Annotated in this window: 40 protein-coding genes (1 of these 40 running past the window's edge); 28 read left to right on the forward strand and 12 right to left on the reverse strand. The window is 72.2% G+C overall.

The window, feature by feature from the left end; translation table 11 throughout:
• Window positions 1–291: 291 nt before the first annotated feature.
• Window positions 292–1,254, reverse strand: a complete 963-nt coding sequence (locus ACT3SP_RS08945; protein ID WP_444586929.1) for a LacI family DNA-binding transcriptional regulator — start codon at window positions 1,252–1,254, stop codon at window positions 292–294.
• Window positions 1,255–1,621: 367 nt separating this feature from the next.
• Between ACT3SP_RS08945 and ACT3SP_RS08950 the strand changes: the two genes are divergently transcribed.
• From ACT3SP_RS08950 to ACT3SP_RS08980, 7 genes are all read left to right on the forward strand, one after another.
• Window positions 1,622–2,620: an ABC transporter permease gene (locus ACT3SP_RS08950; protein ID WP_444586930.1), complete on the forward strand. Its 999-nt coding sequence runs from the start codon at window positions 1,622–1,624 to the stop codon at window positions 2,618–2,620.
• Entirely contained in the window at window positions 2,617–3,564 is a 948-nt protein-coding gene (locus tag ACT3SP_RS08955) for a carbohydrate ABC transporter permease (RefSeq protein ID WP_444586931.1), read from the forward strand. The genes ACT3SP_RS08950 and ACT3SP_RS08955 overlap by 4 nt, the downstream gene beginning before the upstream one ends.
• 97 nt (window positions 3,565–3,661) lie before the next feature.
• Window positions 3,662–5,290 carry an extracellular solute-binding protein gene (locus tag ACT3SP_RS08960; protein ID WP_444586932.1) on the forward strand — a complete coding sequence of 543 codons (1,629 nt, stop codon included), beginning with the start codon at window positions 3,662–3,664 and terminating at the stop codon, window positions 5,288–5,290.
• Window positions 5,291–5,384: 94 nt separating this feature from the next.
• The gene (locus tag ACT3SP_RS08965; RefSeq protein WP_444586933.1) at window positions 5,385–6,377 is read left to right on the forward strand and encodes a serine hydrolase domain-containing protein; all 993 of its coding nucleotides are present in this window, start codon (window positions 5,385–5,387) and stop codon (window positions 6,375–6,377) included.
• A gap of 98 nt (window positions 6,378–6,475) precedes the next feature.
• Window positions 6,476–7,831: a hemolysin family protein gene (locus ACT3SP_RS08970; protein ID WP_444586934.1), complete on the forward strand. Its 1,356-nt coding sequence runs from the start codon at window positions 6,476–6,478 to the stop codon at window positions 7,829–7,831.
• 156 nt (window positions 7,832–7,987) lie between these two features.
• Window positions 7,988–8,653 carry a helix-turn-helix domain-containing protein gene (locus ACT3SP_RS08975; RefSeq protein WP_444586935.1) on the forward strand — a complete coding sequence of 222 codons (666 nt, stop codon included), beginning with the start codon at window positions 7,988–7,990 and terminating at the stop codon, window positions 8,651–8,653.
• Complete coding sequence (locus ACT3SP_RS08980; protein WP_444586936.1) at window positions 8,650–9,894, forward strand: HipA domain-containing protein; 1,245 nt, start codon at window positions 8,650–8,652, stop codon at window positions 9,892–9,894. The genes ACT3SP_RS08975 and ACT3SP_RS08980 overlap by 4 nt, the downstream gene beginning before the upstream one ends.
• Window positions 9,895–9,966: 72 nt before the next feature.
• Here ACT3SP_RS08980 and ACT3SP_RS08985 read toward each other — a convergent pair whose 3' ends face one another.
• A complete protein-coding gene (locus ACT3SP_RS08985) occupies window positions 9,967–13,848 on the reverse strand; it encodes an endo-alpha-N-acetylgalactosaminidase family protein (protein WP_444586937.1) in 3,882 nt (1,293 codons plus the stop codon).
• 286 nt (window positions 13,849–14,134) lie between these two features.
• Here ACT3SP_RS08985 and ACT3SP_RS08990 point away from each other — a divergent pair, with 286 nt between their 5' ends.
• The 3 genes from ACT3SP_RS08990 to manA all read left to right on the forward strand — a co-directional run bounded on the left by ACT3SP_RS08990 (window position 14,135) and on the right by manA (window position 18,308).
• Complete coding sequence (locus tag ACT3SP_RS08990) at window positions 14,135–15,886, forward strand: pyruvate dehydrogenase (RefSeq protein ID WP_444586938.1); 1,752 nt, start codon at window positions 14,135–14,137, stop codon at window positions 15,884–15,886.
• A gap of 89 nt (window positions 15,887–15,975) precedes the next feature.
• Window positions 15,976–17,031, forward strand: coding sequence for a hypothetical protein (locus ACT3SP_RS08995; protein ID WP_444586939.1), 1,056 nt, complete (start codon window positions 15,976–15,978; stop codon window positions 17,029–17,031).
• Between the two features lie 2 nt (window positions 17,032–17,033).
• The gene (gene manA / locus ACT3SP_RS09000; protein ID WP_444587142.1) at window positions 17,034–18,308 is read left to right on the forward strand and encodes a mannose-6-phosphate isomerase, class I; all 1,275 of its coding nucleotides are present in this window, start codon (window positions 17,034–17,036) and stop codon (window positions 18,306–18,308) included.
• A 129-nt stretch (window positions 18,309–18,437) separates the two neighbouring features.
• Here the strand turns inward: manA and ACT3SP_RS09005 are convergent, their stop codons facing one another.
• A complete protein-coding gene (locus tag ACT3SP_RS09005) occupies window positions 18,438–19,652 on the reverse strand; it encodes a TlpA family protein disulfide reductase (RefSeq protein ID WP_444586940.1) in 1,215 nt (404 codons plus the stop codon).
• A gap of 150 nt (window positions 19,653–19,802) precedes the next feature.
• Between ACT3SP_RS09005 and ACT3SP_RS09010 the strand changes: the two genes are divergently transcribed.
• The 5 genes from ACT3SP_RS09010 to ACT3SP_RS09030 all read left to right on the forward strand — a co-directional run bounded on the left by ACT3SP_RS09010 (window position 19,803) and on the right by ACT3SP_RS09030 (window position 27,539).
• Complete coding sequence (locus ACT3SP_RS09010) at window positions 19,803–21,365, forward strand: aldehyde dehydrogenase family protein (protein WP_444586941.1); 1,563 nt, start codon at window positions 19,803–19,805, stop codon at window positions 21,363–21,365.
• 255 nt (window positions 21,366–21,620) lie between these two features.
• Window positions 21,621–23,267 carry a M48 family metallopeptidase gene (locus tag ACT3SP_RS09015; protein WP_444586942.1) on the forward strand — a complete coding sequence of 549 codons (1,647 nt, stop codon included), beginning with the start codon at window positions 21,621–21,623 and terminating at the stop codon, window positions 23,265–23,267.
• Window positions 23,268–23,376: 109 nt separating this feature from the next.
• The gene (locus ACT3SP_RS09020) at window positions 23,377–24,807 is read left to right on the forward strand and encodes an MFS transporter (RefSeq protein WP_444586943.1); all 1,431 of its coding nucleotides are present in this window, start codon (window positions 23,377–23,379) and stop codon (window positions 24,805–24,807) included.
• A 173-nt stretch (window positions 24,808–24,980) separates the two neighbouring features.
• Window positions 24,981–26,141, forward strand: a complete 1,161-nt coding sequence (locus ACT3SP_RS09025; RefSeq protein ID WP_444586944.1) for a hypothetical protein — start codon at window positions 24,981–24,983, stop codon at window positions 26,139–26,141.
• Between the two features lie 315 nt (window positions 26,142–26,456).
• Window positions 26,457–27,539, forward strand: a complete 1,083-nt coding sequence (locus tag ACT3SP_RS09030; protein ID WP_444586945.1) for a hypothetical protein — start codon at window positions 26,457–26,459, stop codon at window positions 27,537–27,539.
• 68 nt (window positions 27,540–27,607) lie between these two features.
• Here the strand turns inward: ACT3SP_RS09030 and ACT3SP_RS09035 are convergent, their stop codons facing one another.
• The 4 genes from ACT3SP_RS09035 to ACT3SP_RS09050 all read right to left on the reverse strand — a co-directional run bounded on the left by ACT3SP_RS09035 (window position 27,608) and on the right by ACT3SP_RS09050 (window position 31,998).
• Window positions 27,608–29,149 carry an MDR family MFS transporter gene (locus ACT3SP_RS09035; RefSeq protein ID WP_444586946.1) on the reverse strand — a complete coding sequence of 514 codons (1,542 nt, stop codon included), beginning with the start codon at window positions 29,147–29,149 and terminating at the stop codon, window positions 27,608–27,610.
• A gap of 145 nt (window positions 29,150–29,294) precedes the next feature.
• Complete coding sequence (locus tag ACT3SP_RS09040) at window positions 29,295–30,194, reverse strand: HTTM domain-containing protein (protein WP_444586947.1); 900 nt, start codon at window positions 30,192–30,194, stop codon at window positions 29,295–29,297.
• Window positions 30,191–30,643 (reverse strand): hypothetical protein, encoded by a 453-nt coding sequence (locus tag ACT3SP_RS09045; protein WP_444586948.1) that lies wholly within the window; start codon window positions 30,641–30,643, stop codon window positions 30,191–30,193. Before ACT3SP_RS09045 ends, ACT3SP_RS09040 begins: the two co-directional genes overlap by 4 nt.
• A 29-nt stretch (window positions 30,644–30,672) precedes the next feature.
• On the reverse strand, window positions 30,673–31,998 hold the full coding sequence (locus ACT3SP_RS09050; protein ID WP_444586949.1) for an alpha/beta hydrolase-fold protein: 1,326 nt from the start codon (window positions 31,996–31,998) through the stop codon (window positions 30,673–30,675).
• A 383-nt stretch (window positions 31,999–32,381) separates the two neighbouring features.
• Here ACT3SP_RS09050 and ACT3SP_RS09055 point away from each other — a divergent pair, with 383 nt between their 5' ends.
• Entirely contained in the window at window positions 32,382–33,434 is a 1,053-nt protein-coding gene (locus tag ACT3SP_RS09055; RefSeq protein ID WP_444586950.1) for a transglycosylase family protein, read from the forward strand.
• Window positions 33,435–33,736: 302 nt separating this feature from the next.
• Entirely contained in the window at window positions 33,737–35,257 is a 1,521-nt protein-coding gene (locus ACT3SP_RS09060; protein WP_444586951.1) for a sugar transferase, read from the forward strand.
• 196 nt (window positions 35,258–35,453) lie between these two features.
• Here the strand turns inward: ACT3SP_RS09060 and ACT3SP_RS09065 are convergent, their stop codons facing one another.
• Window positions 35,454–35,900, reverse strand: coding sequence for an adenylyltransferase/cytidyltransferase family protein (locus ACT3SP_RS09065; RefSeq protein ID WP_444586952.1), 447 nt, complete (start codon window positions 35,898–35,900; stop codon window positions 35,454–35,456).
• A gap of 225 nt (window positions 35,901–36,125) precedes the next feature.
• Here ACT3SP_RS09065 and ACT3SP_RS09070 point away from each other — a divergent pair, with 225 nt between their 5' ends.
• The 8 genes from ACT3SP_RS09070 to ACT3SP_RS09105 all read left to right on the forward strand — a co-directional run bounded on the left by ACT3SP_RS09070 (window position 36,126) and on the right by ACT3SP_RS09105 (window position 47,867).
• Complete coding sequence (locus ACT3SP_RS09070; RefSeq protein ID WP_444586953.1) at window positions 36,126–37,064, forward strand: methylenetetrahydrofolate reductase; 939 nt, start codon at window positions 36,126–36,128, stop codon at window positions 37,062–37,064.
• Entirely contained in the window at window positions 37,061–39,448 is a 2,388-nt protein-coding gene (gene metE / locus ACT3SP_RS09075; protein ID WP_444586954.1) for a 5-methyltetrahydropteroyltriglutamate--homocysteine S-methyltransferase, read from the forward strand. The genes ACT3SP_RS09070 and metE overlap by 4 nt, the downstream gene beginning before the upstream one ends.
• 136 nt (window positions 39,449–39,584) lie before the next feature.
• Entirely contained in the window at window positions 39,585–40,508 is a 924-nt protein-coding gene (rfbA, locus tag ACT3SP_RS09080; protein WP_444586955.1) for a glucose-1-phosphate thymidylyltransferase RfbA, read from the forward strand.
• Window positions 40,505–41,509: a dTDP-glucose 4,6-dehydratase gene (gene rfbB / locus ACT3SP_RS09085; RefSeq protein ID WP_444586956.1), complete on the forward strand. Its 1,005-nt coding sequence runs from the start codon at window positions 40,505–40,507 to the stop codon at window positions 41,507–41,509. The genes rfbA and rfbB overlap by 4 nt, the downstream gene beginning before the upstream one ends.
• Before the next feature lie 46 nt (window positions 41,510–41,555).
• Window positions 41,556–42,971 (forward strand): sugar nucleotide-binding protein, encoded by a 1,416-nt coding sequence (locus ACT3SP_RS09090; protein WP_444586957.1) that lies wholly within the window; start codon window positions 41,556–41,558, stop codon window positions 42,969–42,971.
• Window positions 42,972–43,087: 116 nt separating this feature from the next.
• Window positions 43,088–43,756: a hypothetical protein gene (locus ACT3SP_RS09095; RefSeq protein ID WP_444586958.1), complete on the forward strand. Its 669-nt coding sequence runs from the start codon at window positions 43,088–43,090 to the stop codon at window positions 43,754–43,756.
• A gap of 37 nt (window positions 43,757–43,793) precedes the next feature.
• The gene (locus ACT3SP_RS09100; protein WP_444586959.1) at window positions 43,794–44,645 is read left to right on the forward strand and encodes a PHP domain-containing protein; all 852 of its coding nucleotides are present in this window, start codon (window positions 43,794–43,796) and stop codon (window positions 44,643–44,645) included.
• A 279-nt stretch (window positions 44,646–44,924) separates the two neighbouring features.
• A complete protein-coding gene (locus tag ACT3SP_RS09105) occupies window positions 44,925–47,867 on the forward strand; it encodes a hypothetical protein (RefSeq protein ID WP_444586960.1) in 2,943 nt (980 codons plus the stop codon).
• 70 nt (window positions 47,868–47,937) lie between these two features.
• Here the strand turns inward: ACT3SP_RS09105 and ACT3SP_RS09110 are convergent, their stop codons facing one another.
• Genes ACT3SP_RS09110 through ACT3SP_RS09120 form a run of 3 tightly spaced genes read right to left on the reverse strand, consistent with a single transcriptional unit; the run spans window position 47,938 to window position 50,848 of the window.
• On the reverse strand, window positions 47,938–48,729 hold the full coding sequence (locus tag ACT3SP_RS09110) for a heme ABC transporter ATP-binding protein (RefSeq protein WP_444586961.1): 792 nt from the start codon (window positions 48,727–48,729) through the stop codon (window positions 47,938–47,940).
• Window positions 48,726–49,781 (reverse strand): FecCD family ABC transporter permease, encoded by a 1,056-nt coding sequence (locus ACT3SP_RS09115; protein WP_444586962.1) that lies wholly within the window; start codon window positions 49,779–49,781, stop codon window positions 48,726–48,728. The genes ACT3SP_RS09110 and ACT3SP_RS09115 overlap by 4 nt, the downstream gene beginning before the upstream one ends.
• Window positions 49,778–50,848: an ABC transporter substrate-binding protein gene (locus ACT3SP_RS09120; RefSeq protein ID WP_444586963.1), complete on the reverse strand. Its 1,071-nt coding sequence runs from the start codon at window positions 50,846–50,848 to the stop codon at window positions 49,778–49,780. Before ACT3SP_RS09120 ends, ACT3SP_RS09115 begins: the two co-directional genes overlap by 4 nt.
• Before the next feature lie 281 nt (window positions 50,849–51,129).
• On the opposite strand from ACT3SP_RS09120, the gene tdh reads away from it, so the two are divergent.
• Window positions 51,130–52,197, forward strand: a complete 1,068-nt coding sequence (gene tdh, locus ACT3SP_RS09125) for an L-threonine 3-dehydrogenase (protein ID WP_444586964.1) — start codon at window positions 51,130–51,132, stop codon at window positions 52,195–52,197.
• 82 nt (window positions 52,198–52,279) lie between these two features.
• Window positions 52,280–53,494, forward strand: coding sequence for a glycine C-acetyltransferase (locus ACT3SP_RS09130; protein ID WP_444586965.1), 1,215 nt, complete (start codon window positions 52,280–52,282; stop codon window positions 53,492–53,494).
• A 102-nt stretch (window positions 53,495–53,596) separates the two neighbouring features.
• Here ACT3SP_RS09130 and ACT3SP_RS09135 read toward each other — a convergent pair whose 3' ends face one another.
• Window positions 53,597–54,958, reverse strand: coding sequence for an MATE family efflux transporter (locus ACT3SP_RS09135; protein ID WP_444586966.1), 1,362 nt, complete (start codon window positions 54,956–54,958; stop codon window positions 53,597–53,599).
• Between the two features lie 152 nt (window positions 54,959–55,110).
• Between ACT3SP_RS09135 and ACT3SP_RS09140 the strand changes: the two genes are divergently transcribed.
• On the forward strand, window positions 55,111–57,671 hold the 5' portion of the coding sequence (locus ACT3SP_RS09140; protein ID WP_444586967.1) for an efflux RND transporter permease subunit. It continues 895 nt past the right edge of the window; the window shows 2,561 of its 3,456 coding nt (coding positions 1–2,561); it begins with the start codon at window positions 55,111–55,113; the stop codon falls past the right edge of the window.

Genomic DNA, 57,671 nt, shown 5'->3' on the forward strand with positions numbered 1-57,671 from the left:
CGCCGCGGCGGCGCTGCTGGCGCTCACCGCGGCGGGAGTGGCCTGGATCAGCGCCCGCGAGCGCCTCGGACTGCTGCAGCCGGTGGCCCGCCCGGCCGGGGAGCCTGCCCCGGAGGCCGTGCCCCACTGATCCGTGCCGGAGTGCCGGAGTGCCGGAGTGCCGGAGCGCTGATGAGCCCGGACCGCCGCGCCGCCCGGCTCGGCACGCCGGTCCTCCGGTGTGCCCGTCCTCCGCTCTGCCCGTGCTCCGGGGCGCCGTCCCCTGATGTCCGGCGCTCTGCGGTCCGGCGCTCAGGTGGGCGCCGGTCCTGTCGACCCACGCCAGATGACGGTGGACAGCGACTCCTCCTCCGGCAGCGGCTCCGAGCGCAGCGCCGCGAGGAGGCGGCTCATGGCGTTGCGCCCGAGCTGGCGGCGGTCGTCCTTCACGGTCGTGAGGGTGGGCCGCATGTGCGCCCCCAGGGACTGGTTGTCCCACCCCGTCACGCTCAGATCCTCCGGAACGCTCCACCCCCGGTCCCGCGCCCCGTTGATCACCCCGGCGGCGATGGTGTCGCTCGCAGCGATCACGGCCGTCGGTCCGCCCTCCTCCGGCAGCGCGGTGACCGCTTCGTAGCCGGACTCGGGCGACCAGGTGCCCCGGTGGATCAGCGCGGGGCCGACGCCCAGCCGTTCGACGGTCTCCAGGAAGACCTGGCGGCGATTGCGGGCGGAGGCGAAGGACAGCGTGCCGGTGACGTGCAGGAAGCGGCGGTGCCCCAGGTCGTGGAGCCCTTCCATGAGCTCGGCGATGCAGGAGCCGTCGGCCATGGCGCCCATGGAGCGCGTGTGCTCGTCGTAGTCGGCGGAGGCCACGATCGCCGCACGCCCCGGGTAGCTGTTCTCCGTCTCGGGCGGCAGAGGAGCCAGTGCGAGGATGCCGTCCACCTGCCCGGAGTCGGCGATCTGTCGCACCTTCTCGAAGCTCGCGTGCGCGTCCCCGTCGACGCTGAACACCTCCAGGGCGTAGCCCTCCGCGGTGGCGATGTCGATGGCGCCGCTCAGCGCCGAGGCCTGGAACCCGCTCACCGCGGGCAGCAGCACGCCGATGCGCTGAGTGCGACGGGTGCGCATCGATCGGGCCGAGAGGTTGGGCTGGTAGCCGAGCTCCTCGACGGCGGCTCGCACCTTCTCCTTGGTCTGCGGTCTCATCCCGGGATCACCGCGCAGATAGCGGGAGACGGTCTGGTGGGAGACGCCCGCGACGGCCGCCACCTGCCAGATGGTGGCTCGTCCGCCCTGAGGTTCTGCAGATCGTGGCAACGTCTCGCCCCCTCGGTCCGTGGTCAGCTCTCCGGTGCGGCCCGCGCAACGGCGGACGCCCTGGTCCTCGACTGATCTTGGCACAGTCCGGCTCCCCGGGCGGGGACCGATCGCTGCGCGGGCCTTGCATAGTGATCGATCACCCTCTAACGTGAGAATTCCAAGTGATCGATCACTTCAGTCGGGCAGGGCACCGTCCGATCGGCGCGAAGTCGCGTCGGCCCCACGCGTGACCGCACCGCCCACGACCGTCCACCCCGCCGCTGACCCGGCGTGCGGTGTGCGCCCTTCCTCGCATCAGACCGAGAGGACCGCCGCCATGGCAGCCGTCGACACTCGACCACTCACGTCGCAGGGCGATCCGCCCGGACGGAGACCAGGGGATCCACCGCTGGAGAAGCGCCGACCGCCCTCGCTGTGGCGCCGGATCCTGCGGGACCGGATGGTCCTGCTGTTCGCCGTGCCGGGCATGCTGATCCTGATCGGCTTCCAGTACTACCCGCTGCTCGGGAACGTCATCGCGTTCCAGGACTTCCAGCCGTACCTGGGGGTCTCGGAGAGCCTCTGGGCGGGGTTCCAGAACTTCTCGGTGCTCGTCAGCAACGACCCGGTGTTCCTCAACGCCCTCAAGAACACCCTGATACTGACCCTGATCCAGGCGGTGCTCGTCTTCCCGCTGCCCATCGTGCTGGCGCTGATCCTCAACAGCCTGATGTCGAACGCGATGCGGCAGATCGTCCAGTCGATCCTGTACATGCCGCACTTCCTGTCCTGGGTGATCGTGGTCGCGGTCTTCCAGCAGATGCTCGGCGGATCCGGGATGGTCAACAACGCCCTGCGCTCGGCCGGGATGGGGACCCTCGACATCATCGGGAACGCCGAGATCTTCAAGGTCCTGCTCACCTCCCAGGTGGTCTGGAAGGACACCGGCTGGGCCACCATCCTCTTCCTCGCGGTGCTGGCAGGGATCGACAAGAGCCTCTACGAGGCCGCGGCGGTCGACGGGGCCTCACGGTTCCGCCAGATGTGGCACGTGACGCTGCCGGGGATGCGTCCGATCATCATCCTGCTCTTCATCCTCCAGCTCGGCAGCTCGCTGACCGTCGGGTTCGAGCAGATCATCCTCCAGCAGCAGGCCGTCGGGACGGAAGCCAGCGAAGTGCTGGACACCTACGTCTACAACGAGGGCATCTCCGGCGGTCAGTGGGGCACCGCCGCCGCCGTCGGACTCGTCAAGAGCGTCATCGGGCTGGTGCTGGTCCTGACCGCGAACAAGATCGCTCACGCCTTCGGTGAGCAGGGGGTGTACAAGGCATGACCGTCGACAGCGAGATCACCACCCATCCGCCGCGCCGTGACGCAAAGCGTGCGACGGCCCGCTCCAAGAGCCTGGGGGACACGGCGGGACCGATCGAGAAGGCCGTCAAGGCGGTCATCCTGACGATCGCCTGCGCGCTGGTCATCGTTCCCTTCGTCGGCATCGTCTCCACCAGCCTCGCGCCCGCGGACCAGGTCACCGACGCCGGCGGGTTCGTGCTGTTCCCGCGGGAGATCGACCTGACCGCGTACCGGTCGATCCTCTCCGGCGGCGTGGTCGCCCGCGCGCTCCTCATCAGCATCGTCGTGACGGCCGTCGGGACGGCGCTCAGCCTGACGCTGACCGCGATGCTCGCGTGGGCCCTGTCCCGCAAGGGCACCGTCGCCAACAAGCAGATGCTCATCCTGGTGCTGATCAGCCTGCTCTTCTCGCCCGGCCTGATCCCCACCTACCTGGTCGTGCGTCAGTTCGGCCTGATCGACAGCCTCTGGTCCCTGATCATCCCCGGGCTCGTGAGCGCCTTCAACGTCATCGTGGTCCGGGCGTTCTTCGTGAACCTCCCGGAGGAGCTCACCGACGCGGCACGGATCGACGGGGCCTCCGAGTGGCAGATCTTCCGTCGGATCGCCCTGCCGCTCTCCAAGGCGGTGCTGGCCGTCATCGGGCTCTTCTACGGCGTCGGCTACTGGAACGCGTTCTTCAACGCGCTCCTCTACCTCAACGACGCCTCGAAGTGGCCGCTGCAGATGGTGCTGCGCACCTACGTGGTCAACGGCTCCGAGATGGGGACCGCAGAGATGGGGCAGGTGGTGGAGGCGGCGCCTCCGCAGACCACGATCCAGATGGCGATCCTGGTCATCTCGATCATCCCGATCCTGCTCGTCTACCCGTTCCTGCAGCGTCACTTCGCCAAGGGCATGCTCACCGGCGCGGTGAAGGGATGAGCGCCAGGGCCGGCCATGTCCGCACCGATGCGATCCGGAGGCGCCTGCACGACGCGCGGCAGGCGGCACAGGGGAGAGACGACCAGGAGGAACGATCATGACAGCACTCTCGCGCCGACACCTGCTGGGAGCCTCGGCCATCGGCGGAGCGGCTCTGATGGCGGGATGCAGCAACGAGGGCCGAGGAGGCGTGCCCGCCGAGTACGCGAACGCGCCGGTGGAGCTGCCCGCCCACATCCCCTACGAAGGGGTCGAGCCAGATCTGCCCGGTGACCCCGAGACAGGGCTCATGGACGCCTACTTCGAGTATCCGGCCGACCCCCGTGCGGCGACCTCGGGGTCGCCGGGCGACGGCGAGAGGATCGGGTCCCTGGTGCGGACCGACTCGCCGGTGCCCCCGGACCGCTCGAGGAACGCCTTCTGGCAGGCCCTGAACGAACGGCTCGGATCCGACCTGACCATCAACATCGTCCCGGGCCCCGACTGGGGCCAGAAGTTCGCCACCACCGTCGCCGGCGACGCGCTGCCGGAGATCTTCCTGGTCGGCGACATGCCCCAGCTGCCGCAGTTCATCGACGCCTCGGCACTGGACCTCACCCCGCACCTGTCCGGCAGCGCGATAGAGGACTATCCCTTCCTGGCCAACATCCCCACCGACACCTGGGGGCCGACGGCGCTGAACGGGAAGATCATGGGAGTCCCCGTCCCCCGCGGGATCATGAGCACGAACATCCTCTACAAGCGCGAGGACCTGCTCGAGGAGAAGGGCATCTCCGAGGACCCGGCCTCCTTCGACGAGTTCCTGGAGCTGTGCGAGGAGCTCACGGCGCCGCAGGAGAACACCTGGGCCCTGGGATCGGCCCCTCTCGATCTGATCCGACAGATGCTGGGGATCCCCAACGGGTGGGTCGAGGAGGGCGGCTCGCTGCTGCGGAACTTCGAGCTGGACGAGCAGATGGAGGCGCTCGAGGCGACACGCCGGCTCGTGGAGGCGCAGGTCCTCACGCCGGACACGTTCTCCGCCGAGGGGCATGATCGGAAGGCCTGGTTCGGATCGGGCCGCAACTACTTCATGGTGGACACGTTCTCGGCCTGGCCGCAGTTCCACCGGGAGCAGACCTCCGGCGAGTCGTTCGCGATCAGGATGGTGCGCACCCCGGGGTTCGACGGAGAACCGGACCTCGCCTGCGCGTGGCTCGGCAACCCGACCTACGGGATCTCGGCGATCAGGAAGGACGCCGCCGATCGGGTCGAGACGCTCCTCCAGGTGCTGAACTACCTCGCCGCGCCGTTCGGGACGGAGGAGTACCTCTTCCGGACCTACGGCGAGCCCGGCATCCACTACGACCTCGACGGCACCGACCCGGTGCTGACGGGCCGGGGCATCAGCGAGACGCCCCTGGGGTTCCGGTATCTCACGGACGCGCCGTGGCCCATCTACGTCCCGGGCATCCCGGAGTCGACCACGAAGTGGTACGAGGGGCAGAAGATCGCGGTCGAGTACGGCAGCAGCGACCCCACCCTGGGGCTCTACTCCGAGACCGCGTCGAAGATCGGCGGGAGCATCAACGGTCGCATCGACGACCTCACCAACGACATCATCCAGGGACGGCGACCCGTCTCGGCATGGACCGACGGGGTCGCGACCTGGAAGTCCGCCGGGGGCGATCGGATCCGGGACGAGCTGGAGAAGGCTCTGGAGGACCGTCAGGACACCCTCGCGTGAGCGGGCCGCGCGACGGCGCGGCCCCGCCCGCCCCGTCCGGCCCCCGACCCCGGGTGGATGTCCGCCGGCGATCGGCGAGAGGTACCGTCGGCGCATGACTGCCGCCGACGCCGCCGTTCCCTCTGCCGCCGTTCCCTCCGCCGCCGCTCCCTCGGAGACGCGCCCCGCCGAGGCGCGCCCCACCGACCCCCTGCTCCTGCTCCCGCTGCGCCAGCGCATCCTCGAGAAGGACCTCGGGGTGCGCGCCCTGCACCTGCACCGCCGGGGGCACGAGGACATCGCGCACCGCGTCGTCGAGGACACCGTCGAGAACGTCTACTCCGTCTCCAAGACAGTCACCGCGCTCGCGATCGGCATCGCCGTGCACGAAGGGCTGCTGGACCCCGAGGACCGGCTGGTCGACCATCTGCCCGCCCCGGACGGCGGGTACGGCGACGGCGTCGACGCGGTGCGGATCCGCCACCTGCTGACCATGACCTCCGGCTCCCCGGTGCTGGGGTTCCTCGACGAGGAGCGCGAGCACCCCGATCTCACCGCCCTGATCCTGGGCACCGCCCTCACCGCCGCGCCGGGGGAGAGGTGGGAGTACTCCAACGGCTCGATCTTCCTGCTCTCCCGCCTCATCGCCGAGCGCAGCGGGCAGACGATGCGGGACTGGCTGATGCCGCGCCTGTTCGAGCCGCTGGGGATCCTCAATCCGCAGTGGCACACGACCCGCGACGGCCACACCTGGGGCGCGACCGGACTGCACCTCAGGAGCGGGCAGCTGGCACGGATCGGTCGTCTCCTGCTCGACGGCGGCGAGCACGAGGGGACGCCGCTGGTCCCCGCCGACTGGATCGCCACCATGCATGCCGAGCGCACCTGGGTCCCCACGGGCGACCCGGAGCCGGAGAGCGCACGCTACGGCTACGGCGTCTGGAACTGCACGCCGGAGGGCGAATGGCGGGCCGACGGCGCCTACGGACAGTTCCTGCTGGTGATGCCCGCACAGCAGGCCGTGCTCACCATCACCTCGCACCTCGAGGGCCGGGGCGGGGTCGAGATCCTCCGGGCGGTGCACGAGGAGCTGCTGCCGCTCCTGTGAGCGCCCGCCCGCACGGCGCCGCCTCGCTCGGAGCCCCGCGGTCGGGGCGGCGGCGCCCCGGTGTCAGGATCGCCGCGCTCGCGCAGTAGCGTTGCCCCATGGATTGGACAGCCCTCCTGAACCTCGCCCTGGTGCTCCTCTTCGTGCTCATCGGCGGCTTGTTCGCGGGCACCGAGATGGCGATCGTCAATCTGCGCGAGTCGCAGATCAAGCAGCTCGAGGAGAGCGGCGCCAGCGGGGAGCGCACCGCGACGATGGTGCGCGACCCGAACCTGTTCCTCTCCGCGGTGCAGATCGGCGTGACCGTCGCGGGCTTCTTCTCCTCGGCCTACGGCGCCTCCACCATCGCGCCCTCCCTGGTGCCGGTGCTCACCGATCTGGGCGTGCCCCAGAGGACCGCGGGCACCGCGGCGCTGATCGGGATGACCCTGGTCATCGCCTACCTCTCGCTCGTGTTCGGCGAGCTCGTGCCCAAGCGCCTGGCGATGCAGAACGCCCTGGCCATGACCAGGATCGTCGGCCCGCCGCTGAACCTCTTCGGTCGGCTCATGCGCCCGGTGATCTGGCTGCTGTCGGTCTCCACGAACATCGTGGTGCGCCTGCTGGGCGGGGACCCGCACGCCAACCGCGAGTCGGTCTCCGCCGAGGAGATCAAGTCGATGGTCCGCAGCTCCGAGGCGCTGGACCAGGCCGAGTCACGGGTGCTCGCCGACGTGTTCGACGCCTCCGAGCGCACCGTCGTCGAGGTCATGCAGCCCCGCCACCAGGTGCACTTCCTGGACGGCCGCCGCACCGTGGACGAGGCCCGGGCGGAGATCCGCGACTCCGGCTACTCCCGCTACCCCGTCACGGGCGAGGACGTCGACGACGTGCTCGGCTTCATCCACGTGCGCGACATGCTGCTGGACGAGGATCCTGCCGCGACCCGGTTGAGCGAGCTGGTGCGGCCCATCGAGCACATCCCCGGCACGGTCCAGGTGCTCGAGGCGCTGAACCGCATGCGCGCCCACGCGCACCAGATCGCGGTGGTGGTCGACGAGTACGGCGGCACCGACGGGATCGTCACCCTCGAGGACCTGCTCGAGGAGCTCGTCGGCGAGATCTACGACGAGTTCGACCGCGACAGCTGGCCGGTGCCCGGCGGGCTGGACCGGATCCTCGCGGCCGACGGCACCTTCGAGGGCGGGCTGATCCTGCAGGAGTTCGAGTCCGCGACGGACATCGCCCTGCCGGACACCGGCGGCTACGAGACGGTGGGCGGATTCCTCATGGCGCAGCTGGGCCGGATCCCGGAGGCAGGGGACGTGGTCGAGGTCGACGGCGGGCGGCTCGAGGTGGTCGAGGTCGACGAGCGGCGGGTGCAGACGGTCCGCTACACCCCGGCGCAGCCTGCCGACGGTGAGGAGACGGCCGACGACCAGGGGCAGGCCGACGGGCAGACCCCGACCGCCTGACGTCGGCGTTACGCAGGACCAGAGGTTCATCCGCGGGTGGACGAGCGTGCACTTCCGCGGGGAGTGGATGATCGTCCACCTCTTGAGCGGAAGGCCTGAGATGCAGAGATGTCTACGCTCGTGGACATCCCGCGTACGTGAACGTACGATCACTCCATGTCTCTCCGGCGCATCGCCACCCCTGCAGATCTCGGTGCTCTCGTGCGCGAGTCGCGGCGTGCTGCGCGCCTGACCCAGGCCGACCTCGCGGCGAAGGTGGGGGTGTCACGCGAGTGGCTGATCGGGCTCGAACGCGGATCGCGGCCCCGCGCCGAGCTCACCAAGGTGCTCGCGGTGCTCGACGCGCTGGACATGCCCCTCACGATCGGTCGCCGGCCGAGCGCGACGGACGAGCGCGCCGAGCCGGAACCGTCGGGAACTGCCGCGAGCATGTCGACGGCCGAGGTCACGCGGCGGGCGATAGCCGCGAGCCTCCCGACGGGCAACCGGCCGTCGCAGCGCGCCCTGATGGTGCCGAAGGTTGACGTCGCTTCCATGCTTCCGAGAACGGACGTCGACTCGATACTGCCGAAGACGGACATCACGTCGATGCTCCCAAAGATAAGTCCAGCCGCACTGCTATCAGCCGTGGATTCGTCGGTGTTGGCCGCGCTCGACCAGGGGGTGATGGCGACTGCCGGCTCGCTCGTCCGCGCGTCCCTGGAGACGTCCACTCCGGATGAGGAGATCGACTTCGAGGGCGACATCGATGAGAGCGCCGGCGTCGAGGACGAGCCGCTGCATGTCGACGGCGAATCCCGGGGCGAGGACGGCCCGACGTGAAGGTCCTCCACATGGTCCTCGACGGGTACCAGGTCGGGCGCCTCGAACAGGACGATCATGGGGCGACCCGCGTCAACGCCTTCCGTGACACCGGACTTCCCCGAATCTCCCTCGCCTTTCCGCCGAGCGAGATTCCGGTGACGCCACGCCTCACGAGGGCGTATCTCGCCGGAATCCTGCCGGATACGCCGGAAGCCCGCGAAGCAATGGCAGGACGTCTCGGAGTGTCACCGGGAAGCCAGTTCGCGATGCTCAAGGAGATGGGGGCGGACTGCCCCGGCGCGATCCAGTTCCTCAGCGATTCCCAGATGGAGGCGGGCGGAATTGACGCCGGAGAGCTCGTTCCGGTCGACGACGTCGAGATCGCTGCGCGTCTGCGTGACCTCCGAGCCGGCGGTGAGGACTGGGGGGCTCGGGGCGAGCACTGGTCGCTCGGCGGAGCGCAGAAGAAGTTCGCTCTCCGCCGTGAAAGAGGACAGTGGCATCGCGCAGAAGGCACACGGGCGACGTCACACATCGTCAAACCCGGCATCGACCGCTTCCAGTCACAGGCCCTCGTGGAGCACATCAGCCTCCGCACACTGGGCGTCCTCGGTCTGAGGGTGGCCGAGACCGAGTTCGTGCGGTTCGACGGCGAGCCGGCCCTCGTCGTGACCCGATTCGATCGGGTTCGAGAGAGTGCGGAAGGGGTGCTGCGTCGCGCTCATCACGAAGATCTGTGCCAGTCGACATCGACCCTGCCGGCGGACAAGTACGACGTGAGCGCCGCCAGCGTCGTCACGACGCTACGCATGCACGGCGCCGCCGAGGAGACCATCCAGGAATTCGTGAAGGCGCTCATCGCGAACTGGGTACTCGCCGCACCGGATGCTCACGCGAAGAACTTCTCGGTGTTCCTCGACCAGGACGGGATCGCCGATCTCGCCCCGCTGTACGACGTGTCCACCGGGCTCGGCTACCCGGATGCGGACCGACTCGCGATGGGATTCGGCGGCGAGAAGATCATTCGCAAGATCACGGGGCGTCACCTGCTGAACTTCGCGTCCCAGGTGGGAGTCGACGGCGAAGGGGTCCTCCTCTCGGCACAGGCCTTCGCGAAGGTGATGCCCTGGGCCTTCGCCACTGCGACTGCGGACGCCGGCGCGGGTGACCTGCACGATCGGCAGTGGCTGATCCGCACCGCGGATCGACTCGATGCGCACTGTGCGCACGTGCTCACGATGCTGGAACGCACCGACTGACCGGTGAGCGCCCCGGACCCACGCCTCTGCGGGGGCGTCGGTCCGGGGCCGGCCTGCAGCCTCGGGAGGGGATCAGCCCACCGGGCCCAGGTCCTCGACGCGCAGGTCGTCGAGGGTGAGGTTCGCCTGGCGGCCGCCGCCGAGCTTCTCGACGCCGATCCAGGTGACGTCCGCGTCCTCGGAGACGGTGAGCTCCAGCACCGCCTGCTCGGTCTCCCGCGCCTGCGGCAGCGCCTGGGTGTCCACGATCTCCGTGGTCACCTCGCCGTCGGCCCCGCCCACCACGTCCTCACCGATGACGAACCGGTAGGTGTCCGCGAAGGCGGTCTGATGGTCGACCGTGAGGCGGTACCGGTGCCCCGGCGTCAGGGGCATCGAGGCCTGCGTGGTGCGCAGGATCAGGCCGTCGTTCTCCTCGTTGGCCATCAGCGACCACTGGCCGCGCAGCACGTTGTCGGTGAGCTTGCCGCCCTCGACGGCCTCGCCGTCCTGGTCCACGCCGTACCAGCCGGCCTGCGAGTAGGGCTCGTGGCGCTCCTGCAGCTGGGTGCGGGCGTCGCCGCCGATGTTGTCCGCCCCGGTGACGAACGGCCAGTAGCCGGTGTCCACGGTCTCGAAGTCCGTGAACAGCACCGTCTCCTCCGTGGGAGCGGGATCGGCCGACGGGGTGAACGGCACCACGCGCACGTCGTCCACCCGCACCGGGGCCTCGCCCGCGCCGGCGGAGATGCTCAGCGCGACCGGTGCGCCGGTGCTCTCGAAGGTCACCCGCACCCGCTGGAAGTGGCGGCCGTGCTTGGTGTCCGACGCGGTGGCGTTGACCGCGGTGGAGGCGTCGATCGTGGTCGCAACCCCGCGGCCGGCCGCCGCCTGGTGCTCGACGGGGGTGACCCCGCCGCCGCTCGCGGAGACCGTCACCTCGCGGGTCTGGCCGGGCTCGATCTCGACCCAGGCCCAGGCGGACCAGGTGCCCGCCGGCAGGTGCCGCGAGGGCCGTGCCGGATCGTGCAGGTGCTGCGAGATCGAGGCGTCCGCCCCGCCCTCGAGCACTGCCTGGCGGTTGCGGAACTCGTCGGTCTCGACCGACGCCTCGCCCGTGACCCGCCACTGGTCCAGCGTGCCGGAGAAGAAGCCGGGATCGGCCACGGCGGTGCCGAGGCCCCACTGCGGGTCCACCGGCTCGGGCAGCTCGCCGACGGGGTGGAGCACATAGGCGCTGCCCGCCTCGGTCTCGAGGGTGACCTGACCGTCCTCGACCGGCACGCGCACCTCGTCCACCCGGCCGTCGTCGCTCAGGCGGTGCATGATCAGCTCCGACTGGTCGGACCAGCGATCGGTGAGGGTCCAGGTGGAGGTCCCGCCCTCGGGGTTCCAGTGGTAGAGCCGCTCGCCGCCGCCCACGGCCTCGGCCCCGTTCGTGCCCGCGCCGTCGCCGTCGGCCCCCTCCTCGTCCGCACCCCAGGGCAGCAGGTAGGCGCCGTCCTCGTAGACCGTCGCGCCGTCGGCGGTGATGGTGCGGTCGGTGGGGATCTCGGTGCCGGAGACGGCGGTGACGTCGGAGGTCACCTCGGTGCCGTCGGCCAGCAGGATCCGGCCCGGCTCCTCGTCGGTCGCAGCCGTCCAGGAGACGATCTCCGCGCGCTGGAGGAACTTGGTTGGCAGGTTCCGCTCCCACACGGTCTCGAAGAACTCGCCCGCGTCCTGGTGGCCGGTCCAGCCCTCGAACTCCTGCACGTTCGCGTTGGACAGCAGCGGATCCGGGTTCCACACGTCCTTGCGGGAGTTGTCCAGGAAGCGGATCACCTGGGAGTTCAGCCCCTTGTTGGTGGAGCCGCCGTAGTTCTCGTCCGTGGCCCAGTGCGACCAGGTGGAGCTGCGGGGCATCTTGTTCGCCCATTCGGTGGAGACGTCCCAGCCCTGGTCCTCGAGCTCCTGGGACAGGCGCTGACCCTCCCAGCCGCTGGGGTAGTACACGTCCATGTACAGGAAGGTCAGGTTCTCGGGGCTCTCGTCGCGGAAGTCCTGGAAGCGCTCCAGGATCGCCTCGGAGCCGAGGTCCTTCGGTCCGTCGATCATGTACGACTGGTTCATCCAGCCCCAGCCGGGCTCGATCGGGGCGCGCAGCAGGTCCTCGGAGAAGGCCCGCGCCTCCGAGTAGGACTCGGTGGCGTTGACGTGCACGCCGAAGGTCGCGTTCCACCGCTCACCCTCGGTGACCAGGGTGTCGAAGTCCTTCTTGCCGCCGGCGCGCTCGTTGTAGCGCCCGGCGTAGTCCGGGTGGGCGGAGTCGTGGCCCTCGGCCTGGTAGCCCTTGAGCATCACCGACTGTCCCAGCCCGTCGGTGGCCAGCGCGATCCGCTTGGTGTCGTCCAGGGTGCGCAGGAAGGGGTGCGTGGCCTGGGAGACGATGTTGAAGGGGATGCGCTTGACCACGTCGGTGCTCACGCGCTCGGTGCCGTTGATCGGATCGGCCACGTCCCGCGCCGCCATCGCGGCGTCCTGCCAGTCCAGCGTGCCGTCGCCGTTGGCGTCCGCCGCCAGGCGCACCTTCGCGAAAGGATCCTCGTCCGGGCCCAGCCCCTGGTCCGCGGTGGAGCCGCGCACCACGAAGGTGCCGGGGGAGACGGTGCCGTAGACGGCGCCGTCGCCCTGGGCGAGGGTCGCGATGTAGCGGGAGTTGTCGTTCTGCACGCGCGCGGCGGTCTCCCCGCCGGCGGTGTTGTCCTCGACCGCGTTGGTCTCGAACCCGGCGGCGAGCTCGGCCCCGGTCAGCAGCGCCACGTGCGCCGGATCGGACACGGCCGTGCCCGGCTGCTGGGAGGCGAGGTCGTAGAACTGGTCGCCGCTGACGGCGCGGTCCACGCTGAGATCTGCGGCGACCACCTGCGCTCCAGCCTCGGAGCCGTTGGCGGAGGCGAGGTCCAGGCGGGGCACCGCGATGCGGTGCACGTCCCCGTCGGGGTCGACGATGTTCGTCAGGCGCCAGGTGAACACGCCGTCCTCGACGGAGAGCACCGCATCCAGCGCGACCCCCGGCAGTGCCGGGACGGTGATCCGGTAGGTGGCCGAGTCGCCGTCGTCGGAGAGCTGCGGCGCGGAGACCTCGACGTCCTGGACCACGTCGTCGATCGTCACCGTGGTGTGGGCGGGGCCGTAGCGGCCGGCGAGGCTCGCCGAGCCCAGCGTGTAGTCCACGACCTGCGGGAAGTCCGGGTGCAGGCGCACGCGAAGGTCCCCGTCGGTGATCTCGACGGTGCCCTCGGGCGGGTCCACCACGATCGGGTCGGGGTCCGCGGGCTCGCCCACCACATCGACGTTCAGCTCGGCGAGCGAGGCGACCTCCTCCGGCGGGGAGGTCTCGGGGTCCGAGGCCCGACCGCCCCACGAGCTCAGCCACACCACCTTCAGGCAGCTCGCCTCCACGGGCGAGTCCAGGGTGATGGTGCGCTCCGTGGTGGCCTCGGCGAGGGCGCCGTCGAAGCCGCCGTCTGCGACCTTGCGGTACGCGTCGTCCGTGCAGTCGGGGTCGGAGGAGGCATGGATCTCGTAGTCGCCGATGCGGCCGGAGCCGCTGGAGTCCTGACGCGGCTGCAGACGCACCCGGGCCACCTCGACCGGCTCCTCCGCGACCTGCACCGAGAGATGGTGCGGCAGCGGGTCCTTCCCCTCGCTCCAGGCGGTGTGCCAGATCGTGGCCGCATTGCCGTCCAGCACGTTCGCGGGGACCTGTTCGCCCTCCACGGAGTCCGCCTCGACGATGCTCATCTCGTTCTGCGGCAGCGGGACGTAGCTCGTGGGCTCCGCCCCGGCGGGCGCGATGACCCCGAGTGGGGCGAGCAGCGCGCCGGCGCCGACGGCGGCCAGCAGGCGGCGGGTGCGATGCAGGAGCGGACGGCGCCCGCGGCCGGGCCGACGGGGGATCCCCGACCGGCTCCGTCGGGAAGAACGATTCACATCCGGGGTGGGGGAGGGTGTGGGCTGACGGGGAGGCATCGGTGCCTTTCGGCGGTGTGGGCGACGGATCGACCCCGCGACTCCGGCACGTCGTCGAGCGGAGCGGGCGATCGGAGGTGACCCACACCATAGCAAATCGATTTTCGGGGACCGGACCGTGGGAGCGAGCCACCCGGTCGGTCATCGCACGGGCGCGCGGCGCGACAGGGCGGCTCCGAGTAGGGTCGGGGGCACGTACCCCGCGCCGGGGTCGCCGATCCGGGCGCCCGTTCCTCGGGAGGGAAACATGGCCCGCACCAGCTTCGCCCATCTCCTCGTCACCCAGCTCCGCGACCTCGGCGTCGAGCGCATCTACGGAGTGGTCGGGGACTCCCTGAACCCCGTCGTGGACGCCGTGCGCACCACCGAGGGCATCGAGTGGGTGCACGTGCGCAACGAGGAGGCGGGCGCCTTCGCCGCCGGCGCCGAGGCACGGCTGACCGGAACCCTCGCGGTGTGCGCCGGCTCCTGCGGCCCCGGGAACACCCACATGATCCAGGGCCTGTACGACGCCCACCGCGACGGCGCCCCGGTGCTCGCGATCGCCTCCCACATCCCCTCGGACAAGATCGGCACCGGCTTCTTCCAGGAGACGCATCCGGAGAACCTGTTCCAGGAGTGCTCCCACTTCTGCGAGATGGTCACCTCCGGCTCGCATGGCGCGACCCTGCTGCACATCGCCGTGCAGACCGCGATCGCGAAGAGCGGCGTCTCCGTGCTCGTGCTGCCCGGTGACGTGGCCGACGAGGAGGTCGACGGTCCGCTGACCCGCGACCTCGCGACCGACCTGGGCCGGGTCCAGCCCGCCCCGGCCGTCATCGGCCGGCTCGCCGAGCTGATCGACGAGGCGGAGACCGTCACCCTCTTCACCGGCGCCGGGGTGCGCGACGCCCGCGAGGAGGTGCTCGAGCTCGCCGAGCGGATCAAGGCCCCGATCGGCCACGCCTTCGGCGGCAAGGAGTTCATGCAGTACGACAATCCCTTCGACGTGGGGATGAGCGGTCTGCTCGGCTACGGGGCCTGCTACGACGCGATGCACGAGGCGGATCTGGTGATCCTGCTGGGCACCGACTTCCCCTACAGCGAGTTCCTGCCCGACGTCGAGGGGAAGAACCCGCCGCGGATCGTGCAGATCGACGCCGAGGCCTCCCGCCTGGGCCGGCGGGTGCCCCTGGACCTCGCCCTGCACGGCGACGTGGCCCTCACCCTGCAGGCGGTGCTGCCGCTGCTGACCGCGGCCAAGGGCCACCGCTTCTTGCACCGCCAGCTGAAGGCTCACCACAAGGCGCTGACCGGGGTGGTCGCCGCGTACACCAAGAAGGTGGAGCGGATGACCCCCATCCACCCCGAGTTCGTGGCGGCCACGCTCGACGACCTCGCCGACGACGACGCCGTGTTCACCGTGGACACCGGCATGTGCAACGTGTGGGGCGCCCGCTACATCACCCCCAACGGGCGCCGCCGCCTGTTCGGCTCCTGGCATCACGGCACCATGGCCAACGCCCTGCCGCAGGCCATCGGCGCCTCGAAGGCCTTCCCCGACCGTCAGGTCATCTCGATGAGCGGCGACGGCGGTCTGGGCATGCTGATGGGCGAGCTGCTCACGGTGAAGCTGCACGATCTGAACACCAAGATCCTCGTGTTCAACAACTCCAGCCTGGGCATGGTCAAGCTCGAGATGCTGGTGGAGGGCCTCCCGGACCACGGCACCGACCACGAGGCCGTGGACTACGCGGCGATCGCCCAGGGGGTGGGCATCGGCGCCGTGCGCATCACCGACCCCAGGAAGCTCGAGAAGCAGCTGGCCGGCGCGCTCGCCACTCCCGGCCCGATGCTGATCGACGTGGTCACCGACCCCGATGCCCTGTCGATGCCGCCGAAGATCTCCGCCCAGCAGATCCGCGGCTTCGCCCAGGCGTCGACCAAGATCGTGCTCGGCGGCGGCGTGGGCAGGATGCTCGACATGGCCGCCTCGAACCTGCGCAACATGCCGCGCTGAGGCGCGGCCCGCGGAACGCCCGTGACCGGGGCTTCCGTGTGGAATGCTGGTCATCCGGGAGCGAACCACGTCGAAGGAGGGTGCCGCCCATGGCCCTGATCCATCCGCGCAGCCTCGAGCGCTGGCAGGAGTGGCGCAGCTCCCGGCGCCGCGTCCCCGGCATCCACCGCGCGCTGCCCGCCCGTGCCCGGAGAGGGTCCGGGGCCGAGGCCCCGACGGGGTTCGTGCTGCACACCCGGGAGGGGGAGGGCTCGGCCCGCCCCCTGCTCGGCATCGACACGGCCGACGGTGCCGTCCACGGGGGCCTGCCGGCGGTGCTGCCCTACATCCACGGCAGCGTCGTCCTGGTCACCCCCGCCGGGGTGCGGATCGACGCGCTCGAGGGCCCCGAGTGGAGCCACCGTCGCCTCGAGACGCCCACGGAGGGCCTCGACGATCTCGGCATCACCTCCGTGCTCACCCTCGGGTGGCACCTCGAGGTGGGTCGCGAGCTGCATGCCTGGGCGCAGGAGTCCGAGATCCCCGGCGCCGTGGTCCAGCACGAGCTGCTCACGCCGTTCGCCCCGCCGCTGCCCCCGCAGATCACGCTGCTGGCCTGGACCGGGGCGGACGGCGACTTCCACCGCGCCGGCCGGGACGACGTCGAGGTGCGGGTGGTCGGCTCCCAGCGGCTGTGGCAGGCCGCGCACGAATCCGCCGGCTCCCGTCCGGAGCTCGAGGAGCGCCCGGTGTTCCTCGGCCAGCTCTCCGCGATCGAGCTCCCGCGCCGGGTGACGCTCTCGGCCGCGCACTCGTTCTGCCGCGAGGCCGAGGCGCTCTACCGTCCGGGCGCGGGGGAGACGGATCGCACCTCCCGTGCCGCGCATGCGCTGCTGCGCCGGCGGGGGATCGAGATCCTGGACCCCGCGACGCCTCTCGCGGAGCTGGGCAGGCCCGTCGTCTCCGTCCTCTCCGCGGATGTCCTCGAGGCCGCGCTGCGAGGCCTGCCGGCCTGGGTGCACGCGCCCCGTGCCCCGTCCTGGGTGGGCGAGCAGTGGGAGCGCTACGGGATGCGGCCCGTCGGCGGCGACCCCACGCCGGCCCCCGCGGTGTCGGCCGACGAGCCGGCGCGCCTGATCGCGCAGATCCTCGAGGGCAGCGCGTGAGCATGGTCGACCTCGTCGGCCACCGCCAGCGGTACGGGTGGGGGTCGCGGTCGGAGATCCCCGCGTTCCTGGGGCAGGAGGCCGACGGCGACCCGTGGGCCGAGATCTGGTTCGGGGCCCACCCGCTGGGCCCGGCGAGGGCGCCCGACGGATCCACGCTCGAGGAGATCGTCGCCGCGGACCCCGCGGGGACGCTGGGCACGGACGTGGCGCGCGCCTTCGGCGGTCGCCTGCCGTACCTGCTGAAGGTGATCGCGGCGGAGCGGCCGCTGTCCCTGCAGGTCCACCCCACCCGCGAGCACGCCGCCGAGTCCTTCGCCGCGGAGAGCGCCGCGGGCATCCCGCTGGACTCCCCGCTGCGCACCTACCGCGACGCGAACCACAAGCCCGAGATGCTCATCGCGCTGACCAGCTTCACCGCGCTGTGCGGCTTCCGCACCCCGCGCCGGGCCGCCGCGATCCTCGAGGGCCTGGGCACCGACCTCACCGACCGCCTGCACCGCCTGCTGGTGGACAGCCCCACCGCGCACGGCATGCGCGCCGCCTTCCGCACCCTGGTCTCCTCGTCGATGCGGCCCTCGGCCGCCGCGGTGGACGAGGTGGTCGCCGCCTGCCGGGCCCGGGCCGAGGCCGGCGCCTCGCCCTCCCCGCGCATCGACCGCTTCGTGGTGCTGCTGGCCGAGCACCATCGAGGGGATCCCGGCGTCGTGGCCGCGCTGCTGCTGAACCCCGTCACCCTCCAGCCCGGTGAGGCGATGTACGTCCCCGCGGGAGCGCTGCACGCCTACATCCACGGGACCGGGATCGAGGTCATGGCCGCCAGCGACAACGTGCTGCGGGCCGGGCTCACCCCGAAGAAGATCGACGCCGACGAGGTGCTGCAGTGCGTCAGCGTCACCGCGGCGCCCCCGCTGCGGGTCGCGCCGGAGCGGCAGAACCCCACCTCCCTGGCCTACTACGCCCCGGTGGACGACTTCGAGCTCGCCGTCACCGAGCTCCCCGCCCCCGAGCTCTCCGCCCCCGTGGGAGCGGAGCCCACCGGCGCCGAGCGCGCCGGGGTACGGGTCGGGGAGACCGCGCCCGGGGGAGCGGAGCATCCGCGCCCCGTCCCGGGCTCGGGGCCGCGCATCGTGCTCGGCCTCGACGGGGAGATCACGCTGGTCACCGCCCACGGCACCCATGGGCTGCGGGCCGGGCAGGCGGTGTTCGTGCCAGCAGGGGCAGGGGCGCTGCGCGCCCACGGCGTCGGACGGTTCGCGCAGGCCAGCGTCCCCTGAGCCAGCGCATCGGAGCATGGCGCCCGCGTCACTGCCCCCCCGCGTCACCGCACCCATGTCTCGGCGCCCGTGTCACTGCACCCGGGCCGGGGCACGGGGGTCAGGGCGCCGGTGCCGCGGCACTACGGGTCAGGGCGCGGCGATCTCGCCCTCGCGCTGCGCGATCGCGAGCTGCTCCTGGATCTCCTCCACGAACTCGATGACGGCGCTGCCGCCGTCCACGGGCCCGCCGGCGAGCTTGCCGTCCGCGCCCATCAGCACCGCCCCGGGCGCGGTCCGCCCGCCGAGCGCGGTGCGGGCACAGAACTGCAGGTCGTGCAGGGCGCGATCGCCGACCCTGCGGACGGTCCGCTCGCGCAGGTCCTCCAGTCGTCGGGAGAAGACGAAGCGGACGTCCATGAACGGCGAGAGCTCCTCGATCCAGGCCTCGGCGTGGTCCAGCACGCGTTCGCAGGGGCCGCACCCCTCGGTGACGAAGACCAGCAGCACCGCCCGCTGCGCCGCGAGCGCGCGCAGGGTCACCAGCCGGGTGTCCGCCTGCTGCAGCACCGCGGCGGGGATCGGGGCGCGCTCGTAGTCCAACAGCTCGTCCTCGTCGACCTCGCCGTCGGTCGCTCCGTCGGCCTTCCCAGGGGCCTCCCCGTCGGCCATTCCGTCGGACGAGCCGCCGGGACCGCGGACGCGGGACGTCTCCGCGGGCGCGCCATCGCCCGGAGCCGGACCGCCCGGAGCCGGACCGCGCGGACCCGCATCGCCCGTCGCCGCGCCGCGTGCGCCCGCACTGCCCGCACCCCACGCGTCCTCCTCAGGGGCTCCTGCGGCCGCAGGGGTGGTGGTGCCGATCGCGAGCGCCGCGAGCACGATCGCGGTCACCAGACCGGCGCCGGTGCTGATCAGCGAGAGCGGAGCCAGCACGAGCGCATGATCCAGCAGCCCGGAGCCGGCGGAGACCACGGTGAGCAGGCTCAGCGCCACCAGCAGAGCGTTCCTGCCCAGGGTGGTGCGCGAGACCGTGGGCGAGGCGAGGGTCCCGAAGCACGAGCACTCCACCACCTCGTCCCAGCTCAGCGCCCGCGCGATGATCATCAGATAGGTGATCATCAGCAGCGCGATCACCACCGCCGTCAGCACCTGCAGGGGGACGAAGGGCACCCAGAGCACCAGCGCCAGCACGATCTCCACCACCGGCAGCACGGTCGCGACGGAGCGATGGAAGGAGCGCAGCGGGAGGCGCAGCGAGGTCATCGCGTCCTCCGTGCCCCGCCGCGCCCCGAGCTTCGCGAGCCCGGAGATCAGCAGCGTCAGCGACAGCAGGATCGGGGCGGCGATCATCATCCCGGTCATCGGTGTCCTCCCTCGTCCTCCCTCGTCGACCCTCGGCGCTCCGTGCCGCGGGTCGTCGTCACCTCCCATTGTCAGGGATGTCGGCGGGCTGCGGGGCCATCGTGCGGACGGCGCTCAGCGTGCCTGTTCCGGGCGTCCTACGCTGGGATCATGCCGACCGACGCGCACGCCGCGACCTCTCAGCCCGACGAGACCCCCGCCGAGACCCCCGACGAACCGTCTGCCGAGACGCCCGCCGAGACCGCTGCCGAGTCCCCTGATGAGACCGGCACCGCGACCCGCACCGGCACCGCGACCGGCGCAGCGGGCCCGGCCGACGACGACGCCCTGCGCCACCGGATCCTGGAGGACGTCGGCGCGCTGCGCGACTCCTTCGAGGCCGGCACCACACGCAGTCTCGACAGCCGGCTCGCGCAGCTGAAGGCCCTGCAGAAGGGGCTGCGCGCCGAGCGCGGACGCCTCACCAGGTCCCTCGCCCAGGACCTCGGCAAGTCCCGCCTGGAGAGCGCGATCACCGAGATCGGCGTGGTGGTCGAGGAGATCTCGCACGTGATGAAGAAGCTCAAGGGCTGGCTGCGCCCCGAGCGGTTCCCGATGGGGGCGATGCTCGCTCCCGCCTCGGGCGAGCTGCGCCGTGAACCGCTGGGCACGGTGCTGATCATCGCGCCGTGGAACTACCCGGTGAACCTCACCCTCTCCCCGCTGGTCGCGGCGATCGCCGCCGGGAACACGGTGCTGCTCAAGCCCAGCGAGGTGGCCCCGGCGAGCTCCTCGGCGATCGCCTACCTGGTGGCCCGCCACCTCGATCCCGACTGGGTGCGGGTGGTCGAGGGCGCCGTCGAGGAGACCACGATCCTGCTCGAGCAGCGCTTCGACCTGATCTTCTACACCGGCAACGGCACCGTCGGCCGGATCGTGGCCCGTGCCGCGGCCGAGCACCTCACCCCCACCGTGCTCGAGCTGGGCGGGAAGTCGCCGGTGTTCGTGGACGAGGGCGTGGACCTCGCCGTCGCCGCCCGCCGCATCGTGTGGGGCAAGTTCACCAACGCGGGGCAGACGTGCATCGCCCCGGACTACCTCATGGCCGCCCCGGACACGATCGAGCAGCTGGTTCCGCACCTGCGGCGGGCCGTGCGGGAGATGTACGGCCGACGGCCCGAGCGCGCGCACGACTACGGGCGGATGGTGGACCAGCGACACTTCGAGCGCGTGCGCTCCCTGATCGACGACGGCCTCGCCGTCACCGGCGGCACCGCCACGGCGGACCGGCGCAACCGCTACCTGCCGCCCACGATCATGGTCGGCGTGGGCTGGGACGATCCGGTGATGGCCGAGGAGATCTTCGGACCGGTGCTGCCGGTCCTGGCCGTCTCCGGGGTGGACGAGGCGATCGCCCGCATCCGCGAGCGGGACAAGCCGCTGACCGCGTACGTGTTCACCTCCCGGGGGAAGGTCGAGGAGCGCTTCGCGACCGAGACCTCCTCGGGCTCGCTCGCGATCGGCATGACCCTCGCCCACATCGGCACCCCGCACCTGCCCTTCGGCGGAGTGGGGGAGTCCGGGATGGGCGCCTACCACGGCCGGGCCGGGATCGAGGCGTTCAGCCACGCCAAGCCCGTCGCCCGCAAGCCGCTCACCCCGGACACCCTCAAGCTGGTCTACCCGCCCTACAAGGGGGCGCGGAAGGCGCTGCTGCGCCGACTCTTCCGCTGAGCGGACCGGAGGGCGGTGCACCCCTCCCGCGGAGTGCGGGCGCTGCTCGCGCCGACGCGGGCGTCCCGGCCGTCGCGCGGAGGCGCGCGACCTGTCGGCCGAAGGGATGAGCGCACTGCACCCTTCGGCCACACCTGGTCCGCCGCAGGTCGACGATCGGCCCCGATCACCGTCAGGGACCCCACGCCGCCCGTCGGCGGGGATATCGTCGGCCCAGACCCCGAGGGGGCCGACGGACCGAAGGAGAACACGATCATGACCCAGCCGCCCACCGGCCCACCGCCGTTCCCCGGGGACCAGCCGCCCGGGAGCGCCCCCTCCGGCGCACCGGGCCCGTACGGGTCCGAGCCCTCCTACGGCCAGCCCTCGTACGGCCAGCCCTCCTCCGGCCAGCCCGCCGGGCCCGCACCGGTGCAGCCGGGATCGCCCTACGGAGCTCCTGCCGGGTCGGGACCTGCCCAGCAGGGCTCGCCCTACGGCGGTTCCCCGTACCCGGGCCCTGCCGCCGGCGGCGGCATCCCCTCCGGTCCCGGCTCCCCGGCGGGTCCCGGCGGACCCGGCAGCCCCGGCGCACCCCGCGGTCCCGGCGGTCCCGGCGCCTACGGTGGACCGCCTCCCGGCGGACCGTCCGGCCCCTCGGGTCCCTCGGGCCCCTCCGATGCCGCAGGACGGCCCCAGAACCCGAACCTCGTCAACGGCGCCACCCGCCACGGGATCATGGGCCGCAAGGGCATCCGTCACCCGTGGGAGCTGCCGCTGCTGTGGGTGGGCGTGGGCCTGACGGTCATCGCCTACATCGCCTGGTGGGTCCTCATCATCTCGACCGTGGTCCTGCGGATCACCGAGGGGGAGGAGACGGTCGCGAGCCTCTGGCAGTACGTCACCTTCCTGCCGATCGCGGTGCAGCTGGTCGTGATCCTGCCGCTGTTCCCGATCATCGTCTGGTGGCTCCGAGCGATCATGTACGCCCAGGTCCGCGCCTCCGCGGTGCGGATGAGCCCCACCCAGTTCCCCGAGGGGTACCGGATGGTCGTGGAGGCCGCGCACGAGTTCGGCCTGCGCCGGGTCCCGGACGCCTATGTGCTGATGGGCGGCGGCGTGATCAACGCCTTCGCCTCCGGTCACGGGTTCCGACGCTTCGTGGTGGTCCACTCGGACCTGTTCGAGGTGGGCGGCGCGAGCCGTGACCCCGAGGCGCTGCGCTTCGTGATCGGCCACGAGGTGGGCCACCTCGCCGCCGGCCACGTCTCCTACTTCCGTCTGGTGTTCACCAACGTGATCAGCATGATCCCGATCCTGGGCCCGGCCTTCTCCCGCTCCCAGGAGTACACCGCGGACAACTTCGGCTACTCCTTCACCCCCACCGGGGCCGCGGGCGTGATGGGCCTGCTGACCGGCGGCAAGTACCTCAACGCCGAGGTGAACGTCAACGAGCTCGCCGACCGTGCCGCGACCGACCCCAGCTTCTTCGTGCACTGGTACAACTGGGGATCCTCGCACCCGGTCGCGACCTGGCGCGCCCACGCCCTGCGCGACCGCTCCAAGCCCGGCTCCCTCTGGATCCGGCCCAGCGGGTCGCTGTTCACCTCGCCGCTGCCCCCGGGGCACGTGTGGTCCTCGAAGTTCCCGACCCCCGAAGATGCGATGGCCATGCTCGACGCGGCGGACAGCCGCCGCCCGGCCGGAGCCGCCGGCCAGTTCGGACGCTTCCCGGGCGCGGACTACTCCGCCCGCCCCTCGATGCGCGCGATCCAGACCGCGGCCCCGCTGCTCGCCGACGCCACGCCCTACGTGATCCCGCCCGGCCCGTACCGGGACGACGCCCGGGGCACCCTGCACGGGGCCGAGGTGAGCCCCTTCGGGCCGCCGCCCTCCCAGCAGCCGCCGCAGATGCCCCACTGATCCGGAGGGTCCTGCGCCGGCTGTCCCGCTGCGGACCGTCCCGCTGCGGACTGTCCCACTGCTCACCTCACCCTCCTCAGAACCTGCAGTCAGTGCATATGGTGAACGGGTGATCCCCGACCCCAGCGCGCTGTCCCCTCCGGTGCGCCGCAAGCCGCTCCTCGCCGTCCTCCTCGCCCCGCTGTTCATGGCCCTGATCGCCGTGAGCGTCATCAACGTGGGCCTGACCGCGATCGGCGAGGGCCTCGAGGCGGACACCGGCTCCCTGCAGTGGGTGATCTCCGGATACGCCCTCGCCTTCGGCGTGCTGCTGGTGCCCGCCGGCCGCGCGGGGGACGCCACCGGACGGCGCCGCATGTTCGTCATCGGCGTCGGGATCTTCACCCTCGGCTCGCTGCTGTCCGGCTTCGCCCCGACGGTGGAGACGCTCAACCTCGCCCGCATCCTGCAGGGCATCGGCTCGGGCCTGCTGAACCCCCAGACGGTCGCGCTCATCCAGCAGCATTTCCGCGGCCAGGACCGGGCGCGGGCCTTCGCCCTGCTGGCCACCACGGTGGCCGTGGCCACCGCCGTCGGCCCCGTCATCGGCGGTGCGCTGATCCAGATCCTCGGCACCGACTGGGGCTGGCGATGGATGTTCCTGATGAACGCCCCGATCGGGGTGATCGCGATCATCGGCGCCCTCCGGTTCATCCCCGACGACCGGGTGCGGGGCCGGGGCCGGCCGGATCTCGATCCCGTCGGCACGGTGCTGCTGTGCGCGGCGATCCTGGGGATCATGCTGCCCTTCCTCGAGCGGGGCATGAGCTCGCTGATCTGGCTGACCTTCCCCGCCGGCCTGGTGGTGCTGGGCCTGTGGTGGAGGTGGGAGCAGCGCTACAAGCGCCGCGAGCGCACCCCGATGGTGGACACCGCGATCTTCTCCAACCGGGCGTTCCGCAACGGCATCCTCATCGTCTCGGTGTACTTCCTGGGCGCCACCAGCGTGTGGATCATCGTGCCGCTCTACCTGCAGATGCACCTCGACCACACCGCCTTCGAGGCCTCGCTGATGGGGGTGCCCTCCTCGATCGCCGCGGCGGTCAGCTCCCAGATCTCCGGGCGCTACGTGCTCACCTTCGGCAGGCGCATGGTGATCGTCGGGTTCGCCGTCGCCTTCGCGGGCCTGGCCGGGACGGCGCTGCTGACCGTCTTCGTGGACTCGGGGGCGATCGCCTTCTGGTGGCTGGCGGCCCCGCTGATGCTGATGGGGCTGAGCCAGGGCATGACCATCTCCCCGAACCAGACCCTCACCCTGAACTCGGTGGACCCGCGCTTCGGCGGGGTCGCCGGAGGGATCCTGCAGCTGGGTCAGCGCACCGGCGCCGCGATCGGCACCGCGATGATCCCGGGCATCATCTTCTCCCTCACCGAGGGCGGCCACGCGTGGCTCGAGGCGTTCATCATCGCGCTGACCCTCATCATGGTGCTCACCCTGGCCGCGATGGGCGTCAGCTTCGCCGACCGCGCCCGGGAGAAGGCGGGCAAGGGCGCGCTGTGAGCCCCGCACAGCGAGGCGCACTGTGAGCCCGGCACAGCGATGAGCCCTGCGCCGCGATGAGCCCTGCGCAGCGGCGAGCCCGGAGCGGCCCCCGCGCGCTCATGAGCTCCCGGTCCCCGCAGCGCCCAGGTAGCCTGCTGCGACGACACGCGGACACGGACCAGGGGGGCACGGTGCCACGCAGGACGGACTCCGAGGGAGCCGGGCGCACCATCGCGCTGGGCTGGTCGGAGAGCCCGGACACGGATCCTCCGCCCACCGCGTCCGCGCCCTCGGCCGGCAGAGCGCTTTCGGCCGGCGGAGCGCCCTCGGGCGAGGGCGGCCCCCGCGCAGAGCGCCGACGGTCCCTGGTGCTCGGCGGTGCGATCGTGCTGGTCCTCGCCCTGGTGCTGGTGCTCCCTCCGGTGCTGCTCGGCGGCGCCGGCGCGGAGCGGGCGGTGGAGCAGTACCTCGACGCCGTCGTCGCCGGGGATGCGGAGACCGTGCGCGAGCACGCGGTACCGGTCGACGAGGCCCTCGACATCGCGCTCACGGACGGCGTGCTGCAGGGGGCCCGCGACCGCGTCAGCGGCTACACGATCGACGAGATGCGCGTCGACGGCGACAGCGCCGTCGCCGACGTCACCCTCACCGGCGGTGACAGGGAGCTCGAGAGCACGCTGTCCCTCGAGCGCCGTCGCGACGGGCTCCTGCGCCGCCCCGTCTGGGAGCTGCAGCCCGTGAACCTGCCCGTCGTGCGCCTCAACGTCCCCGCCGGCAGTGCACAGCTCGAGGTCAACGGCCAGATGCTCGAGATCCCCGCGAGGAGCAGGCCGCAGGAGCAGTTCGCGTTCGGCGAGATCACTCTGCAGGTGCTGCCGGGCACCTATGAGGTCCGGGCCCCGCAGTCCGGCGACCTGTTCGCGCCGCGGACGGCCGAGGTCTCCGCACCCCCGGTCCTCGGTCTCTGGAACAGCGCGCTCGTGCCGGTGAGCTCGGCTCTCACCGACGCCGGGGTGCAGGAGGCCATCGCGCAGCTGCGCAGCTCCCTGCGGGACTGCGCCCGCAGCAGGTCGCCGGCACCGTCCGACTGTCCGATCATCGCGCCGCCGGAGGTCACGGAGCGCGGCGTCTGGACGATCACGAGCACTCCGGAGTTCGAGCTGGTGGAGGACATGGAGGGCTACTCCATCTTCCGTGCCCGCGTCAGCGCGGAGTTCGCCGTCCCGGGCGCCGAGGGCGACGAGGAGGAGGTCCATGAGGTCGAGGCCGACGTGCCCGCGGTCGCCGTCGCCGACCGCGACGGGGTCCTCCACGCGCACTGGTACAGCCCGGCCACGGTCGAGGAGGAGTGACCGCACCCCGCTGCTGACCTGCGTCGACGGCGTGCACCGGTGCGCTCCTGCGCGGTCGGGGGTACCCTTCTGGCACGCGAGAGAGCGGACCGGGAGCGCCCTGTGATCCCTGAGCGGAGGCAGACCACCGGCCGGACGATCAGCACGGGATGGTCCGAGCCCGGCGGGGACGACGCGGCGATCTCCACCGGTCCGCAGAGGCCTCCGCTCCACGAATTCCCGCAGGCCACCGCCCTGCTACCGGCGGGTCACGGCCGGTCGGCCCGCCCCCGGATGCGTCGCCGTCGGCCGCGCCGTGGGGTGCGTCCGCTGGTCGTGGTCACCGTCATCGCTCTGCTCGCCGTCGCCCTGCCCTGGATCCTGCTGCGCCACGAGGGCCCCGAGGAGGTCGTGGAGAAGTACCTCCAGGCCCTGATCGACGGGGACGGAGCCGCGGTGCGGGAGCACATGAGCCCGCTGGAGGGCGCCCTCGGCACTGCCCTCAGCGATGCCGTGCTGGCCGCGACCCGAGGCGGCATCGCCGACTTCACGATCGACCGGGTCCACCTGCGCGGCACCGCCGCCACCGTCGTCGTGACCCTGCGCAGCGAGCGCGAGGAGCATCGCACGGTGCTGGCCCTGTCCGCCCGCGCGGTCGGCCCCTTCGCGCCGGTGGTCTGGGAGATGGCACCGGTCCAGTTCCCGACCCTCAACGTCAGCCCGCTCACCGGCACCGATGCGCTCATCATCAACGGCCAGAGGCTCGCGATCCCCGAGGTCGAGTACACCGAACGCGGTGCGAACCGGGTGGGAGTCGTCCTGCAGGTGCTGCCCGGCAGCTACACGATCGAGCTGCCGCCCGCGCAGCCGCCCCTGGTCTCGCGCACCCGCGTGGTCGAGGTGCCGCCCGTGCTCGGCCGGTGGTACAGCGGACTGATCGATGTCGACTACGGCCTCACCCCGTCGGCCGAGGCGCAGGTGCGCTCCACGATCCGGTCCGAGATCCGGGACTGCGCCCGCAGCACCTCCCCGCGGCCGGCCGGCTGCCCCTTCTTCGCGGCCCTGCCCGCGGGCACCATCGGCACCTGGACCGTCACCGAGCTCCCCGAGATCGCGTACACGGGCATGTTCGGCGACGTCTTCCGGTTCCAGGGCAAGGGACTGGTCGCCGAGTACACCGTCCGCGTCCCCGCGCCCGAAGGGGGCGCCGGCGAGGCGCCGACGGCCACCACGACCCTCCTCCCGGTGGGGCAGAGGGGCGAGGGGAGCAGGGCCGAGGTGGGCAGGGTCGAGGCGAGCGCCGAGGCAGGCGACGTGCTGGTCACCTCCACCCTCTTCGGCACCTCCATCACGCTCGGCCCGGACGGGTACGAGCTCACGGACTGGCACTACGCCGCCACGCGCCTCGTGGTGGAGTGAGCGCGCGGGGACCCCGCGAGGCATGGACGCGCCCTGGTCGCCGATGCGCCGGACGCGCCCCGGGGGCCTCAGCGCCCGGACGGCCCTGGGGCCTCGGGGGCCTCGGACTCCCCGGCGGGCTCCGGTGCGGCCGTGACCTCCGGCGGGTTCCGCCGCACGAACAGGGCGATCACCACGGTGACCAGTCCCAGCGAGGCCGAGAGGGTGAACGCGACCGAGGTGCCGCTCGCGATGCCCTCGAGCCGGGTGCCGCCGTCCGCGACGGTGCCCGCCGCGACCCGCGCCATGATCGAGACCAGCAGCGCGGCCCCGGCCGCCCCGGCCACCTGCTGCACCGTCCCCACGATCGCGGAGCCGTGCGGGTACAGCGGCCGCGGCAGCGACCCCATCGCGGTGGTCATCAGCGGCGTGAACACGAAGGCGAGACCGAGGGACATCACCACGTGCCCGGCCACGATCGGCCACACCTGCTCCGGCACCCGGGACATGATCCCGATGCCGATCACCACGGCGACCAGCCCCGGCACCAGCAGCGGACGCGGCCCCACCCGGTCGAAGAGCCGACCCACCAGCGGGGCCAGCAGACCCATCGCGAGCCCGCCGGGCAGCATCATCAGGCCGACGGAGAGGGTGGACAGCTCGAGCACCTTCTGCAGGTAGATCGGCAGCAGCACCACCACGCCGAACATCGCGCCCATCATCACGACCATCAGCGAGACGGCCACGGTGAAGTTCTTCGTGGTGAAGGTGCGCAGGTCCAGAAGGGCCCGGTCGCGCTTCTGCAGCGAGAGCTGGCGCAGCACGAAGAGCGCGAGCGAGACCGCTCCGAGGACCAGGCACACCACCGCGGCGGTCGGCGGCCCTTCCGCGGCGACGTCCGCGACGTCGGCGGCGTCGGCCCCGCCGTGCCCGCCGCCGGAGATCCCCGTCAGCCCGTACACCAGCGGCCCGAAGCCGACCCCGACCAGCAGCACCGACAGCAGGTCGGCAGGCTGGGGCGAGGACTCGTCCACGTTCTCGATGCGTCGCAGGCCGAGCGCGAGGGCGATCACCGCGATCGGCAGCACCAGGACGAACAGGGCGCGCCAGGGCGCGACGGACAGGACCAGCCCCGAGATCGTCGGGCCCATCGCCGGGGCCACCGAGATCACGATCGCGATGTTGCCCATCACCTGGCCGCGGCGCGAGGCGGGCACCAGGTTCATCACCGTGGTCATCAGCAGCGGCATCATCACGGCCGTGCCGGAGGCCTGCACGATGCGGCCGATCAGCAGCGGCGTGAACGTGGGGGAGACCGCGCAGATCGTCGTGCCCACGGTGAACGTGGTCATCGCGAGCGCGAACACCTGACGGGTGGTGAAGCGACCCATCAGGTAGCCGGTGGTGGGGATGACCACCGCCATGGTGAGCATGAACCCGGTCGTCAACCACTGCGCGGTGGTCTCGGCCAGGTCGAGGTCGTCCATGATCGGCGGCAGCGCGACCGAGAGGATCGTCTCGTTGAGGATCACCACGAACGCGCTGATCAGCAGCAGGATGATGACGCTGCGATCGCGGGGCGAGATCCGATCGACGGCAGAGGGCGGGGCGGGGCGGGTGGAGCGGGACACCGGGGAAGTGTAGGGATGCGCCGCCGGAAGAGGCCAGGTCTTATCCGGGGGACGTGACGCAGGCCGGCGTGGCTGGGGCCGACGTGGCTGTGGACGGCGTGACGGGGGCCGGCGTGGCCGGACACTCCGGGCCGGGCCGGGAGCCTCAGCCGCGGGACCGCCCGGGCCACCGCAGCCGCTCCAGCGGCAGGAACGCCGCCCAGCAGATCACGGTGGGCAGGAAGTGGATCCCCAGCAGCACGAGGGTGCTGAGGTGGAAGCCCATGTAGACGGCGATCGCGATGTGCAGCGCCCGCCCGCGCAGGAACAGCACCACGGGGGAGAGGGTCTCGAGGGCGAGTCCGGCCCACTGCGCGGGCACGAACACCCAGGGCGTGTGCACGACCAGCCAGTGGGCGAGGCTGCTGCCGCGGCGGATCGACGCCCAGGTGAGGATCGCACTGTTGCCCCAGGCGGCGAGCGATCCCGAGTAGAGGATCTTCGGGATCACGGAGAAGAAGTAGGTGGCCACCACCGCGATCTGGATGCAGCGCAGCGCCCAGCCCGCGGCGTCGGAGCGGGGCAGCAGGGCGGGCTCGGCGGCCGCGGCGCCTGCGGCGAGGTCGGCGCGGCGCGGCGCGGCGACCGTGGGCAGCACGGCGACGGCCACCATCAGCGCCAGGTGGTCGTGGGCGACGTAGCCGTAGGAGTTGCTGTAGAGCATCCACAGCCAGAACGCGATCGCGACCACCGCGCCGCTGAGCCGGGGCCGCCACCCCAGGATCACCGCGACGCAGCCGGCCAGGATCAGCACCAGCAGCGTGTACGCGATCGGAGCGGTCACGGCGGGAAGATGCAGCACCCGGGCCAGGGCCACCGGACGGTAGAAGCCCGCGTTCCCGGCATGGGAGAGGACGTCGCGGGAGAAGGTGAGCACGTCCACGATCACGAAGGCGCAGATCAGCACGTGCAGGGCCCGCACCCGGGCCAGGGGCAGCGCCGGGAACAGCACCGCCCGCAGTCGTGCCCGAGCCCTGGGCGGGCTCGCGGCGCCCACCGTGCTCACGGCGCCTCCCACCGGGTGACCTCGACGAGCTCCTCCGCGCCGTGCGCGGTGCCGTCCTGCAGCTGCGTGATCCGCTGGCACAGCACCAGGGCGCTCAGCGGCTCCTGGTCGGGGTGGCGGCGGTCGTACTCCTGCGCCAGGGGCGCCAGCAGCCGCGGATCCGCCTCGATCGCGCGGAGGTTGTTCTCGACATCGGCGCGGTCGATGCCGACGGTCCGGCCGCCGAAACGGATGTCGAAGGGCTCCCCGTCCTCGCGCACCCCCAGCAGGCAGGTGTTGACCACCTCGCCGTCCGGGTCGGTGCCCTTGGAGAACTGGTCCAGCACCCCGAAGGGGAACAGATCGTTCGACCGGGTCAGCCCGCCCGTCAGCAGCGCGCCCACGCACAGCAGCACCGCCAGGGTCCGCCAGATCCGCGAGGCGGGGGCGAGGGCGGACGCGGGAGGCACGCTCCGAGGGTATCGGGATCCGGCTCCGCTCAGCGCAGCAGCGCGGCGAGCTCGTGGAGCAGGGCCGGCTGCCACCAGGCCCAGTCGTGACCGCCGCTGTGCACGGCGAGGGACACCTCGAGCCCGTCGGCCCCGTCGGCCAGGAGCGCGTCGTGCAGCGCCTGAGCGCGGGCGGGCATGGTGCCCTCGAAGCGGCCGGCCTGCAGGCGCAGCCGCAGCGGGTGGTGCCGTGCCGCCTCGCGCAGCGGTGCCACCAGCGCCCCCTCGGGGTAGCGCCACAGCGAGACGGACTGCGCGATGGCGGCGCCGAGCAGCTGCGGGGCGCGGGCCACGGCGAACAGCGCCGTGAGGCCTCCGAAGCTCGACCCGGTCACCACGGTGCGGGCGGCCTCGGCGGTCACGGCGAGGCGGCGCTCCTCGTCGGCCGTCCCCTCGCCGTCCGAGCGCTCCCCACCCAGCCCGTCCTCCCGCAGGCGCGGCACGAGCCGCTCGGCGATCCACCGGGCGTGGCCGCCCGGAACCCCGAGCACCTCCCCGCGCTGGGGGCCGGAGTCGACGAACACCGCCGCGAGCGGGGGCAGGTGCCCGGCGGCGATCCCGCGCGCGAGCAGCGCCGGGGTGCCCAGAGCCTCCACGTGCTGCTCGGCGTCGGTCACGATCAGCAGCGGCAGCGGGGCGCGTGGATCGAGGTCCTCGCAGCCGGCATCGCCCGGTCGCGGGGCCCACCAGCGCACCGACGGCTCCCCGGGCGCGGTCCCGAGGGCGGGCAGCGCGGGGGAGGGGTCCGCGCCGGCGACGGGCCCTGCCGTGAAGGGGCCGTCGTCCGGCACGGAGAGCAGGGACCGCGGTGCCCCGCCGCGCGCGGCACGATGACGGCGCGGAGTGCCCGCATCGGGGACCACGGGGGCGCCGGGAGCCTTCAGACCCTCCCTCCACCACGGGGGGTCGCCGCCGCCCTCGTGCTCGACGAAGCCGTAGCTCGCGCGCCAGTCCGCGGGGACCTCGACGACCGCCTCCCACCAGCCGTCCCCCGTCGGCCGCAGATCGCAGGCATCGCGCGGGGAGGGCTGCCACCAGCCGTTCGCCTGCAGCGCCACCGCGCTCGCCGCGGGCGCCCGGTGACGGAACCGCACCAGGGCGCGGCTCCCGTCGCGGCCGATCACCGCGGTTCCCGCCGGCCCGCCGTCCGCCGACGCACCGTCCGCCGACGCACTGTTCGCCGACGCGCCGAGCGCGACGGCGTCGTCCCGCCGCACGATCGGCAGCGGCTCCTCGGCGCCCCCGGCGCGCGGCAGCGGCTGCCACCGGGCAGCGGGGAACAGCGGATCGTCCTCGACGGGCACGGTCATCGACATACATCTCCTCGACGGGCTGGGCACGCTGCTGAGGTGAACCTTACCCACGGGCGCGGCAGCCGGTCCCGCGGATCCCGGGCCGGCGGGGGGCGAGGGCCGCGCAGCCGGTCCCGGCGCCGACGGAGGGTATCGCGAATTTGTACTCGGTAATTCCAGCAGTGTCATTCACGGAACCTGCTCATTCGGTAAAAAGATGCCCAAGAACTCTGCCGAGAATGGTCTGCGACCGTTTCCCAGGACCTCGGGCCGGTGCACGGTAAGGGGAGTTCGGAGCACGCGCGTGCAGGTCATCGACCGGTGCGGAGCCCGCGGACGGCGTCTGGCCGCCGGCCGCTGAGACGCAGGCTCCGAGAAGTCCCTGCCCTTTCCCCAGGAGAGTTCCCATGCCTGCATCCCGCCCCGCCCCCACCCATCGCGCCGACGGCAGCCCGGTGTACTTCCGCAGCGTCCGCGTGGCGCCGAAGGTCGCCGCCGCCACCGGCGGCGCCGTGATCGCGGCCGGCATGAGCGTCGCCGGCGCCGGCACCGCCGCGGCCGACGACTCGGTCTGGGACAAGGTCGCGCAGTGCGAGTCCGGCGGCAACTGGTCGATCAACACCGGCAACGGCTACTACGGCGGCCTGCAGTTCTCGCCGTCGACGTGGAAGGCCTTCGGCGGCACCTCCTACGCCGCCAACGCCCACCAGGCCACCAAGGCCCAGCAGATCGCCGTCGCCCAGCGCACCCTCCATACGCAGGGGCCCGGCGCCTGGCCCACCTGCGGCAAGCGAGCCGGCCTGACCAAGTCCAACGGCGGCGCGGACCCCAGCGCCCAGCCCGGCGGCGGCTCCTCCTCCGCGCCGAAGCCCTCGGCCGGTGCGCTCGTGGTCGATGGGAAGTTCGGCCCGGCCACCACCCGCGCCCTCGAGGGGTGGGTGGGCGTCTCGCAGAACGGGTCGCTCTCGAGTGCGGACGTCAAGGCGCTGCAGAAGAAGGTCGGCGCGGTCCAGGACGGCAAGATCGGTCCCGAGACCACGCGCAAGCTCCGCGCCGCCATCGGGCAGAGCGACAACGGCGTGCGCGACTTCCGCACCAACTACGCCACCGTCAAGGCCCTCCAGAGCTTCCTGAACAGCGGCGCCCCCGCGAACACCCCGGCACCGACGCCGTCGACCCCGAAGCCCTCGGCCGGTGCGCTCGTGGTCGATGGGAAGTTCGGTCCGGCCACCACCCGTGCCCTGGAGGGGTGGGTGGGCGTCTCGCAGAACGGGTCGCTCTCGAGTGCGGACGTCAAGGCGCTGCAGAAGAAGGTCGGCGCGGTCCAGGACGGCAAGATCGGTCCCGAGACCACGCGCAAGCTCCGCGCCGCCATCGGGCAGAGCGACAACGGCGTGCGCGACTTCCGCACCAACTACGCCACCGTCAAGGCGCTGCAGCAGTACCTCAACGCCCGCTGAGCAGGGCGGGTCGCCCCCGCCGCACACGGACGTCGCAGACGACTTCACCGACGCGTCGACCCTTCGGGGTCGGCGCGTCGTGCTGTGCGCGGGGGCGGGGGGCACGACGGCCCACCTGATGTTCAGACAACCTTCACAAAACGGACATAACGCGCTAGTGTCGCGGTACCAAGACGGGCAAAACGGACATCGACGGGGTCTCGCGTCGCGCGGGCGCGGTGATCCGCCGCGGCGGGCGCCGCGACGGACCGAGGCTCACGGCCCCGCCCCGTCGACCCCGGTCCAGGTTCTGAGAGGTACTCGTGGCACTACAGCATTCGGTGAAGGTCGCCGGGATCCCGGCTCCGCCGCGCGGCAGGCGCCGCTCGCTCATCGCTCGTCCGCTGCCGCTGCCCTCGCGCAGGGCCCGGCGCGACGACCGCCTGATCCTGTCCGCGCTGATCGCCGCGGATCTCGCGGTCCTGGTCCTCGCCTGCGTGCTCGCGATCGCCATCCGTCGCCACCTCACCTTCCTCGGCGTCTCGCAGAGCCTGCCCGACTCCCTCGTGGTGAGCTCCGTCGTCATCGCCGCCGTCTGGATGGTCGCGCTGCTGGCGTTCGGGGCGACCAATCCCCGCGTGATCGCCTCCGGCGCCGAGATCTACCGCGGCGTGCTGATGGGCACCCTCGGCGCGGTCGGCTTCGTCGGCGCCGTGCTGTTCCTCGCCGACATCCCGCTCTCGCGCCCCTACTTCGTCGTCCTGTTCCTGCTGGGGCCGCTGCTGCTCCTGCTGGTGCGGGTGCTCGCCCGGCGCTTCGTCAATCTCGCCCGCACCCGCGGCAGGCTGCGCTCGCAGGTGCTCGTGGTCGGCTCGACCGGGCACGTGCGCGGCATCGTGCGCACCCTCGGCCGCGAGGTGTGGCTCGGCTACGACGTGGTCGGGGCCGTCGCCCCGATCAGCGACGAGCGCCGCAGCGAGGACGCCGGGGTGCCGATCCTCGGGGACGAGTCGCAGATGCTCGACCTGGTGCGCGAGGTGCGGCCGGACGTCGTGCTGTTCACCGCCGGCTCCTCCGCGAGCGCCGAGGAGTTCCGCCGCGTCGCCTGGGAGCTCGAGGAGCTCGAGGTCGGCGTCATCGTGGTTCCGGGCGTCAGCGAGATCTCCGGCGACCGGATCCGGATGCGCCCTGTCGCGGGCCTGCCCCTGGTGCACATGGACCTCCCGCGGTCCCGCAAGGCCCTCAAGAAGGGCAAGCGGATCTTCGACGTGGTGGCCAGCGCCGCGCTGCTGCTGCTGCTCGCTCCCGTCTTCGCCACCATCGCCCTGTGCGTCCGCTTCGGGGACGGCGGCAAGGTCATCTTCCGGCAGGAGCGGGTGGGCCGAGGTGGGGAGCCCATCGAGTTCCTCAAGTTCCGCTCGATGGTGGTGGACGCCGAGGCGCGCCGCATCGAGCTCGAGAAGCTCGAGCGCGACCGCGGCAACGACGTGCTGTTCAAGATGGCCGACGACCCCCGCATCACCAGGGTGGGCAGGGTGCTGCGTCGCTACTCGCTCGACGAGCTGCCGCAGCTGTGGAACGTGCTGCGCGGCGACATGAGCCTGGTCGGGCCCCGTCCCGCGCTCCCGCAGGAGGTCAGCGGCTACGACGTGGACGCCCATCGGCGCCTCGCGGTGCGCCCGGGCATCACCGGGCTGTGGCAGGTCTCCGGGCGCAGCGACCTCTCCTGGGACGACACGGTGCGGCTGGACCTCTTCTACGTCGACAACTGGTCCTTCATGCAGGACCTGCTGATCCTGGTGCGCACGGTGCGTGCCGTCATGGCCTCTCGCGGGGCGTACTGAGTACTGATCGCGAGCTGGGGTGCGCCCTCGGGCGGAGGAAGTGCTGAGCCTCCGTCCGGGGGTTCGCTTGTCCTCGGCGCCGGCCGCCGCGAGGGCGCTCGACGATCGGAGAGCACGCACCGAAGAGCCCCGGAGACGTCGATGTCTCCGGGGCTCGGTTCGCGCGGTCCCGCCGCGGCGGTGTCGGCGGAGAAGGTCAGCGGGTGCCGACGACCTGCAGCTCGGCCGACGAGGTGATCGCCGCCAGAGCGCGACGCAGCGCGGTGCTGGAGGTGTGCATGGTGTAGGGGAGGTACTCGATCTGGACGCCCACCTCTGCGAACTGCTGCTCGAGCAGCAGGCCCTTGGGGGTCCCGCGCCAGTCATCGCCCTTGAAGAAGTGGGTGAAGCCCACCTCGCGCCACGCATCGAGCTTCGAGGGCGTGGTCTCGACGTGGACCTGGTCCACGCAGCGCAGATCGCCCACGATCTCCGCGCGCTCGGCGGTGGGGATGACGGGCTCGATGCCCTTGACCTCCCGCAGCATCTCGTCGCTGACCACGCCGGCGATCAGCACGTCGCAATGCTGCTTGGCCCGGCGCAGCAGGTTCAGGTGACCCACGTGGAAGAGGTCGAAAGCTCCGGCGGCGTATCCGATGCGCATGCGTGCCTCCCGGCTCCTCCTGTCGGCGCCGTGGTGCCGCCGATCCCAGATGTGAACTCTACCGGACAAAGGGCCTAAAAGGTAGGAAACGGACATAGTGGACCGGGTGTATCGCGCGTCTCACCAGGGTCCCGCACTCCGGCCCAGGCTCGCCCCGCGTCGTACTGGTTCATACGTCAACACGAACCTTCCTCTCGTGCCGGAGCGCCCCGTAGCTTTCCAGCCATGTCCGCCACCCTCACGCTGCCCGAGCTCGAGCGCACCACCCCGGTGCGCCACCGCCCGGCGCTCAGCTACGAGCTGTTCCCCGCGCGGAGCGACGTGTCCTTCGAGCGGCTGCGCGAGACCATCGCGCACCTCGAGGCCACCGGCCCCGACCACGTCTCGGTCACCAGCCGTGCCCGGCACGGCAACCTCGCACGCGTCATCGAGGTCACCGAGCACGTGCTGGCCGAAACCACCCTGCGCCCCCTGGTGCACCTGACCTCGATCGGCTCGACCCGTGCGCAGCTCACCACGATCATCCACGCGCTGCTGGACCGTGGCGTGCGCGGCCTCCTCGCGCTGCGCGGCGACCAGCCCGAGGGGCACCGCCTCGAGGACGACGAGATCCCCTTCGCCCGCCCGCTGGTCGAGCTGATCCGCGACATCGAGCGCGAGCGCACCGCCACCCTCGCCGGCGGCCGCGTGAGCATCGGCGTGGCCGCCTACCCCCACCGCCACCCCGAGTCGCCCACCACCAGTCACGACACCGAGGTGCTGGTGGCCAAGGAGCGCGCCGGCGCGGACTTCGCCATCAGCCAGGTGTTCTTCGAGGCCTCCGTCTACTGCGGCCTGCTCGCCCGAGCGCGCGAGGCGGGGATCCGGATGCCGATCGTGCCCGGCCTCGTGCCCGCCACCAATCCGCGCCGCCTCGAGCGTCTCGCCGCCATCAGCGGCGTCGAGGCGCCCCGCGACCTCCTCCATCGGCTGGAGACCGCCGCCGACGAGGTCGAGCGGCGCCGCATCGGCGTGCGCTTCACCGTGGACCTCGCTCGCCGGGTGCTCGACGCCGGGGCGCCGGGCCTGCATCTGTACACCTTCAACTCGCACGCCGACGCCCTCGACGTGCTGGACCACCTCGACCTGGACCGCTGGTCCACCACCCAAGGAGAGCCCCGATGACCACAGTGTCCACAGAGCCCGCCGAGCCCACCGCGTCCACCGCGCAGGCCGCCCCGTCCCGGCCCGCCCCGCTGCCCACCGCCACCCCGGTCGGCTACCCCCGCATCGGCCCCGGCCGCGAGCTGAAGAAGGCCGAGGAGGCCTACTGGGCCGGTCGCATCGACCACGCCGAGTTCACCCGCCGCACCCGCGAGCTGCGCCGCACCACCCGCTCCCGCCTCGCCGAGCTGGGACTGGGCGCCGCGGCAGCCGCCCCGGAGTCCTTCTCCCTGTACGACCAGGTGCTCGACGCCGCCCTCGCGGTCGGCATCGTCCCGGACCGCTTCACCTCCGTGCTCGGGGCCGACGGCACGGTCGACGACGACGGGTACTTCGCCCTCGCCCGCGGCACGGAGAAGCAGCCGCCGCTCGAGATGACCAAGTGGTTCGACACCAACTACCACTACCTCGTCCCCGAGATCGGCCCCGACACCGACCTGCACCTCGCCTCCACGCGCGCGGTGGACCTGTTCGCCGAGTCCCTCGAGGACGGCGCCGGCACCCGCCCCGTGCTCGTGGGGCCGCTCACGCTGCTGCTGCTCGCCAAGGCGCAGGACGGCGCCCCGGAGGGCTTCGACCCGCTGGACCGACTGGACGACGTCGTCGCCGTCTACGCCGAACTGCTCTCGCGCCTCGCCGCCGCCGGCGCGACCTGGGTGCAGCTGGACGAGCCCGCTCTCGCCGCGGACCAGCGCCTGGACGCCGCCGACCTCGTCGAGGCGCTGCAGCGCTCGATCGGCCGTCTCGCCGCCGGCGCCGACCGCCCCCAGCTGCTGGTCACCACCCCCTACGGAGGGATCGGCGACCTGCTGCCGGCGCTGCTGGCCACCGGCGCGGAGGCGGTGCACGTCGACCTCACCCGCGGTGACCTGCCCACCACGGCTCAGCTCGCCGGCGTCGACACCGTGCAGCTCGTCGCGGGGCTCGTCGAGGGCCGCTCCGTGTGGCGCACCGAGCTGCCGACCGCCGCCGCACGACTGGCCGAGCTGCGCTCGCGCGTCGCCGCGGCCGGGGGAGAGGCGGGGACGATCGCCGTGTCCACGTCCGTCTCGCTGCAGCACGTCCCCCACACCCTCGACCTCGAGACCTCCCTGCCCGCCGAGCTCGTGGCGACCCTCGCCTTCGCCGACGAGAAGATCGGCGAGCTCGTCACCCTCGCCGACGGAGGCGTCGAGATCGGCGCGGTCGACGGGCCCCGCTCCGTGCCGCGCACCTTCGCCGGGGTGCGGGTGGACTCCGTGCGCGAGCGAGCCGCCGCCACGACCACGGCGGACACCGAGCGCGCCGAGTACGCCGTGCGCGCCGAGGCGCAGCGCCGGGCGCTGGGCCTGCCGGACCTGCCCACCACCACCATCGGCTCGTTCCCCCAGGTCGGCGAGGTGCGCGCGGCGCGCGCCGCCCATCGCCGGGGCACCCTGGACGAGGCCGGCTACGTCCAGGCGATGAAGGACGAGATCGCGCGCGTGATCACGCTCCAGGAGGAGCTGGGGCTGGACGTGCTGGTGCACGGCGAGCCCGAGCGCAACGACATGGTCCAGTACTTCGCCGAGAACCTCGAGGGCTTCGCGACCACCGAGCACGGCTGGGTGCAGTCCTACGGGTCGCGCTGCACCCGCCCCTCGATCCTCTTCGGGGACGTGCACCGCGCCGCGCCGATCACCGTGGACTGGGCCACCTACGCCCAGTCCCTCACCCCGCATCCAGTCAAGGGCATGCTTACCGGACCGGTCACGATCCTCGCCTGGTCCTTCGTGCGCGACGACCAGCCCCTGGGGGACACCGCCGCCCAGGTGGGCCTGGCCCTGCGCGACGAGGTGGCGGACCTCGAGGCCGCCGGGATCCGCATCGTGCAGGTCGACGAGCCCGCCCTGCGCGAGCTGCTGCCGCTGCGCGAGGCCGACCACGCGAACTACCTCGACTGGTCCGTGCGCTCCTTCCGCCTGGCCACCTCCGGCGTGGAGGAGGCCACCCAGATCCACACCCACCTCTGCTACAGCGAGTTCAACGTGGTGGTCGGTGCGATCGACGCCCTGAACGCGGACGTCACCTCGATAGAGTCCGCCCGCTCCCGCGGCGAGATCCTCGAGGCGATCGACCCCGGGGCCTTCCCCCGAGGCATCGGCCCGGGCGTGTGGGACATCCATTCGCCGCGCGTCCCCTCGTCCGAGGAGATCACCGACCAGCTGCGCCGCGCCCGCGCCGTGGTGGGCCCCGAGCGGCTCTGGGTCAACCCCGACTGCGGCCTGAAGACCCGCGGCTACGTCGAGACCGAGGCCAGCCTGCGCCGCCTCGTCCGGGCCGCCCGTGAGGTGCGCGCCGAGGCGGAGGTGCCGGCCGGGGTGTGATCCGCCCCGGCCGGCGACGCCGCCCCTCGCTCGCCACCGGTTCTCCGTCGGCGGCGGGCGAGGACGGCGTCGTCCCTGGCCCGCCCGTCGGCGCCGAGACCTTCCCCTTTCCGGGCAAATCGGACATACTGGGGCGATGCGAGGGATCATTCTTGCCGGCGGCACCGGCTCACGGCTCCACCCCCTGACGATCGGCGTCTCCAAGCAGCTGATGCCCGTCCACGACAAGCCGATGATCTACTACCCGCTGAGCACGCTGATGCTCGCCGGCATCCGGGACATCCTGATCATCACCACCCCGGAGGACCAGGCCGCGTTCCAGCGCGTGCTGGGCGACGGCGACCGCTTCGGCGTGCACCTCGAGTACACGGTGCAGCCCAGCCCGGACGGCCTCGCCCAGGCCTTCACCCTCGGCGAGCAGTTCCTGCGCGGCGAGAAGGCGGCCCTGGTGCTGGGAGACAACCTCTTCTACGGCCACGGCATGGGCGCCCAGCTGCGGCGCTACCAGGACCTCGACGGCGCCGCCGTCTTCGGCTACTGGGTCAAGGACCCCAGCGCCTACGGCGTGGTGGAGATGGGGGCGGACGGCTGTGCCCTCTCCCTCGAGGAGAAGCCGACGTCGCCCCGCTCCAACCTCGCCGTGCCGGGACTGTACTTCTACGACGAGACCGTCGTGGAGCGGGCCAAGGCGCTCACCCCCTCGGCCCGTGGCGAGCTCGAGATCACCGACCTGAACCGCACCTACCTCGAGGACGGCAGCCTCCAGGTCGAGGTGCTCACGCGCGGGACCGCCTGGCTGGACACCGGGACCTTCGAGGACCTGGCCGCGGCCGGAGAGTTCATCCGCACCGTGCAGCAGCGGCAGGGCCTCTCGATCGGTGCCCCGGAGGAGGTCGCCTGGCGCATGGGCTACCTCAGCGACGAGGAGCTGCGCGAGCGGGCGCTGCCGCTGGTGAAGTCCGGATACGGGCGCTACCTGCTCGACGCCCTCGAGCGCGAGGTCGCGGATCGTCCGCTGGATCTCACCCCGTCCGCCGCCGCGATGCGGGCCACGGCATGACCGGCCGCCACCTCCTGGTCACCGGCGGCGCGGGATTCATCGGCTCCGCCTTCGTCCACCACGTCATCGAGCACACCGAGGACACGGTCACCGTGCTCGACAAGCTCACCTATGCGGGCCATCGCGCCTCCCTCGAGGACCTGCCGTCCTCGCGCGTGCGGCTGGTCGAGGGCGACATCACCGAGGCGGGCACCGTCGACCCCCTGGTCGCCGCGGCGGACGCGGTGGTGCACTACGCCGCGGAGTCCCACAACGACAACTCCCTGGACGACCCCTCGCCGTTCCTGCGGACGAACCTGGTGGGGACGTTCACGCTGCTGGAATCCGTGCGCCGTCACGGCACGCGCTTCCACCACATCTCGACCGACGAGGTCTACGGGGACCTCGCGCTGGACGACCCGCAGCGGTTCACCGAGACCACGCCCTACAACCCCTCCAGCCCGTACTCCGCGACGAAGGCGGGATCCGACCTGCTGGTGCGGGCGTGGGTGCGCTCCTTCGGCGTGGCCGCGACGCTCTCGAACTGCTCGAACAACTACGGGCCGCGGCAGCACGTGGAGAAGTTCATCCCGCGCCAGATCACCAATCTCCTCGACGGCATCCGCCCGCGCCTGTACGGCGCCGGAGCGAACGTGCGCGACTGGATCCACGCCGAGGACCACTCGAGCGCGGTGCTGAGGATCCTGGAGGCCGGCGAGATCGGTCGGACCTACCTGATCGGCGCCGACGGGGAGAAGAGCAACAAGGAGGTCGTGGAGCTCATCCTGCGCCAGATGGGCCATGCGGAGGACGACTACGACCACGTCACCGACCGTCCCGGCCACGACCTGCGCTACGCGATCGACGCGACCACGCTCCGCGACGAGCTGGGCTGGCGCCCCCGGTTCCAGGACTTCGAGGCCGGACTCGCAGCGACCATCGCCTGGTACCGCGAGAATGAGGACTGGTGGCGCCCCCAGAAGGCGGCCACCGAAGCGAAGTACCAGCTCGCCGGCCAGTGACAGCACGCATGCCACGTCGGTCGACGCCCGCGACCGAGAGGACCCCATGACCGAGCTCGCCGTCCGCACCACCCCGATCCCGGGGCTGCTGGTGATCGACCTCCCGGTGCACGGCGACGCCCGAGGATGGTTCAAGGAGAACTGGCAGCGGCAGAAGATGGTCTCCGCAGGCCTGCCCGACCTCGGACCGGTGCAGAACAACATCTCCTTCAACCAGGCCGTGGGCGTGACCCGAGGGATCCACGCCGAGCCGTGGGACAAGTACATCTCCGTCGCCACGGGCCGCGTCTTCGGCGCCTGGGTGGACCTGCGGGAGGGACCGAGCTTCGGCACCGCCTACTGGCAGGAGATCACTCCCGAGGTCGCGATCTACGTGCCGCGCGGCGTGGGCAACGCCTTCCAGACCCTCGAGGCGCCCGCCGCCTACACCTATCTGGTCAACGACCACTGGTCCGAGGTCGCGCAGGCGCAGTACACCTTCTTGGACCTCGCCGACGGGACCGCGGCGATCCCCTGGCCGATCCCGCTCGACCAGGCGGAGCTGTCCGCGAAGGACGCCGCGCACCCGCGCCTGGCGGAGGTCACGCCGGTGCCGCCCCGCCGCACCCTCGTGGTGGGCGCGAACGGCCAGCTGGGCAGGGCCCTGGCGGCTCGCTGGGCCGACCGCTCCGACGTGGATCTGGTGGGGCGTGAACTCGTGGACATCGCCGATCCGGATTCCGTCGACGCCGTCGACTTCTCCCGGTACGGCACGATCGTCAACGCCGCCGCGCACACAGCGGTCGACGCTGCCGAGACCCCGGAAGGGCGGCGTGCGGCCTGGGCCGTCAACGTCACCGGCGTCGGCCGGCTGGTCGAGGCGGCCCGCGCTCAGCGGGCGGTGCTGGTCCATGTCTCCAGCGACTACGTCTTCGACGGCACGGCACCTCTCCATGACGAGACGGAGCCGCCCAGCCCGCTGGGCGTCTACGGGCAGACCAAGGCCGCCGGTGACCAGCTCGTCGCGACGCTCCCGGACCACTACATCGTGCGCACCAGCTGGGTGATCGGCGAGGGCGCGAACTTCGTGGACACGATGGCGGGACTCGCCCGGCGCGGCGTCGATCCCTCCGTGGTGGACGACCAGATCGGCCGACTCACCTTCACCGAGGACCTCGCCGCGGGCATCGACCACCTGCTCGCCGCCCGCCCCGCACCGGGGACCTACAACCTCACCAACGAGGGCGAGCCGCTCAGCTGGGCCCGCATCGCCGCCGAGGTGTTCTCCCTGACCGGGCACGACCCGTCGCGCATCACTCCGGTGCCCACCGCGGAGTTCTACGCCGCCCAGGGGACGGCGGAGGGGGACGGCACGGTCGCGCCACGCCCCCGTTCCTCGGTGCTGGACCTCGCCGCGATCGAGGCGACCGGCTTCACGCCCCGGCCGATGGACGAGGCGCTCGCAGCGCATCTGCGGAGCTGAGCCTCCGCGGGGCGGCACCGACGGCGCTTGACCGTGCGCCTTCTCGCCGTCACCATCGCGGTACGATCCCGGTGACCACGGTGCGGGGGCGCCGTGCCTGATCAACAGGGGGAACCATGGCCGCATCGTCCGGACGCAGCACGCCGCGCCGCGGACCCCTCCCTCTCCTGCTCGCGGGGGCCGGAGTGCTCGGGCTGCTCCTCGTCCTCGCCCTCGTGGGGACCGTGCTGTGGCTGCGGCCGTCGGTGCCGCCCGACCAGGCGGTGCTCGAACGACGTCTCGGCCAGCTCGAGCACGCGGACGTCGACGCCCTCCTGGAGGAGCTGCCGGCCCCTGAGGATCCACGGCAGCTGGCCCTGCTGGAGCACGAGGAGGCACGCCCCACCGCGGGGCTCGTCGAGCACACGGAGATCCGGGACCGGAAGGAGATCGCCGGGCACGGCGTGCAGTACCTGATCCTGGTGACCCAGGAAGGGGCTCCCGACAACGCCGTGCACAGGATGGAGGCTCCGGCGGACGAGGAGAGCTGGAGCGCTGGGAGGCTCGGGATCTCCACCCTGACGACGTACATCCCACCCGGGTCGGTGGGCCTGCGCATCAACGGCGTGGACTTCACCGTGGACGAGCTCGGCCGCAGCAACCGCACTCTGGAGCTGTGGGTCATCCCCGGGCAGTACCGCATCGAGGCGCTGGGCCCGGGGGAGGGGCAGATCGGGGAACCGGAGACCCACGTCGTGGGCCTCCCGCCCAAGGACATCACGGTGAACCCACCGGCTCCGGTCTGATCCTCGCGCCCAGCCCCGCCCATGGCACCCTGACCCCATGACCCTTCCCGCGGACAGCCATGTGCACAGCGAGTTCTCCTGGGACACCGGCGGCCCGGACTCCGCCGCCCGCGGCACGATGGAGGCCACCTGCGAGCGTGCCGTGCGCATCGGGCTGCCCGCGCTGTTCTTCACCGAGCACCTCGACCTCGAGGACGCCTGGTTCAGCGATCCGGAGGACTTCGACGAGCACGAGGCGCACCTGCTCGGTGAGGACGGCGTCGTGGCCGTGCCCCGCTTCGACGTCGAGGGGTACTTCGAGAGCATCGAGCGCTGCCGGGCGGCGTTCCCGCAGCTGCGCATCGGCACCGGCCTCGAGTTCGGCCAGCCGCACCTGCGCACCGAGGCCGCGAGGAGGCAGCTGGACCTGAGTCGTTTCGACCGGATCCTCGGATCGCTCCACACCCTGGAGCACGAGGGTCGACGGGCCGAGCCCGCTACCCTGTTCCGCCGCCTCCCGGCCGACGAGGTGGTCCGCCGCTACCTGGCCGAGGTCCCGGCCCTCGTCGCGGGCGACGAGCCCTTCGAGATCGTCACCCACCTCGACTACGCCCTGCGGTACTGGCCCGAGGGGGTCGAGGGGCCGTTCGACCCCCGGCGCTTCGAGGAGGAGTTCCGCACCGCGATGCGCGCGATCGCGGGCAGCGGGCGGGCGCTCGAGATGAACACGCGTCGGCTGTGGCCCTGGATGCCGCAGTGGTGGAGCGAGGAGGGCGGCCGCGCGATCAGCCTCGGCAGCGACTCCCACGCCCCGCACACCCTGGCCCACGGGTTCCCGGAGGCGGCCGCGATGGTCGAGGCGTTCGGCTTCCGCGCCGGCGCCGCGCCGCGGGACCTCTGGAGGCGCTGAGCCACCTCCGGCCCTCCCCTCGGACGGGGACGTCCACCCCGGCTCCAGCGCGTGTGATCACGGTCACGTATCGGTTCTTTCCGCCTGTCAGGAATGCTTTCGATCGTCACCCCCGCTGGCTACGCTGATCGAAGCATGGGGAAACGCCGATCAACTCCTGTCCGCCGGCTGTATGGACCAGAACTCGCGCGCCGCTGTCGCACACCCTCCATGCGCTGATCGTCCAGTGAGCACCAGGGAGGTTGGGTCATGTCAGCACCAGGCGGGGGAGAGCACCCCATGAACGAGCCGCAGGATCCGCAGGCCGACGGAGCAGAAGGGCGGTCGCCGTCCTACGACTACGGGGACGACGCGCACGGCAGCCGCCCGGATGCGGCATCCGCTCCGGCGCAGCCCGACGGGCCGCAGCCGGACCCTGCGCCACAGGTCCCGGCGGTGCCGGCCGGGGCGTCCGCGCCCCTCGCCCGGACCGCCGATGGCGTCCCGTCCGCACCGGAAGCCCCGCCTGCCTCCGAGGCCTCGCCCGCTGCCGCCGCCCCGCAGGGAGCGGGGCCGACTGCTGGCGCCCAGCAGCCCGTTCAGGACGGCCCTCCTGCTCAGCAGCCGGGCAGCGCCCCCGGCGCCGCGTCGATGACTCCCGAGGAGCTCCGGGCCAAGCTCGGCGGCCTCGGCCTCATCAATCCGCTGCCCTCCCTCGCAGTGGGCGGCATCGCCTACGCCGGTGCATTCCTGGTCGCAGTGCTGGGAATGATCCTCGCCGCCGTGGCGGTGGCCCTCAGCGGCATCGGGAACCCGGTCGAAGCCGGTCTCGACTCGGTGGACCTCAGCCCGTCCGAGCAGCTGAGCGGCGTCGCCACCGCGCTGCGCGCCCCGTTCCAGCTGGTCGCGATGGCTGCGTTCGGCGGGCTCGGCTTCGGCGTCTCCTACGAGGGTGTGACCCTCCGCGCCGTCGTCCGCGTCCTGCCCGGGGTGATCACGCTGGCCATGGTGCTGCTCTCCTTCTTCGGCGGACGCTTCGTCCAGAAGCGCCAGCCGGCCGGGCATCTGGGGATCTGGGCCTCCTCCCTGCTCGCCGGGTTCGGTGTCGCCGTGTTCACGGTGCTCGCCGCCCTGATCCTCGCCCAGCCGATCCCGATCGAGGACGGAATCACGCTCCGCCTGCACGCCGCCGGCTTCGACTCCTTCTTCGGTGCGCTCGTGCTGGTCACCGCGGCACTCGCCCTCGGACGGATCAGTGTGCGGGCCCGACCGGCCTGGTGGCCGCTGATCGCGGACCTCGCTGCAGGGCTCAAGCTCGCGCTCTCCCACGCGCTGCTGCTGACGGTGCTCGGCCTGGTCGCCGCGACCGTCATCACCACGGTGCAGGCCCTCATCGACGGTCGGATGCCCCCGATGCTGGCCGTGCTCCTGCTGCTTCCGCTGGCCGGCGGTCACGTGCTCGCCGTCTTCACGGGACTGCCGATGCTGTCCGCGGCCTCCGCATCCGTGCAGTCACCGGAGATCATGGGCTTCCTCCTGGGTGATCTCAGCGGCACCATGCGAGCGTCGATCTTCTCGATGCCCTGGTACGTGTGGCTGATCGGCCTGCTGCTGGGCCTGGTCACTCTCATGGCGAGCTCTCTGCTGTGGCAGCACCAGCGACGCGTGGTGCCCGACAACGTGATCGCGCTCGCCGTCTCGTGGGCCGCCCTGCCGATCGCGTACTTCGTCGGCGGGGTCGTGCTCGTGATCCTGGCGCACAGCTCGGCGACGTTCCAGGTCTCGGGATCCTTCTTCGACGGTTCGCAGCGGATGTCGGCGTCGGCCGGTCTCGCCGCGTGGACCCCGTTCCTCGCCCTGCTGGCCGGGGTGCTCGTGGAGGTGCTCTCCCGCGTCGTCGCGCCGCTGATCGCCCCGTTCCTTCCCGGGGTGATGCTGAACTGGTTCCGCCGACGCGTGGCTCCGGCGGTCGTCACCGCGGGTGCCGGGAGCGCCGGCGAGATCGGTGTCGCCGCGGGAGCGGAAGGCGCCGCGGGAGCGGGACGCGCTGCGGGAGCCGAGTCCGCGGCGGGCGTCGCACCCGCTGCGAACGCCGACAGCGCGGCGGGGACGAGCGGCGGGGCGGGCGTCCGGACCGTCCCGCTCGGCGCGACCGCCGGAGCTCTCGCGGGTCCGTCCGTGCACCCGTCGGACTCCGGCGAGGAGGCCGCACCGCGCAAGCCCCTCTCCCGGGGAGCTCGACGTGCGCTCATCGGCGGTGGGGTCGGCGTGGGCGCCGTGCTCGTGCTGGCCGTCGGCCTGACGGTCGCGTACAACGTGGTCGCCGGCAGCCGGTACGCGCCGGAGAAGCAGGTCGAGGCCTACCTCGGCGCACTCGAGGAGGGCGACGTGGAGCGGGCCGTCGAGCTGGCACCGCCGAACGTGCCCACCTCGCAGCAGATCCTGCTGACCGATGCCGTCGGCGGAGCCGTCGAGGGGCGCATCGACGGTCACCGCATCACCGATGTGGAGGAGAGCGAAGGTGCCGCCCGTGTGACCGCCGAGGTCACCCAGGACGGCGTCACGATGCAGCAGCACTTCACCGTGACCCGCGACGGTCGCACCGCCGTGGTGTTCCCGAACTGGCGGCTCGGCACCGTCGAGTACCCCTCGATGGCCGTGTACATCCCGGAGGGGGCCACGACCCTGATCGTCAACGGCCAGGAGATCCCCACCGACGGTCTCTCGATGGAGGGCGAGATGGCCATGCTCACCGTCGTCCCCGGCACGTACTCGGTGACGCTCCCGGAGACCTCCGAGCACATCGCGGCGGTGCCCTCGGAGCTCGTCGTCTCCGCCGATCCCGACTCCTGGTACGAGCTCTTCGCCACGCCGTACTACGAGCTCAGCGAGGCGGGCCTCACAGAGATCCAGTCGCAGGTCGACGCCCAGCTCGATGAGTGCGCGAGCTCCACCGAGCCGTCCCCGGAGGGCTGCGACCTGAGCACCTGGGCCTTCGGCATCGTCGAGGGCAGCGGCTCCTGGGAGATCACCGAGTACCCGGTGGTGTACGTCGAACCCGGCGAGGGCGGCTGGTACATCGCCACCGAGTACCCCGATGGCTACGGTGCGGCGACCTACAGCTACCAGTACGAGTCCTGGGGCTCCGAGGACCCGATCGACCAGTCCGACGAGACCAGCGTGAGCTTCACCGGCGTCGCCGTCCTCGACGAGGAGGGGAACCTGGTCGTCCTCGACGAGTGAGCAGTGCGCCGGGGACCGCGGTCCGCGATGATCCCGATCCCCGGCGCACCCCCGCACGGCACACCGGGACTCACACCGGCACCACCAGCGGCCGCCCTGTCACGGGATGCGCGAGCACCGCGACACGCTGGCGGTACACCTGCTCGATCCGCTCCGGCGTGAGCACCTGCTCGGGCGGACCCAGGGCCGTCAGCGACCCCTCGGAGAACACCGCGAGCCGGTCGCAGAACCGTGCGGCGAGCGAGAGGTCGTGGAGCACCACCAGCACGCAGCGCCCCTCGTCGGCCAGGGATCGTGCCCGCTGCATGAGGGTCTCCTGGTGCCGCAGGTCCAGTGGCGCGGTCGGCTCGTCCAGCAGCACGACCCCGGCATCCTGGGTCAGGGTGCGGGCGAACACCGCGCGGGCCAGCTCCCCGCCGGACAGCGTGGTCACGTCCCGGTGGGCGAGCTCCGCGATCTCGGCGTCGACGAGGGAGGCATCGATCAGCTCCTCGTCGCGGTCGGAGGCGTCGTGCGGGGCACGGCCCATCTCCACCAGCTCCCGCACGGTGAAGGAGAACGCCTGGCCGTGCTGCTGGGTCATCACCGAGCGCTGTCTCGCCAGGGCCTTCGCCGGCCAGCGGTGCGGGGCGGTGCCGGCCAGGGAGATCGTGCCCTCGGAGGGCACCAGGTCACCGGCCAGCAGGGCGAGCATCGTGGACTTCCCGGCGCCGTTGGGACCCACCATCGCCACCAGCTCGCCCGGCGCGGCGGAGAACGAGACCCCCTCCAGCAGGCGCGCCCCGCCGATGGTGAAGCCCACACCGCGCACCTCGAGACAGGGTGCCTCGGGGCGGGGGCCCGGGGCGGTCCGCGCGCTCACAGCTGCACCGCCCGGGACCGCAGCACCAGGGCCAGGAAGAACGGGGCGCCGAGCAGTGCGGTGAACAGCCCGATCGGCACCTCGGACGGTGGCGCGACCACGCGGGAGAGGGTGTCCGCGAGCACGATCAGCAGACCTCCGAGCACTGCGGAGACCGGCAGCAGAGCGCGGTGCCCCGGACCGCACAGCAGGCGCACGATGTGCGGCACCACCAGGCCGATGAAGCCGATGGTGCCGGTGAAGGCGACGGTCGACCCGGTGAGCAGCGCGGTGAGCACGATGACCAGGCGGCGGGTGGAATCGACGTCGAGCCCCAGGTGCCTGGCCTGGCGCTCGCCGAGGGTCAGCAGGTCCAGACGACGCGACAGGGCGATGAGCACCGCGACGCCCAGCAGCACGGGGATCGTCACCACGGCGAGGCGCACCCAGGTGATCGAGCCCAGCGACCCCATCTGCCAGAAGACCACGGTCTCGAGCTCGTCGTCGTCGGCCGCGAAGGTGAAGAAGCCGGTCGCGGCCGCGAAGCCGGCGCCGACGGCGATGCCCACCAGCAGCAGGCGGGCGGTGCCGGTGCCGGCGGCGGGACGGGCGAGCGCGTAGATCAGCCCGGTGGCGAGCAGCCCGCCGAGGAAGGCGGAGGCCGGCACCACCCAGGCGATGAGCGCGCCGGTGACGGGCGGCAGCAGCACGATCGCCCCGACGGCGCCGGTGGAGGCGCCGGCGCTGACCCCGATGATGCCGGGATCCGCCAGAGGGTTGCGGAACAGGCTCTGCAGCGCGGCGCCGGAGACGGCCAGCGCCGCCCCGGAGAGGGTGCCGAACAGGACCCGCGGCATGCGCAGGTCCATCACCACGGTGGTCTCCAGCGGACCGGCGCCGTCGCCGAGGCCGAGGATCTCGTGCCCGGCGACCGCGAGCACGGTGGCCGGCGTGAGCTCGATCGGGCCGGACCCGATCGCGACCACGACCGCCCCCAGCAGCACCACGGACAGCAGCGGCAGCGCCGCCCCCAGGGGGACGCGGCGGATGCGCTCGGTGCGGGCGCGGCTCACGCCGCGATGTCGGCCAGCGCGGAGGCGAGGGCGAGGGCGCCGGCCCCGACGCCGGAGCCGGAGACCTTGATCTGCTCGCTCGGCATGAGCACGAAGTTCGAGGCCTGACCGGCGGGGGTCTGGGCGAGGGTGGGGAAGGCGGCGAGGAAGCCCTCGTAGCCGCCCCACTCCTCCATGTCGCCGGTGCCGGTGATGATGACGTCGGGGGCCAGGTCCAGCAGGCCCTCGTCGCTGTAGTCGACGGAGTAGCCGCGCAGTCCGGCCTCGACGCCGCAGTTCACGGCACCGACCGCGTCGAGGATGTCCGCTGCGGCGGTGCCGGTGCCCACCACGGCGTTGGCGCCGCCGGCCCCGCTGGAGGTGATCACCAGCACCCGCAGCTCCTGGGCGGCGTCCCCTGCGGTCTCGGCGGCCGCCGTCAGCTGCTCCTCGACCGCGGTCGCGAGCTCCTCGGCCGCCGCGGGATCGCCGATGTACTCGCCGACGGCGCGGATCTTGTCCGCGACCGCCTGCTGATCGTCCACGACCGCGGCGGAGAGGCCCGCCGAGCGGAACTGCTCGGCGACGTCGCCGTGGCGCTTGACGTTGTTGCCGAGGAAGCAGGTGCCGTCCACGGAGAGCAGGCCCTCGACCCCGGTCTGCTGGGAGAACTCGAACTGCTCGGGGGCGTCGAGGGCCGCCTGCGCCACCGAGTTGGTGGGTGCGGCGTAAATCAGATCGGCCAGACCCATCGCGGCCAGCATGTCCGCGACGTCCTCGCCGCCCACGATCGTGCGCGAGAGGTCCTCGATGGTGACCTCGCTGCCGGTTCCGTCGGTGACGGTGACCGGCAGCGCCGGGGACGCGGTGGTGGAGGGGACGTCGGTGCCCTCCACCCAGGTCCAGCCCTCGGGGAGGTCCGACGGGGCGCTCCCGGCCCCGCTCGCCTCATCCGCACCGCCCGCGTCCGCACCGCTCGAGCCCTCGCCACCGCCGGAGTCGCCGGAGGAGGAGCCGCAGGCCGCCAGAGCGGCGACGCCTGACAGGGCGGTGGCGGAGGCGAGAAGGGTGCGGCGGTTCATGCGCATGAGGTGCGAGGTCCTTGCAGGTCGGAGCGTCGCCCCGCGGGGGCGACGGAGGTGGACGGCGCCTGATCCCTCGGGGGATAGGCAAGCCTCACCTTAGTCACGTCGGGCGCGGAGCGGCACGTCCGGAGGCCGATATGACGGGACTCACCCTGGCCCGTATCCTCGTCGGGGCGGTCCCCACCCCGGACCGCAGCCCCCGCCGTGGCGCGATGCCCACCCCGCGTCGCCCCGCCCGGTGAGGGCGGTTGGCGCTCCCGCGGGGAGCCGGACGAGGAGGTCGGATGCGCGCACTGCGCAAGGTGGCGCCCGGAGCGGGCCTGGAATGGACGACGGTCGAGGAGCCCGGCTGCGGGCCGTGGGACGTGAAGATCCGGGTGCTGCGCGCCGGGATCTGCGGCACCGATCTGCACATCCTGGACTGGGACGCCTCCGCCGAGGCCATGTGCGACACCGTGCCCTTCACCCCCGGCCACGAGTTCTACGGCGAGGTGGTCGGGATCGGCGAGGAGGTCGCCGACGTGCGCGTCGGCGATCGGATCTCCGGCGAGGGCCACGTGGTGTGCGGGACCTGCCGCAACTGCCGCGCCGGCCGCCGCCAGATGTGCATCCGCACCCGCTCCGTCGGCGTGCAGCGCGACGGCGCCTTCGCCGAGTACGTGACCCTCCCGCACCAGAACGTGTGGGTGCACGAGCACGACGGCGGCCAGGAGCTGATCAGCCCCGAGCTCGGGGCCGTCTTCGACCCGCTCGGCAACGCCGTGCACACCGCGCTGAAGTTCCCCGTGGTGGGGGAGGACGTGCTGATCACCGGGGCCGGCCCGATCGGGCAGATGGCCGCGGCTGTCGCCCGCCATGCCGGCGCCCGCTACATCACCATCACGGACATCTCCCCGCAGCGGCTCGCGATGGCCGAGGGCTGCGGCGCCGACGTGGTGCTGGACGTGGCCGACTCCCGCGTCCGCGACGCCCAGCGCAGCCTGGGGATGCGCGAGGGCTTCGACGTGGGGTTGGAGATCTCCGGGCAGGCCCGCGCGCTGCAGGAGATGATCGAGAACATGAACCACGGCGGGAAGATCGCGCTGCTGGGCCTGCCCTCGCAGCAGTTCGAGATCGACTGGACGATGGTCGTCACCCGCATGATCACCCTGCAGGGCATCTACGGCCGCGAGATGTACGAGACCTGGAACGCGATGTCCGCGATGCTCAGCACCTCCGAGGCTCTGCGCGCGGCGATCACCCGGACCATCACCGATGTGCTCCCGGCCGAGGAGTGGGAGCGCGGCTTCGCCCTCGCGAAGGCCGGCACCGTCGGCAAGGTCGTGCTGGACTGGAGCACCGTCGGCTCCTGACCCCGCCCCGCCGTCCTGCTCTGCCGTCCCGCCTCGCCGTCCCGCCCCGCCACCGCCTCCCCACACCAAGGAACACACCACGATGTACACCGACCTCAAGGACCAGCTGACCGCCGAGCTCACCGAGATCGAGCAGGCCGGCACCTTCAAGCACGAGCGCGTCATCTCCACCCCGCAGAGCAACCGCATCACCGCCGGTCCCGTCGGCCGCGACGGCGCCGAGGTGCTGAACTTCTGCGCCAACAACTACCTGGGCCTGGCCGATGATCCCCGCCTGCTCGAGGCCGCGAAGCGGGCCCTGGACGAGCGCGGCTTCGGCATGGCCTCGGTGCGCTTCATCTGCGGCACCCAGGACCTCCACCTGCAGCTCGAGCAGGCGGTGACCGACTTCCTCGGCACCGAGGACACGATCCTGTTCTCCTCCTGCTTCGACGCCAACGGCGCGGTGTTCGAGCCGCTGTTCGGGGTGGAGGACGCGATCATCTCCGACGCGCTGAACCACGCCTCCCTCATCGACGGCATCCGCCTGTCCAAGGCCGCCCGCTTCCGCTACCGCAACGCCGACCTCGAGGACCTGCGCACCCAGCTCGAGGCCGCCGCCGCGCTGCGCGACGGGCAGGGCGCCCGCCGCACCGTCATCGTCACCGACGGCGTGTTCTCGATGGACGGCTTCCTCGCCCCGCTGGAGGGGATCTGCGACCTCGCCGAGGAGTTCGGCGCACTGGTGATGGTCGACGACTCCCACGCCGTGGGCTTCATGGGCGCCACCGGTGCCGGCACCCCCGAGCACTTCGGGGTCTCCGACCGCGTGGACATCTACACCGGCACCTTCGGCAAGGCGCTCGGCGGCGCGAGCGGCGGCTACGTCTCCGGCCGCGGCGAGATCGTGGCGATGCTGCGCCAGAAGGGGCGCCCCTACCTGTTCTCCAACTCGCTGGCCCCCGCGATCGTCGCCGCCACCCTCACCGCGCTCGAGCTGGTCGAGGGCAGCGCCGCGCTGCGCGAGACCCTGTTCCGCAACGCCGAGCTGTTCCGCCGCCGGATGGGGGAGGAGGGCTTCGAGCTGCTGGACGGCGAGCATGCGATCGTGCCGGTCATGTTCGGGGACGCGGCGCTCGCCGCCCGGGTCGCCGACGCGATGCTCGAGCACGGCGTCTACGTCACCGCCTTCTCCTACCCGGTGGTCCCGCAGGGGAAGGCCCGGATCCGGGTCCAGCTCTCCGCCGCGCACACCGAGGCGGACGTCGAGGCCGCGGTCCGGGCCTTCGTCGACTCCCGCGCCGCGGTCGAGGGTTGATCCGGCGGGCGCCCCGCCGTCGGGCGCTCGCCTCTCCGGCGCGGCTCCGGATCCTCGTCAGGGGCCCCGCCGGGTCCTCTCCGGGGTCCTCGCCGAGGCGCCTCAGCCGCCCAGCCGCATCCAGGCGTCGGTGCGCACCCGCAGCCCCAGGGTGAGCGCGCGCAGCACCATGAACAGCAGGTTGCAGGCCACCCACAGCATCGCCAGTCCCAGCGGTCCGCCCGGCGCCCACCAGGCCACCAGCGCGGCGCCGGGAAGGATGGCGAGGGCGACGATCGAGCCCGCCTTCGCGAGGTAGGGAGCGTCCCCCGCGCCCATCAGCACGCCGTCGAGCACGAACACATAGCCGGCGACCGGCTGGGCGATGACCAGCACCCAGAGCGCGGCGCGCAGGCTCTCCTGCACGGCGACGTCCGGGGTGAACAGCTCGGGGACCACGTAGCTGGCCGCGAGCAGCATCGCCCCGACCACGGCGCCGCCGCCCACGCCCCAGCGCATCAGGCGCGCGGTCACGGCATGCACGGTGCGCGGGTCCGAGGCGCCGAGGTACCGGCCGGTCAGCGCCTGGCCGGCGATCGCGAGGGAGTCCAGCGCGAGCGAGAGCACGGTGAACACCGTCATGGCGAGCTGGTGCGCGGCCAGCTGCACCTCGCCCAGCCGGGTCGCGACCAGGGCCGCGGTGATCACCACGACCCGCAGTCCCAGGGTGCGCACGAACATCGGCACCGCGTCCCGGCCCACCGCCACCAGCGCGCTCGGCTGCGGGGTGAGCGGGATCCGCTCCCGCCGGGCGCGGGTGACGATCACGCCGAGCAGCACCCCGGCCATGCCCCACTGGCAGATCACGGTCCCGATCGCGGAGCCGGCGATGCCGAGGTCGAGCCCGAAGATCAGCACCCAGTTCAGCGGGATGTTCGCGAGCGCCCCGCCCACCGCCACCAGCAGCGGCAGCGTCGCGTCCTGCAGCCCGCGCACCAGTCCGGTGGCCGCCTGCACCGCGAGCATCGCCGGCAGGCCGACGGCGCTGATGTGCAGGTAGACCAGTGCCTCGGAGAGCACCTCGGGGGAGGGGCCGAAGGCGGCCAGCAGCGGCTCCCCGGCGACCAGCAGCAGGAGCGTCGAGGCGGCGCCGACCACGAGGGCGAGCCAGCAGGCGTCGATGCCGCGGGAGATCGCCTCCCGGTGGTGGCCGGCGCCGAAGGAGCGGGCCACCGCCGCGGTGGTCGAATAGGCGAGGAAGATCGCCAGGCCCACGACGGTGGTGAGCACGGTCGAGGCGAGGCCCAGGCCGGCCAGCGAGGTCGTCGAGACTCGGGCGATGAAGCTCGAGTCGACCAGGAGGAACATCGGCTCGGCCACCAGGGCGCCGAGGCTGGGCACCGCCAGGCGGAGGATGTCCCGGTCGACCGCCCGTCGGGCGCTCTCCTCGCGCGGGGACTCGTCGGGGGAGGAGGGGTCGGGCACCCCTCCATTGTGCGACGCGGACACCGACGATGGTCGGGTCCGTCCTCTCAGACACGCGTGAGAAAGTACCTGCGGAGGACTCGACGCCACGGCCGCTCGGCGCGGCGACGGGCCGCACCACCGCCCGCCGCCGGCACCCCTCGAGGAGCACCATGAACCGCCTGGCCACGCTGAGCCTGAACAACAGGTCCTTCATCGCCCTGGTCTGCATCGCCGTGTCGATCATCGGCGTGTTCATCATGACCACGATGCGCCAGGAGCTCATCCCCTCCGTCTCCCTCCCGCAGATCCAGGTGATGACCACCTCCCCGGGCTCCTCCTCGGAGCAGGTGCGGGACCGCATCACCGCCCCGGTGGAGCAGTCCCTCAGCGGGCTCGAGAACGTCGAGGGCACCTCCTCCAGCTCGCAGGCCGGCATGTCGATGGTCACCATCGAGCTCACCTACGGCACCGAGGTGGCGCGCGCCTCGAACCAGGTCGACGCGGCCCTGAGCCGCATCGAGGACCAGCTCCCCGAGGACGCGGACCCGCAGGTCATCTCCGGCGGCACGAGCGATCTGCCGGCCGTGGTGCTCTCGGTCTCCTCGGACCTGGACCCCTCCGACCTCGCCTCCCGGCTCGAGACCTCGGTGACCCCGGAGATCGAGCGCGTCGACGGCGTCTCCTCGGTCGCCGTGATCGGCGCCCCCGAGCAGATCGTGCGCATCACCCCCGACGAGGACGCGCTGGCCGAGAACTCCCTCACCGAGAGCGACATCTCCACCGCCCTGGACGCCCACGGCCTGTCCCTGCCCGGCGGCTCCGTGGTCGACGGTGATCGCACCCTGGACGTGGTGCTCGGCCAGAGCGTCGACAGCATCGAGAGCCTCGAGCAGATCGTGCTCCTGCCGGCCGACGGCGGCGAGCAGGAACAGGGCGCAGGCGGCCAGGAGGGCGCCGACGGCCAGCAGGGCGCCGACGGACAGCAGGGCATGGACGGACAGCAGGGCGCCGACGGTCAGCAGCAGCCGGATGTGCAGCCGCAGGAGCCCGCCGAGCCGGTCACCCTCGACGAGGTCGCCACCGTCGAGCGCACCACCCAGGACGCCACCTCGATCTCCCGCACCAACGGCCGCGAGTCCCTGGTGCTCATGGTCACCGCGACCGTGGACGGCAACGTCGTGGACATCTCCGACGGCGTCGAGGGCGTCCTCGCGGACACGCTCTCGGGCGTGGGCGGCGGCGCCGAGGCGGACGTCGTCTTCGACCAGGCCCCGTTCATCGAGGAGTCGATCCTCGCGCTCGCCGAGGAGGGCCTGCTGGGCCTGCTCTTCGCCGTCGGCGTGATCCTGCTGTTCCTGCGCCGGGTGCGGCCCACGGTGGTCACCGCGATCTCGATCCCCACCTCGCTGCTGATCGCGTTCATCGGCATGTACGTCACCGGCTACACGCTGAACATGCTCACCCTGGCGGCGCTGACGATCTCCATCGGCCGCGTCGTCGACGACTCGATCGTGGTGATCGAGAACATCACCCGCCATCTCGCCTACGGCAAGACCAAACGACGGGCGATCCTCGACGGCGTGAAGGAGGTCGCCGGTGCCATCACCGCCTCGACGCTGGCCACCGTGGTGGTGTTCCTGCCGATCGCGGTGGTCTCGGGCATGGCCGGGGAGCTGTTCCGGCCCTTCGCCCTGACCGTCGGCATCGCGATGCTGTCCTCGCTGCTGGTGGCGCTGACCATCGTGCCGGTGCTGGCCTACTGGTTCCTCAAGGTGCCCAAGGGCCATGAGGACGTCGACCCCGACGACCCGGCCCAGGTCGCGCGGATCCGGGAGGAGGCCGAGGGCGCGGAGGAGCGCACCTGGCTGCACCGGCTCTACGCGCCGCTGCTGCACCTGGTGCTGGACACCTGGCCGCGTCGCCTGGCCACGATCGCCGTGTCCCTCGTGATCCTGGTGGGCACCGTGTTCCTGTACCCGCTGGTGAACCAGAACTTCCTGGGGGACACGGGGCAGAACATCGCCTCCCTCACGCAGACCCTCCCTGCGGGGACCAGCCTCGAGCAGTCCTCCCAGAAGGCCGGCGAGAGCGAGGACGCGCTGCTGGAGGTCGACGGCGTCGAGACCGTCCAGACCACCATCGGCGGCAGTCAGTTCGGCGTCGGCGGCGGTGGGGAGAACGAGGTCAGCTTCTCGATCACCACCGATCCGGACGCCGACCAGGAGGCCCTGCTGGACGAGATGGTCTCCACCCTCGAGGACCTGCCGGAGCCCGGCACCGTCGAGGCCGCGGACATCGCCTCGCCCACCGGGTCGAGCTCGGTCGACGTGCTGATCACCGGCCCCACCGCGGAGGACCGCCAGGCCGCGAACGACGCGATCCTCGCCGAGCTCGATCCGCTGCCCAGCGGTGTCTCCGAGGTGGGCAGCGACCTCGAGGCCGACCAGCCCACCGCGGTGGTGACCGTGGACCGCGAGACCGCCGCCGGGATGGGCCTGACCGAGGAGGCCGTGATCGGGATGGTCGCCCAGCAGCTCTACCCGGGCGCGATCGGCACCATCACCCTCGACGACAGCGAGCTGGACATCTATGTCGCCGCCGACGACACCATCGACACCTTCGACCAGCTGCGTGACATCACCCTGATGGACACCATCCCGCTGGAGGACGTCGCGAGCGTCGAGGAGGAGCTCTCGCGCCCCTCGATCACCACCCAGGACGGGCTCGAGAC

The sequence above is a fragment of the Brachybacterium sp. AOP43-C2-M15 genome, from assembly GCF_052446295.1.
Classification (GTDB): Bacteria; Actinomycetota; Actinomycetes; order Actinomycetales; family Dermabacteraceae; genus Brachybacterium.

What these genes read in the sequence shown, in the direction of transcription:
- metE (WP_444586954.1), top strand. Translation starts at nt 37,061, where the DNA reads ATGACCACAGTGTCCACAGAGCCCGCCGAGCCCACCGCGTCCACCGCG.
- ACT3SP_RS08975 (WP_444586935.1), top strand. Translation starts at nt 7,988, where the DNA reads ATGTCTCTCCGGCGCATCGCCACCCCTGCAGATCTCGGTGCTCTCGTG.
- rfbB (WP_444586956.1), top strand. Translation starts at nt 40,505, where the DNA reads ATGACCGGCCGCCACCTCCTGGTCACCGGCGGCGCGGGATTCATCGGC.
- ACT3SP_RS08965 (WP_444586933.1), top strand. Translation starts at nt 5,385, where the DNA reads ATGACTGCCGCCGACGCCGCCGTTCCCTCTGCCGCCGTTCCCTCCGCC.
- ACT3SP_RS08970 (WP_444586934.1), top strand. Translation starts at nt 6,476, where the DNA reads ATGGATTGGACAGCCCTCCTGAACCTCGCCCTGGTGCTCCTCTTCGTG.
- ACT3SP_RS09105 (WP_444586960.1), top strand. Translation starts at nt 44,925, where the DNA reads ATGAACGAGCCGCAGGATCCGCAGGCCGACGGAGCAGAAGGGCGGTCG.
- ACT3SP_RS08955 (WP_444586931.1), top strand. Translation starts at nt 2,617, where the DNA reads ATGACCGTCGACAGCGAGATCACCACCCATCCGCCGCGCCGTGACGCA.
- rfbA (WP_444586955.1), top strand. Translation starts at nt 39,585, where the DNA reads ATGCGAGGGATCATTCTTGCCGGCGGCACCGGCTCACGGCTCCACCCC.
- ACT3SP_RS09065 (WP_444586952.1), bottom strand. Translation starts at nt 35,900, where the DNA reads ATGCGCATCGGATACGCCGCCGGAGCTTTCGACCTCTTCCACGTGGGT.
- ACT3SP_RS09130 (WP_444586965.1), top strand. Translation starts at nt 52,280, where the DNA reads ATGTACACCGACCTCAAGGACCAGCTGACCGCCGAGCTCACCGAGATC.
- ACT3SP_RS09070 (WP_444586953.1), top strand. Translation starts at nt 36,126, where the DNA reads ATGTCCGCCACCCTCACGCTGCCCGAGCTCGAGCGCACCACCCCGGTG.
- ACT3SP_RS09055 (WP_444586950.1), top strand. Translation starts at nt 32,382, where the DNA reads ATGCCTGCATCCCGCCCCGCCCCCACCCATCGCGCCGACGGCAGCCCG.
- ACT3SP_RS09095 (WP_444586958.1), top strand. Translation starts at nt 43,088, where the DNA reads ATGGCCGCATCGTCCGGACGCAGCACGCCGCGCCGCGGACCCCTCCCT.
- ACT3SP_RS08990 (WP_444586938.1), top strand. Translation starts at nt 14,135, where the DNA reads ATGGCCCGCACCAGCTTCGCCCATCTCCTCGTCACCCAGCTCCGCGAC.
- ACT3SP_RS09120 (WP_444586963.1), bottom strand. Translation starts at nt 50,848, where the DNA reads ATGCGCATGAACCGCCGCACCCTTCTCGCCTCCGCCACCGCCCTGTCA.
- tdh (WP_444586964.1), top strand. Translation starts at nt 51,130, where the DNA reads ATGCGCGCACTGCGCAAGGTGGCGCCCGGAGCGGGCCTGGAATGGACG.
- ACT3SP_RS09015 (WP_444586942.1), top strand. Translation starts at nt 21,621, where the DNA reads ATGACCCAGCCGCCCACCGGCCCACCGCCGTTCCCCGGGGACCAGCCG.
- ACT3SP_RS09050 (WP_444586949.1), bottom strand. Translation starts at nt 31,998, where the DNA reads ATGTCGATGACCGTGCCCGTCGAGGACGATCCGCTGTTCCCCGCTGCC.
- ACT3SP_RS09100 (WP_444586959.1), top strand. Translation starts at nt 43,794, where the DNA reads ATGACCCTTCCCGCGGACAGCCATGTGCACAGCGAGTTCTCCTGGGAC.
- ACT3SP_RS08995 (WP_444586939.1), top strand. Translation starts at nt 15,976, where the DNA reads ATGGCCCTGATCCATCCGCGCAGCCTCGAGCGCTGGCAGGAGTGGCGC.
- ACT3SP_RS09010 (WP_444586941.1), top strand. Translation starts at nt 19,803, where the DNA reads ATGCCGACCGACGCGCACGCCGCGACCTCTCAGCCCGACGAGACCCCC.
- ACT3SP_RS08960 (WP_444586932.1), top strand. Translation starts at nt 3,662, where the DNA reads ATGACAGCACTCTCGCGCCGACACCTGCTGGGAGCCTCGGCCATCGGC.
- ACT3SP_RS09090 (WP_444586957.1), top strand. Translation starts at nt 41,556, where the DNA reads ATGACCGAGCTCGCCGTCCGCACCACCCCGATCCCGGGGCTGCTGGTG.
- manA (WP_444587142.1), top strand. Translation starts at nt 17,034, where the DNA reads ATGGTCGACCTCGTCGGCCACCGCCAGCGGTACGGGTGGGGGTCGCGG.
- ACT3SP_RS08950 (WP_444586930.1), top strand. Translation starts at nt 1,622, where the DNA reads ATGGCAGCCGTCGACACTCGACCACTCACGTCGCAGGGCGATCCGCCC.
- ACT3SP_RS09005 (WP_444586940.1), bottom strand. Translation starts at nt 19,652, where the DNA reads ATGACCGGGATGATGATCGCCGCCCCGATCCTGCTGTCGCTGACGCTG.